The organism is Streptomyces sp. ID05-39B, from assembly GCF_033794725.1.
GTDB classification, from domain to species: Bacteria; Actinomycetota; Actinomycetes; order Streptomycetales; family Streptomycetaceae; genus Streptomyces; species Streptomyces bobili.
This window is the reverse complement of the sequence record NZ_JARGEF010000042.1, coordinates 1-42875: the sequence shown is the minus strand read 5'-3', so window position 1 is coordinate 42875 and position 42875 is coordinate 1. Positions and strand designations below refer to the sequence as shown.

Genomic DNA, 42875 nt, shown 5'->3' with positions numbered 1-42875 from the left:
CCGCCCGCAGCGTCACTGTCGCCGCCACCCCCGCGAGGGCGCCCCACAGCAGTGCCGCCGTCACCCCCTCGCCGAGGCCCGACGCCACGTACAGCAGTCCTGAACTCGTCCCCGTCCCGTCCTGGGCCATGCGCAGTGACTGCGCGGCCAGCAGGCCGAGGACGGTCGCGCAGACTCCGCCCGCCGCCATCGCCGGGACGGACACGCGGGTGAGGAGGCCGGGCAGCCAGCGCAGGGTGCACCAGACCACGGCGAGGAGGAGGACGTCTCCGAGGCGGTACAGGAGCCAGTCGCCGAGCGGGGCGCCGGCCGGGCCGGACCACGCGCCGAGCAGCAGCCACTGGCGCAGCAGGTCACCCGGTTCGCCGAACCGCCCGTTGCCCGTGAAGGCCGTCTGGAGGCTGGCGGCGTTCGAGTGGTACGACAGGACGATCAGGGAGATGGAGACCACCGCGGTTCCGGCGGTGGCGGCCAGCACGGCCGGCCGCGCCGGAACGTTCTCTCGCGGCTGCGGCTCGGTGTCCTTCAGTGCCAGCCGCGCCACGAACACCGTCCATGCCGCCGTGACCAGCGCCACCGGTACCGCGATCTGCCGTCCGGCCGAGGAGGCGGACGCCAGTTGCGGCAGGAACCGGTAACTACCGTGCCCTCCGGCCGCGATGAGCCAGGGCGCGGACACCGTCACCGCCACGGTCGCCGCCACCAGGCCCCAGGCCCACAGGGCGAGCAGCGCGGCCCACGTCCGGCGGCCGGGCTCGGCGGGAAGTCGCCGGACAAGGAGGAGGGCCCCGGCCGTATAGAGGACGAACACGGCGGCGAAGCGGATCTGGATCGCCGTGTGGTGCAGGTCGAGGTAGCGGGAGGCGCCGGTCCCGTCGACGTAGCCGCCCGCGGTCCCGGAGGGGTCGTACGCCCAGGGCAGCAGCCATCTGTGGAGGTCGGCGACGGCCGCGAAGCCGAGAACGTCGTTCGCGCCCTCCAGGCGCAGCGCCTCGGCGCTCGCCCCCGCCCACCACAGCAGCAGCGTCACCATCAACCCGCCCGCCACGGCCGGTATCGCCGCACGCCGGTATTCCATGTCCTGCCCCCGTGTTCGCTTGACTCGTCGCCACAAGTCGCCGTGTTCCAGGGGAGGTTACGCGGTCACGGACACATGCCGATCACGGCGGCGCCAGCCATGGTCAGATACGGGGGAAAGCGCTTGTCGGCCCGTCGCTCCTGTGTCAGGCTACGTGGCGCTGGATCTTGCACGGCCGTGACAACTCGCCGACAACTCGCTGAGATGTGGAGCCCATGGTCCGAAGAAGTGTGTGGTTCAGAAGTGCCGGTCTCGGGGTGCGGTGCGCGGTCGGGTGCCCTCGCCCGAGGTCAAAGGAAGACTCTCGCCCACCCGTCAAGGGATGACCCGACCAGAGCGTGGGCGACTGGATGCCGGAACTCCCCTGCGACGAGGCCCTCTTCAGTACGGCATAGCCCAGCAGGAGTGGCTCTACTACCGGAAGCACGGGCGGGCACGCCACCCACGCCAGTGCCTGTGGCTGGATCTTCCCGCCGGTCTGTCCTCGGAGGAGGTCGGTGGAGCCGTCTCCCTCATGGTGGAGCGACACGAGGTGCTGCGAACCACCTTCCCCGCCGACCACAAGGGCGATCCGGTGCAGACCGTCTGGCCTGCGGTTCCTGTTCCCTTGCAGCGGTTCGACCTCTCCGGTGCTCGCCCTCGGACCGCCGAACTGAACGCCTTCTGCGACGCCCCGTTCGACGTGTTCACCGTGACGCCGTTGCGCGCCGCTGTGATCCTGCGGGACGCGGGGCAGCGCCAACTCCTGTTGGTGCTGGCCCACATCGCGATCGACTACCGGGGCCAGGAGGTCCTTCGCGAAGAACTCACCGAGGCCCTGTCGGCGGCAGCGTCAGGTCGACCCGTGGTGCTTCCTCCCGTCGTGTGCCAGCCGCTCGATCACGCCCTCGCGGAAGCGGGCGCCGACGACGGTGGCTGTCTCGATCACTGGCGGAGCGTCATCTCCGCCGCGCCGGCCGGCATCTTCCCCACCGCCGTCATCCCGGAACGGGTCCGCTACACAAGGGTGGGCCTGGCGTCGCCGGCGCTCGGGGAGGCCCTCCCCCTCCTTCACCGGGGGCACCGTCCGCCGCTGGAACCGGTACTCCTCACGGCGCTGGCCATCTGCCTCGCCACGATCTGCCGGCAGCCCGTCATACCCCTCTCGTGCACCTGGCCCGCACGCGAGCCCGAGCGCACGAGGAGACTCGTAGCGTCGGTGATGCGGGACATCATCCTGAACATCGACCTGTCGGACGCCCCCTCCTTCGTCCAGGCCGTCCACAGGACCGATGAGGCGATGCGTTTATGCGCGCGGCACAGCCAATACGATGTCTACGGCCTCATCGAGGCCGACTCCTTGATCAACCGTCGGCGCGGCGCGTGGCGCCGATCCGCTGTCTTCGTGAACCTCGGACTCGGCCCGGACCCGGCGTGGCCCCGCACAGCGCCCGAGCCGGACGCCGCCGGTCTGCGCGGCCTGCTCCGCGACAGTTCGGTGACGGCCGAGACAGGAGCCGAGGAACACTACGACGACTTCAACCTGTACATGTCCCTCGCCCATGGCGAGGGTGGCCGTCCGGAGATCTTTCTCGCGGCGAACCAGGCGGTCCTCACCGAGTCCGAGGTCGTCTCCGTCGCCCGGGGCATCGAGGCGATGCTCGTCGAACTCGCCCTGGCCGACGACCTGTCCATGGCCGAGGCACAGCGAGTGAGCGGTCTGAGGCCACGGCTGGTCGGCGAGGACTGGATCTCGGTCGAGGGGTCGTGGTTCCACCGCGGGCTCACCGAGGAGATACTGCGCAGGCATGACGGGGTCGCCTCCGCGAGCACGCGGCTGGAACCGGACGGAACGACGGTCGCGTACGTCGTCACCCGTCCCGAGGGCCCGTCGCCCGCCGAACTCCGCGAGTTCCTCCTGGCGCACCTGGACTTCCGGCACGCCGTGGTGGTGCCCGAGCGCGTCGTCGTGTCGGAGGACGCCGAGTCCGAAGGGTGGATCGCCCCGGAGGCCGGGGAGAACACAGCGGAACGAGCCGTGCGGGAATCGGTGCGGGCGGCCAACCAACTCGGCGACGTGGACATGTCCCTGAGCTATGTGGAGGCAGGCGGCCTGCTGAGGCGTGTGCCCGTGGTTCTCGCCCGACTGCGGCAGCAGGGGGTGGAGGGCTTCGTCGCCGGTGACTTCCTGCGGCCGTGCAGCCTGCGCACGCTTCCGCTGCTGCGAACGTCGCGCCAAGCGCCGAGCCAAGCGCTCGCCCGGGAATGAGCGAAGAGCTCCGGTTCCCGCGACCCGTGACCACCACCCGATTCCGCCCGACGAGCCATGGGAGAACCCAGATGTGGATCCTTGGTGTGAACGCCCCGCCCGCCGGGTGGCACGACGCCGCCGCCTGCCTCGTGGACGGCGACGGAAACGTCATCGCCTACTCCGAGCAGGAGCGTCACAACAGAGTCCGCCATGCGATCGGTGATGGCTTCAACAAGCCCGTCGGCGCGGCGCGGTTCTGCCTCGACCAGGCGGGAATCACCATCGACGACATCGACGTGATCGCCATCGGCTGGAACATCGACCAGATGTTCCCCGGGTTCTTCGCGGACGAGCGCGAGCTGGCCACGCACGCCACCGGCTTCGACTTCCCGGGACGGCTGCCCGAGATCGTCCGCATCCCCCACCATGAGGCACATGCCGCGTCGGCCTTCTACGCCTCACCGTTCTCCGAGGCAGGCGTACTGGTCATCGACGGAAACGGTGAGAACGAGTCGACCAGCATCTGGTCCTTCTCCTACGGCCGTGCGCCCGAACTCAAGCGGGGCTGGCCGCGCACGGCCTCCCTGGGGTATGCGTACGACGGCGCCTCCGAGTGGCTCGGCTTCCACCATCTGAACGCCGGCAAGACCATGGGGCTGGCCGCCTACGGACGGGCCCAGGGGCTCTCGGTGGAGACACTGGTCGACACCGACGGCGGTGACCTCCGGCTGGCGGTCCCTCCGCTGCCGGAGAACCACGGACAGGCGACGATCGACGAGATCGGGCGCCACTACGGTGCCACGGTGGCCGCCTGGCGCGACCTCTACACCAAGCTCGCCGGGGCCGATGGACCCGCCGTCCCGGTGCACCGGCTGACCGAGGACCCGGCAGCCGTGCTCGTCGCCTACACCGCACAGCGCCTGATCGAGGACGCGGTGACGTCCCTCGCCGCCACGACCAGACAACTGGCAGGGGTGGAGGAACTCTGCCTGGCGGGAGGCGTGGCGCTCAACTGCAGCGCCAACGGCGTACTGCCGGGGACCGTGTTCGTCCCGCCCGTCCCGCACGACGCCGGTGTGGCACTGGGAGCCGCGTGGACGGTGTGCCCCCCGAAGCGGCCGGGCGAGGCCATGAGCCCCTATCTGGGTGAAGACGTCCGGGCACACGGCGTCACGCACCCGGAGACGGCCGGTCTGCTGCGCACCGACTTCGACGCGGACCAGGTCACGGAGCTCCTGCTCGACGGACAGGTCGGCGCGGTCGCCCAGGGAAGGGCCGAGATCGGCCCGCGCGCCCTGTGTCACCGCTCGATCCTCGCGGTGCCGGACACGGCGGAGGTACACGCCCGAGTCAACCGGATCAAGCACCGCGAACGGTGGCGCCCGTTCGCCGGCGTCACGTTCGCGGAGTACGGAGGCAGGCTGTGGGAGCGGCAGGAGCACCTCAGCCGTTACATGCTCGGCGCCGCCCGTGTGACCGACGAGGCCCGGCGGGCCGCTCCCGGTGTCGTGCACGTCGACGGCACCACCCGCCCGCAGGTCCTGGCTCCCGGTGCGGCTCCGGCGGTCGAGGCGGTACTGGAAGGGCTCGCCGGCCGTGGAGCGCCCCCCGTCCTCCTCAACACGTCCTTCAACGACAGGGGCGAGCCCATCGTCAACGGTGCCACGGACGCCCTCGCGGCGTTCCGTTCCATGGACCTGGACTTTCTCGTCCTGGACCAGGCGCTCTACCGGAAGGCTCCCCGGGCCCGATGAGCGCCGCCTGATCAGCGGCGCGGGCGTGCCCGCGATGCGGCGTCCTGCGAGCGCAGGCGCGCCGCCAGCGCGGAAAGGTCGCAGGGTAGTCGGAAGTCGTTGAACCGCAGCCCGGTGAGCCCCTGTCGCTCGAGCAGTTCCAGCACCTTGGGTACGCACGCCAGGCGTCCGCCCGCCTCCACGTACCCGTCGTGCATACTCACCGCTTCCAGGCCGCATGCCCGGATCACGGCATCGTGCAGGGCCTGTTCCCGGCCCGCGGCGGGGCGGGCGGGGCGGGCGGAGCAGGGCTCGGACCCGGAGCCGGTCCCGGCGAGCTTGCCGTTGATCAGGAAGCGGTCCGGGACGACCAGGGCGTGCCGCGGCCCCACCTTGTTGAGCAGGAACCGGCGCAGTGCGAGGGCATCGGTGTCCGAGCCCTCGACGGTGACCGCAGCGCGAAGCGAGCCGTCGTCGTCGGCGAAGGCCCGAGCACCGGTGACGCCCGGGTGTTCCCGCAGAGCCGTCTCGATCAGGCGCAGATCGGCCCACGACCCGTCGACCGTCACCCACCGCGCGTCCCGGACGCCGTCTCGGACCCCGTCCCGGACCCCGTCCCGCAAGCCGGGGTCCGGCAGGAACTCCGCGCAGGCCAGATGGGGATCGTCGGCGAATCGGACCAGGATGCGCTCGACCCGCAGCATCAGGTCGAGGGCGCCCTCCGCGTCCAGCACGGCGTCGTTGGCGGAGAGGAACAACTGCGGACGGCCCTCGGGGCCGGGAGCCGCCGACATGTACAGGAGGTGCGGGCCGTTGTCGAAAGGCACCGGGGGCAGATGCGTGTGCTCCGTGCGGCCGCGGGCGAGCAGCGGGGCGAGGTCGGCCGAGGAGTCGCCGTCGCCGTCCGCGCTCTCCGCCTGCGCCCTGTAGTGGAAGTTGACGAAGACGCCTGGATGCGTGCGCGCCCCTCTGTGACGTCCTGCCCTTGCCTCGGCTTCCAGCAGCTCCAGTACGTCGCAGTCGCTTCGTCTCGCGGCCCGCAGACTGGCGTGCATCGCTGCCCCGGCCAGGTCCTGGAACCGGCCGTCACGGGGAACGCCGATGGCCACAACGAGGTCCCTCATGACGGAACCCATCATCTGCCGAGTGGCCCGACTCGCCCGGGACGACCACGAGGTGGCGAGCGCGATGCGGTCCTGCCCGGACACCGCGGACACGGCCAGGCCCACTGCCGCGAGGAAGGCGGAGGAAGCCGAAAGCCGCCGACCGACGCGGGTGAGCGCGGGGCCCAGCGCCCAGGAGTCCAGGCGGACGTGGTGGTACCCGACCTCCGGTGGGATCACCGGGACGGCGAACGGGCCACTCGGAACGTGCCGGAACTCTTCTTCCCAGAAGCGCAGATTCCGCGCCCGGACGGCTCTCAGCCGCTCCGATCGTTCCAGTCGCGCCTGATCGACGGGGTGGTGGACCACGGCAGGCAGCTCCGGCGGCTCACCGCACGCGATCGCGTCCAGGATCGTCCGCAGATCCCGCAGCAGGATGTCCATCGACCAGGCGTCGACTGCGATATGGGCCATCACCAAGGTCAACTGCCGTTTGCCGTCGCCTCGTTGCGTGACGGCGGCCCTGACGGGCCACTCCTGCTCGATGCGGAACGGCGCCCGCAGTGAGTCGTCCGACGGGTGAAGGCGCACCAGCTCCGGGTGCCACACCTGCTGCACCGCATGACCGCTCTCGTCCCGGGCGAAGGTGGTGCGCAGAACCTCGTGGCGGGCGACAAGGAGGCTGACAGCCTCCTCGATCTGCCGCTCGCCGAGTGAGTCGGGAAGTTCCACGTCGACGATCGGACCTCCGAACGGCTCCGATCCCTCGCACACCGTGTGGATCCATTCCACCTGGCACAGCCCCGACTGCAGAGGGCCCGAACGCTCCAGCATCGGCATGAGGACGTCCTTCGTTCAGGAGCCGGGTCGGCTCAGCTCGGACAGGCGGCTCCACGGGCTCGACGGCGTCGCGAAGGTCTTCCTCGCCACTGCCGCGTGGGCGGACCGCAAGCGCAGTCCGTGTGCTCCGGACGACGCTCCGCCCCGCGGGCGCCAGGCTGGGGCTCTCGTCTGGATCACGCCGGGCTCGCGGGGTCGGGCACCGCACCGGCCGCGTTGTCGTCGCTCTTCCCCACTGCCCGAAAGGCGTGGGAGGTACCCCCGGCATCAGACCCCGCTCTCTGCTCCGACCTGATCCAGACGAAGCACCCTAGTGCGCCGAGCCCGCCTCGGGTTCTCGGAAAGATCAATCGGCCAGCAATCGGTTCAGCCGGCGCCGAGCGAGCATGAATCCGGCCACGGACATGGCCAGCAGATAGCAGACATGGCCCGCCGTCCCCGAGGTGAGGCGGCCGACGGACAGGTCCCGCAGCAGCTCCACGCCCTGGTAGAGAGGAGTGAGCCGTACGATCTCCTGCCCCCAGCCCGGGTAGGTCTCCAGGGGGAAAACGGTTCCCGAGCACATGGTCATCACGAGCATCCAGATGCTCACCTGCTCGAAATCCTCCCAACGGCGCATGAACGTGGTCGCGGCCATGCTGACGGCTGCGAAGGCCAGGCTGATCAGTGCGGCACCCGGCACCGCCAGGAGAATCCACCACGAGGGTGCCAAACCGAGGGCCGCCAGGGAGACCAGGAACGCGGACGAGTAGATCCCCCCGCACAGCAGTGCCCAGGCGGTCTCGCCCGCGGCCAGCTCGCCGATCGTGAGCGGAGTGGCCAGGTATCCCTCGTACAGGCGCTGGGTGAGCTTGGCGTAGAAGGAGTAGGTGGTCTCGTTGACCACACCGGAGACCGCGGCCGTGGCAAGCATCGCCGGGGCGACGAACTGCTCGTAGCTCATGATCTGCCCGTGGACGGTGACCTCGCCGATCAGTCTGCCCATACCCATGCCGAGGGCGAGGAGCAGAATCACCGGCTCCAGGAGCGTGGAGAGGAAGTTGGGCCAGGCACGGCGGTTCAGCAGCAGGCCCCGCACCACGAACGTGCCGGAGCGGTGGAGTTTCGCGCCCGCTGTCGCGAAGGTGGGCATGGGCGGCGACCTCTGATTCTGGACGGTGTGCGGTCAGTCGGACAGGTGGCGCCTGAACACCCACCGCGTCAGGGTGAAGCCGACCGCCACCCACAGCAGCAGGACCCCCAGATGGCCGGCGAGGGACAGCGGGGTCGTACCGGAGCCCGAGCCGGCCATGAACGCGCCGGAGAGGCCGCGGCAGAGCTCGACTCCGTGCCACAAGGGAGAGATCCGTATCAGTGGCTGCACGGCCGTCGGCAGGTCTCCGACGGGGAAGAACACCCCGGAGAACATCGACAGCGGCAGGACCACCAGACGGGACACGGTCATGAGGTTGGCCGAACTGGTCAGCCGCCCGGTGAAGGCGAAGAGGGGAGCCGCCGCCGACAGGGCCACCAGCATGGCGACCGGCACCAGCAGCAGGCACAGCACGCTGTCGAACACGCCCAGCAGAGCTGCAACGGCGCAGAAGACCACGGCCGACACGGCCGCGCGGACGGTGATGAAGAACAGGTGGCCGGCCAGTACCTGACCCAGGCTGAGGGGGGCCGTGAGCAGCCGCTGGTACCGGTGGGTCAGCCGGATCGCGGCGTAGAGCGGGAAACCCGCCTCCTCCGCGGCCGTTTGGAAGGCGACGACGGCCAGGAGCGCGGGCGCCAGGAACTGGACGTAGGAGAAGCCCTCGACGTCGTTCTCCACATAGCTGCCCGCTCCGATGCCGACGACGCCCAGGTACAGCAGCGGCATGAGGAAGCCGGTGAAGGTGGTGGTCCGCCAGGTCCTGCGATAGAGGGTGAGGTGGAAACGCGCGACGCGCAGGGTGCCGTTCAGCATCGTCGCTACTCCACCAGTGAGCGCCCGGTCAGGCGCAGGAAGACGTCCTCCAGGGTGCATCTGCGCTCGAGTGTCCCGCTCGGCCGGAGCCCGGCGCGGTGGACCGCGGCCACCGTCTCCTCGGCGCTCTTCACGTAGAGCAGCACCCGGCTTCCCAGGACCTCGACCCGCTCCGCCAGCGACTGGAGTGCGGGCAGTTGCGAGGGATCACAGCCGTCGTCGTAACGCAGTTCGACGACTTCGGGCGTGCCGTGGGTCCGCAGCAACTGGGCGGGCGTGCCCATGGCGACGATCCGCCCCTCGTCCACGATCGTGATCCGGTCGCTCAGTTGCTCGGCCTCGTCCATGTAGTGGGTGGTGAGAACCACGGTCGCGCCGTTCCGCCTCAACTCCCGCAGCCGGTCCCACAGCAGATGGCGGGCCTGGGGGTCCAGCCCGGTCGTGGGCTCGTCCAGCAGGATGATGTCCGGCTTGTTCACCAGCGCGCGGGCGATGGTGAGCCGGCGCAGCATGCCGCCCGACAGCGAGTCGAGGAGGTCTTTCGCCCGGTCGGTGAGCTGGACGAACTCCAGGAGTTCGATGGAGCGTTCCCGGGCGGCTTTTCGGCTCAGCCCGAAGAGGCGGGCGTACGTCGTCAGATTCTCCAGAACCGTCAGTTCGCGGTCGAGATTGTCCTTCTGCGGCACCACGCCCAACCGTGCCCGGATGGCGGGACCGTCCTTCACGGGATTCATACCGAGGATGCGCAGGCTTCCCCCGGACGGCGTGGAAGTGCCGCTCAGCATGCGCATAGTGGTACTTTTTCCGGCGCCGTTCGGCCCCAGCAGTGAGAAGACCTCGCCGGTCCGGACTTCAAAGTGGATGTTGTCGACCACTGTGGAATCGCCATAACACTTCATCAGGCCCTGGGCAGATATCAGTGCGTCCCCGGTTCCCATCACGCTCCGCCCTCTGATTCACGATGCCAATCGGAGATGCTAACAGCAGTCCCCGAGCGCCGTCCCTGTCGAACTTATTCGACGCAGTCGGCCGCTGCTCAACTGGCGTGCAGAGCAGGCCGATTGATGGAGAGGCGCTCTTGCCGCCGAGACGTACTGCTGATTAGCATGTCGGCATGCATTTCTCGCGGTGGGGAAGGCCTGCCCGTATTGCGATGGTCAATGCGTCGGCGCCTGGTCACATTTACACAAGCCTGGAAGTCATCAGAGAGCTCGCCGCTCGTGGGCACCGAGTCACTTATGCCATCCCCGAAAAATACGCGGACATCGCTTCCTCCGTGGGAGCGGAACCCAAGCCCTACCACTGCACATTGGGTATGGACACCGGGGACTGGCTGAAAAAGGGGCCCATCGGCTGCATGGAGGCCGGCCTGACGGACAGCATGCAGGCCCTCCCGCAGCTCGCCGCCGCCTACGCGGACGACGACCCGCCCGACCTCGTCCTGTACGACTGGCTCACCCCCTACGCGCGCATCCTGGCCCGCCGGTGGGGTGTGCCCGCAGTGATGCTGGCCCAGATGTCGGACTGGGAGCCCACGGAGGAACAGCGGGCCGAGGCCGCCCAGTACTCGCCCGACCCCCGCCACGAGGCGCATGAGCGGCGCTATCGCCACTGGCTCGACCAGCAGGGCTTCGCCGACATGGACGTCTACACCTTCGCCAACAGACCGGACCGCTCCCTCGGCCTCATCCCGAGATTCCTCCAGCCGTACGCCGACAGGATCGATCCCGCCGTCCACACGTTCGTGGGGGCGTGCCTGGGAGACCGGTCCCACCAGGGAGGGTGGCAGCGTCCACCGGCGACGGCCCCGACCGACCGGCTCCTGCTCATCACCCTCGGCACCTCGTACTCGGACGAGCCCGGCTTCTTCGACAACTGCGTCGAGGCGTTCGGGAACCTGCCCGGCTGGCACGTGGTGCTGCACGTCTGGCGGGACTCCGACCGGGCGGCTCTGGGCCCGGTGCCGGCCAACATCGAGGTGCACGGCCGGATTCCCCAACTGGCCATCCTGCGCCAGGCGGACGCTCTCATCAGCCGCGGAGGCATGGGAGCCGTCCTGGAGGCACTGGACTGCGAGGTGCCCATGGTCACCATTCCCAGGGGCGCCGATCAGTTCCTCAACTCGCAGACGCTGCGGGAACTCGGCGTGGCCCGCGAGATCCCGGCCGAGGAAGTGACCGCCAAGGCGCTGCGCACAGCGGTGACGGGGCTGGTCGACGACCCTGAGGTCGCCGATCGCCTGAGCCGGCTCAAGGAGCGAATGGTCCAGGAGGGCGGGGCGGGCCGGGCCGCCGATCTGATCGAGGCCGAACTGCGCTGAAGCGACACCGCCGACCGGGAGGCCATGAGTGAGTAAGTCATCCCCCGATGTCACCGTCATTCTCCCGTGCGCGGGCTTCGGTGTTCGCTTCGGCGCCCCGTACTCCAAAGAGTTGCATTGCCTGGCGCCCGGTGTCTCCGTGATCGACCGGAGCCTGGAGACGGTCGTCGAACTCGCCAGGTCGGGACTGAGCGTCCGGGTGGTGGTCGCCTTCAGGACGCACAAGCTGGACGTGGTCGGCCATCTCGCCGGCTACACACGGGACTTGGACATGGTCTTCGTGTACCAGGACGATTCCTTCGAGGACAGCCTCAGCGGGGCCATCCGCACCGCACTGCCGCTCGCCGAGGGACGGGTCGCCCTGGTGCTGCCGGACATCACTCTCCTGGGCCCCGGCAGCGAGCGGAGCCTCGTGGAGGCGGTGGGCAGGACGGAGCCGTCCGGCTGGTGCGTGGTGGCTGCACGAGGGTTCGCCCCGGAGGCGCTGCGTGAGCTGGGAGCGCTGGGGCTGTCTGAACACGAGGAAGGTGTCAGGGTGCTCGCGGCGGAGGAGAAACCCCGGCGTCCTGACCGTTTCAACGCCGCGTGGGCTATGGTCGTCGCGAGCCCCGAGCAAGCCCACCGGCTCCCGGAGATCGCCCTTCAGGGGGCGGACAGCCCGCTGGTCGGTGCGAGCGCCGTCGAGGTGGCCGGGTTCATCAACTTCAACACTGCGGAAACGCCCGGCCTGAGTCTCGCCCACCGAGATCGGTGACGGCCACCGAGATCGGTGACGGCCACCGAGATCGGTGACGCCCGGGTGGGCCGGTCGTGTCGGGCCGACAGTCGAGTCCCGGCGCGGTACTCGTGGAGCGTCCCGAGTACCGCGCTTCCCGCTCGGTGAGGTCGCACAGAGCGATCGGTGCGGTCGAATGTGTTGGATGACTCGCCGGGCGCCCGTTTCGACTACTCCTTCACCCCCGCCGTCGCCAGCCCCCGCAGCACCGTCCCGCACCTGCGTGCGTACGCCTGCTGCAGCCCCCGGGTCGCCGGGCCGCCCGCCCGTGCGTACCACTTGGCGGGGCGGCTGAAGGCGGAGACCGTCAGCCAGACCGTGCCGTCGCCCGTGCGGTCGACGACGAAGGACTCCTCGCCGGACTCCGGGTGGCCGGGAAGTGTGCCGTACGCCCAGCCGGCGCGGCGGTGTTCCTCCACCGTCCAGACCACGCGGCAGGGGGCCTTTATCAGGCCGGCCAGGGTGATCGTGACGTCGACGTCGGGGGCGGCGCGGTCGGCGCTCGCCTCGATGCCGACGCCGAGCGCGCGGTGCAGTTCCCAGGTGAGGACCGCCTCCGCGGCGCGTCGGAAGACCTCCTCGCCCTCGCCGAGGCGCGTACGCACGTGCAGGGCGTGGAAGCCGGGCGGGCAGAAGCCGGGCTTGCGCGTGGCGCCGACGTCCTCGTACGTGAAGTCCGCAACTGACATGGGACCCAAGAGTAGGGCGGCCCCCGGAATGCCTTCCTCCCGGGTGCCGCCCCCCATCCGTCAGATCACCGTCAGGCGACGTTGACCGCCGTCCAGGCCGCCGCGACCGCCTTGTACTCCGTGCTGGTGGAGCCGTAGAGCGCGGACGCGGCGCTCAGGGTCGCCGTGCGGGCGCCCGCGTAGTTCGTGGTCGAGGTCATGTACGAGGTCAGCGCCTTGTACCAGATCTGGACCGCCTTGGCGCGGCCGATGCCGGTGACCGTCGAGCCGTTGGACGTGGGGGAGTTGTACGAGACGCCGTTGATGGTCTTGGCGCCGCTGCCCTCGCTCAACAGGTAGAAGAAGTGGTTCGCCGGGCCGGACGAGTAGTGGACGTCCAGGTTCTTCAGCGAGGACGACCAGTAGTCGGCCGACGCGCCGTCCTTGCTCGGCTTGTCCTGGTAGCGCAGCGGGCTGCCGTCGCCGTTGATGTTGATCTTCTCGCCGATGAGGTAGTCGCCGACGTCGGAGGAGTTGGCGGCGTAGAACTCGACCGCCGTGCCGAAGATGTCGGAGGTCGCCTCGTTGAGGCCGCCGGACTCGCCGCTGTAGTTCAGCCCCGCCGTGTTGGAGGTGACGCCGTGGGTCATCTCGTGGCCGGCCACGTCGAGCGAGGTCAGCGGGTGCGTGTTGCTGGTGCCGTCGCCGTACGTCATGCAGAAGCAGCTGTCGTCCCAGAACGCGTTGACGTACGCGTTGCCGTAGTGGACGCGGGAGTAGGCGGCGACGCCGTTGTTCTTGATGCCGTTGCGGCCGAAGGTGTTCTTGTAGAAGTCCCAGGTGGTCTGGGCGCCGTAGGCCGCGTCGACCGCCGCCGTCTGGTCCGTGCTGGAGCTGGAGGCGGCGCCGGTGCCCCAGGTGTTGTCGGCGTCGGTGAACAGCGTGCCCGCCGAACTGGTCGTGCTGCGCGCCTTGTTGTACGTCTTGTGGCCGCCGCGGGTGGTGTCGTACAGCTGGTACGTGGAACCCGACAGGGTGCTGCCGATGGTGACCGTGCCGGAGTAGAGGCTCTTGCCGGTGCCGGTTTCGATGCCCTGGTACTCGTACAGCTTCGCGCCCGTGGCCGCGTCGGTGATGACGTGCAGCTCGTTGGGGGTGCCGTCCTCCTGGAGGCCGCCGACGACGGTCTCGTAGGCCAGGACCGGCTTGCTGCCGTTGCCCGCCCAGATCACCTTGCGGGGCGCCTGCGAGGCCTCGGTGTCCTCGGAGCCGGCCGCTTTCGCCAGCGAGAGCGCCTGGCTCTCGGCCTTGGTGGTGGGGACGGCCGGGGTGGTCGAGGCGACCTTGATGGTGGCCTTCGTCGCCTTGGTGACGCCCTGGTCCGCGCCGGTGCCCGACTCGTGGACGACGAGGTCGCCGCCGAGGACCGGCAGGCCCGCGTAGGTGCGCTCGTAGCGGGTGTGGACCGTGCCGTCGGCGTCCTTGACGACGTCGCGGACGACCAGCTTCTCCTGGGCGCCGAGGCCTATCTCCTGGGCCGTCGCGCCGGCGTCGGCCTGCTTGTCCTGGATGAGGGCGGTGCGGACGGCCGGGGCGAGCGTGGTCGGCACGGCGAGGGGCTTGGCGGCCGTCGCGTCGGCGGGGGTCTGGGCGACGGCTGAGCCGGAGGTGAGTCCGGTGGTGACGAGCGCTCCGGCGGCGACGGCGGTCGCGATGGCCAGGGTGGTGCGCTTGTGACGCGCGTAGAGGGAGGACACACAAGCTCCTTGGAAGTGGGGGGTGCCCGGCCGGCGTGGGGAGGCCGGCCGTGACGACGGTGCAGTTGTGCGGCGGGTGACAGGAAGAGTGGCATCCAGGTCGCGTACATGTCAGGACCCCTAAGTGATGTTGACCGAAAATCGACCAACCGGTGAACATTTCCGCTGTGTGAACGGGCCTGACCTCGGTCAAAGGCCAACAGAATCAAGGCAATCAACTGGCAAAAAGAGGACGCCGCCCCGGGAGCCGAAGCTCCGGAGCGGCGTCCTGTGGTGGGGGTGTGGGCCCGCTTGGGCCCCCTTCACGGCCTGGCGGCGACCTACGGGAAGGTCAGCGTCCAGCCGTTGATGTAGCCCGTGTCCCGGGCCGCGTTGTCCTGGACCCTCAGGTTCCAGACGCCGTTGGCGACTTCGGAGGACGCGTTCACCGTGTAGGTGGTGTTCAGGTTGTCCGAGCTGCCGCCGGTGCCGTACGCCTTCAGCGTGTACACCGTGCCGTCCGGGGCGACCAGCTGCACCCGGAGGTCACCGACGTAGGTGTGGACGATGTCGACCGCCACCGCGAGGTTCGACGGCGCGTTGCCCGTCCGGCCGGAGACGGTGAGCGGCGAGTTGACCGCCGCGCCGTTGTCCGGAACCGATACGTCGGTGGTGCTCTCGAAGGAGGTGCCGCCACCGCCGCCACCGGGCCGGGCGCCTACCGCGATGCCCGCCCACGCGTGCTGGACCGCCGTGTACTCGGCGCTCGTCGTGCCGTACAGCTCACCGGCCGCCGCGAGGGTGCCCGTGCGGGCGCCCGCGTAGTTGGTGGTCGAGGTGAACTTCGTGGTGAGCGCGCGGAACCAGATCTTCTCCGCCTTGTCCCGGCCGATGCCGGTGACGGGCAGCCCGTCCGAGGTGGCCGAGTTGTACGAGACGCCGTTGATGGTCTTGGCGCCGCTGCCCTCGCTCAGCAGGTAGAAGAAGTGGTTGGCCGGGCCCGATGAGTAGTGCACGTCGATCGAGCCGATGCCGGAGTACCAGCTGTCCTTGGACGCGCCGTCCTTGCTCGGCTTGTCCATGTACCGCAGCGGCGTGCCGTCGCCGTTGATGTCGATCTCCTCGCCGATGAGGTAGTCACCGACGTCGGAGGGGTTGTTGGCGTAGAACTCGACGGTCGAGCCGAAGATGTCCGAGGTCGCCTCGTTCAGGCCGCCCGACTCGCCGCTGTAGTTGAGGCCGGCCGTGTTGGAGGTGAGCCCGTGGGTCATCTCGTGGGCGGCCACGTCGATCGACGTCAGCGGGTTGGCGTTGCCGGAGCCGTCGCCGTACGTCATGCAGAAGCAGCTGTCCGACCAGAACGCGTTGACGTAGTTGTTGCCGTAGTGGACGCGGGAGTACGCGCCGACCCCGTCGCCGCGGATGCCGGAGCGCCCGTGCACGTTCTTGTAGTAGTCCCAGGTCAGCTGGGCGCCGTAGGCGGCGTCGGCGCCGGCCGACTCCAGGTTCGACGCGGTGCCGTTGCCCCAGACGTCGTCGGGGCCCGAGAAGAGGGTGCCGGTGCCGGAGGTGCCGCGGTTGAGGTTGTACGTCTTGTGGCTGCCGCGGGTGGCGTCGGTGAGGTTGTACGTCGACCCGGACTGCGTGCTGCCGATGGTGACCTGACCGCTGTACACCGTGTTGCCGGTGCCGGTCTCGATGGCCTCCCACTCGTACAGCTTGGCGCCGCTGGTGGCGTCCGTGACGACGTGCAGTTCCTGCGGGGTGCCGTCGTGCTGGAACCCGCCGACGACCGTCTCGTAGGCCACGGTCGGCGTGCCGTTCGCGGCCCAGATCACCTTGCGGGGCGCGCGGTTGACGTCGGGGTTCTTTGCGTCCTCGGCCTTCGCCGCCGACAGTGCCTGTGCCTCGGCCTTCGCCGCGGGCACCTTGGCCGTGGTGGTGGCCGGCTTGACGGCGGCGCGGGTGGCCTTGACGACGGACGTCGTCGCGCCGGCCGGGGTGGACTCGACGACGAGGTCGCCGCCGAGGACCGGCAGGCCCGCGTAGGTGCGCTCGTAGCGGGTGTGGACGGTGCCGTCGGCGTCCTTGAGGACGTCCCGGACGACGAGCGCCTCCTGGGCGCCGAGGCCCAGTTCCTTCGCCGTCTGCGCCTTGTCGGCGTTCGCGCCGCGGATCAGCTCGGCGCGCTGGGCGGGGGTGAGGCGGACCGATTCGGAGCCCGGTATCGCCTGGCCGGCCGCCTGCGGTGCCTTCACCGGGGCGGCCGTCGCGGCGCCGGACTGCACGGCGGCGGCGATGAGCGCGGACACGCCGACGAGGGCGAGGGCCGCGGCTCTGCGGGAGGGGGTGTGGGAGGTGCGTCTGCGAGGAGAGGAACTGCTGCTCAACACTGACTCCTTCTGCGCGGCCGCGGGTCACGCGGCCGGGGGGAGACCGCACGGCGGGTGGGCCGCGCGGGCACAACTGGGGCCGTACGCAGAAACGGGTGACGCTGTGGGGTTGCTGTGCAGTAGCAGTGGGAAGAGTGGCAGCCGACAGCGCTGTCTGTCAGGACCGCGTCAGAAAGTTGGCTGGAAACGGTTCGTTGTCCGGGAGTTCATGTTCGATATACGGATCGGATCACTGGAGGCCGCCCTGAGGGTCCGAACGCTCCCCGTGCCACGTCCCCCACAGCGACGCGTACGCCCCGCCCGCCCGCACCAGCTCCTCGTGCGTGCCGAGTTCCGTCAGCCGCCCGCCCTCCATCACCGCGACCCGGTCCGCGTCGTGCGCGGTGTGCAGCCGGTGCGCGATGGCGATGACCGTACGGCCGCGCAGTACGGCCGCCAGCGCCCGCTCGGTGTGCCGGGCGGTCGCCGGGTCCAGCAGGGCCGTCGCCTCGTCCAGGATCAGCGTGTGCGGGTCCGCCAGCACCACCCGCGCCAGCGCGAGCTGCTGCGCCTGCGAGCCGTCCGTACGGCGGCGGTCCGCGCCCACCTCCGCGTCGAGACCGCCGGGCAGCTCCCGCACCCAGCCCGCGGCCCCCACCGCGGCCAGCGCCGCCCACAACTCCTCGTCCGAGGCGGCCGGTTCGGCGATCAGCAGATTGTCGCGGACCGTGCCGAGGAAGACGTGATGCTCCTGGGTGACCAGGACGACCTGCCGGCGCAGCGTCTCCGGAGCCAGGTCCGCGACCGCCACCCCGCCCACCGTGACCGAACCCGCCGTCGGCGCGTCCACGCCCGCCAGCAGCCGGCTCAGCGTCGTCTTGCCCGCACCCGACGGGCCGACCACCGCGAGCCGCTCACCCGGCCGCACGGTCAGGTCCACCCCGCGCAGCACCTCGCCCCCGCGGTCGTACGCGTACCGCACGCCCCGCACATCGATCCGGTCGTCCACCGGGAGCGGCGCCCCGCCCTCCGGCTCGGACCGCGGGGCGCGGGCCAGCCCCTCCACCCGCGCGAACGAGGCACCGCTGCTCTGGAACTGCTCGACGCGCATCAGGATCTGGTCGAGCGGATCGGCGAACTGCCGCAGATACAGCGCCGCCGCCACCACCGTCCCCAGGCTCAGCGTGCCCCGCGCGTGCAGCATCCCGCCCAGCAGCAGCACCCCCGCCACGGGCAGCGTGTACGACACCTCCACCACCGGGAAGAACACGCTCCGCAGGAACAGCGTGTGGAACCGCGTACGCCGCGACACCGCCAGCGCGTCCCGGCTCGCCGCCGTCCGCCGCTCCCCGAGCCGGAACGCCTCCACCGTGCGGGCCCCGCCCGCGGTCTCCGCGAGGATGTCGGCGACCTCCGAGGTGGCCGCCCCCTCGGCGAGGTACCCGGCGCGAGCCCGGCGCAGATACCAGCGCAGCGCGAACCAGACGGGCGTCAGCCCGAGCACCCCCACCGCGCCGAGCAGGGGGTCGATCACGAAGACGGCGCCCAGCAGGAACAGCGCCTGCACCGCGCAGACCAGCAGCTCGGGCCCGGCGTCCCGCAGGGTCGTGCCCACCGCCGCCACGTCGGCCGTGCCGCGCGTGGCGAGGTCCCCGGTGCCGGCCCGCTCCACGACCGACGCGGGCAGCGCCAGCGTCCGCTCGACGAAGCCCTCCCGCACCCGCGCGAGCGTCCGCTCCCCGAACCGGTGCCCCGCGTACCGGGCCCAGCGGGCCAGCACCAACTGCGCCAGCGCGCACACCAGAATGGCCGGAGCCAGCCGGTCCACCGCCGCCGTCCCGCCGCCGGACCGCACCTCGTCGATGATCCGGCCGAGCAGCCAGGGCCCGGCCAGACCGGCCGCGGCGGCCAGTACGTTGAGCGCCACGACGCCGGCGAAGACCCGCGCGTCGGCCCGCACCAGCCGGCCGGTGGCCCGTCGCACATCGGCCCGCGTGGCCACCGGAAGCCGCCCCTCGCCGGCCTCCGCCTCCGCTCCGGCCGCCTTCGCATCCGACGTCATCGCACGGCCCCCTCGGCGCCCTCGGTCCCGGCGGTCTCTTCGGTGCCCTCGGCGCCTTCACCGTCTTCGGTGCCCTCCGCGTCGCGCGCCACCAGCGCCCGGTACCCCGGCTCCGTCTCCAGCAGCACCCGATGCCGGCCGCTGGCCGCGGCCTTCCCGTCGACCAGGTACACCACCCGGTCGGCGTGGTCGAGCAGCAGCGGGGAGGAACTCGTCACGACGGTCGTCCGGCCGGCGCGCGCCTGCCGCAGCCGCTGCGCGATCGCCGCCTCCGTATGCGCGTCGAGCGCCGAGGTGGGCTCCACGGCCAGCAGCACCTCGGGATCGGCGAGCAGCGCCCGCACCAGCCGTACGCGCTGGCGCTGGCCCCCGGAGAGACTGCGGCCCTGCGCGGCCACCGCGGAGTCGAGCCCCTCCGGGAGGCCCTGCACGATGTCCTCGGCGGCAGCCGCCCGCAGCGCCCGGCCGGCCTCCGCGGGGGACGGTGTGCCCCGGCCGCCCACCAGCTCGCGCAGGCTGCCGGCGAACAGGTCCGCCTCGTTGTCGGCGACCAGGATCCGCTTCCGAACCCGCGCCGACCCGACGGCGTCGAGGCGTACGCCGCCCCACGTGACGTCGGTCGGCCCGTACCGGCCCAGCCGGTCGATCACGGCGGCCGTGTCGGCGGGCCGCGCGCCTGCCAGCGCCGTCAGCAGACCGGGCACGACCCGCACACCGGAGTCGGGGTCGTACAGTTCCGCGGGCCCGGCGGGTGCGTCCGCCGTACCGGTGTCCGGATCGGGCTCCAGGCGCAGCAGCCGTACGACCCGGCGGGCGGCGACCACGCCCCGGCTGAGGTGGTAGCCCATGTCGACGAGGAAGGCCACCGGGCCGACCAGCACGGCCACATAGCCGTACACCGACACCAGCTCGCCGACCGTCAGTTCACCCTGGGCGGCGAGCCGGGCCGCCAGCCAGGTCACCACGGCGAGGAACACCGTGGGCAGGCCCACCCCGAGGGCCTGCATCCAGCTGGTGACCGAGCCGACCCGGTAGCCCTGGACGCGCAGCCGCTGGGAGTCGCGGCGGAACGCCTCAGCGAACAGGCTTTTGCCGCCGAGCCCGTTGAGCACCCGCAGCCCGCCCGCGAGGTCGCCGATGCGTGCGGTGAGCACGCCCTGCCGCTCCCGGTACTCGCCCTCGGCGCCCTGGAGCCGGCCCATCAGCGGGCCGACCAGCACCGCGATGACGGGCATGCCCAGCAGCACGACCGCCGCGAGCAGCGGCGAGATCGACAGCAGCACCCCGGCGACGACGACGTAGACGACGACCGAGCCGATGCCCGGCCCGATCATCGTCAGGGACATGGCGATGGTCTGGACGTCGCCGACGCCGATCGTGACGACCTCCCCGGCCCCGATCCGGCGCGGCAGCGCGGCACCCAGCCGGACCGCGTGCCCGACGACGACCTTGACCGTGCGGAAGTTGGCGTCCATGCGCAGCCGGGTCATCGTGCGGTGCCGCACGATGCTCACCCAGGCGTTGAACGCGCCCACCACGAACAGCGCGGCCGTCCAGAGCGCCAGCGCGGCCGTGTCACCGCGCTCCAGCCCGTCGTCGACCGCCCTCGACAGCAGATACGGGGCGACCGCCAGCAGCACCATCCAGACGCTGGACAGTGCCGCCCCCGCCAGCGCCCGCCCCGGCTGGCGGCAGGTCAGCCACCACAGGTACCACCAGCCACCCCGGCAGTCGGGCGTGCCGGGGTCGGCGTAGGCGTCGACCGGCTCCCTCCGCGTCCGCCCCGCCCTCACGCGAGGCTGTCCCGCCAGGCGCGGTGCAGGTCGGCGAACCGGCCGGTGCCCGCGACGAGTTCGGCCGGCGTGCCGTCCTCGACGATTCCTCCGTGTTCCATGACGAGCACCCGGTCGGCGATCTCCACGGTCGACAGCCGGTGCGCGATCACCACCGCCGTACGGCCCTTCAGGACCGTCGCCATCGCCGCCTGCACGGCCCGTTCGCCGGGCACGTCGAGCGAGCTGGTCGCCTCGTCGAGGATCAGCACCGCCGGATCGGCGAGCAACGCCCGTGCGAAAGCGACGAGTTGACGCTGACCGGCGGAGATGCGGCCGCCGCGCCTGCGGACGTCCGTGTCGTAGCCGTCGGGCAGGGCACTGATGAACTCGTGCGCGCCGAGCGCCTTCGCCGCCCGCTCGATGTCCTCCCGGCTCGCGTCCGGCCGCCCGATCGCGATGTTCTCGGCGACCGTCCCGGAGAACAGGAACGCCTCCTGCGTCACCATGACCACCCCGCGCCGCAGTTCGGCCGTCGTCAGGTCGCGCAGATCGACACCGTCGAGGAGGACCCGGCCCGCCGTCGGGTCGTAGAAGCGGGCGAGCAGCTTGGCCAGCGTGGACTTCCCGGCGCCGGTCGAGCCGACCACGGCGACGGTCTCTCCGGCGGGCAGGGTGAGGTCGAAGCGGGGCAGCACCTCACCGCCCGTGCGGTAGCCGAAGGCGACGCCGTCGAACACGACCTCGCGGCCCGGCATGTCCGGCCGGCGGGCCGGCAGCTCCCGCGGCACGGCCGGCTCGGGCACGGACGGCTCCTGGGCCAGCAGCCCGGCGATCTTCTCCAGGGAGGCGGCCGCCGACTGGTACGAGTTGAGGAACATGCCGAGCCGGTCGATGGGGTCGTACAGCCGCCGCAGATACAGCACCGCCGCCGCCAGTACACCCAGCGCGAGGGAGCCGTCCGCGACCCGCTGGGCGCCCCACAGCACGATCAGCGCGACGGCCGTGTTGGCGACCAGCCGTGAGCCGACGACATACCGGGCCATCTCCAGGAGCGCGTCCCCGTTGGTCCGCTCGTGCCGCTGGTTCAGGACCCTGAAGTCGGCCTCGTTGACGGCCTCGCGGCGGAACGCGCGCACCGGCCGGATGCCGTTGACCGTCTCCACGAACTTCACGATCACGGACGCGATCGCGGTGGACCGCGTCCGGTACACCCGCCCCGCGCGCCGCTGGTAGACCCGCACCAGGAGGTACAGCGGCCCGAACGAGGCCACCGCGACCGCGCCGAGACCCAGGTCCAGCCAGAGCAGCATCGCCGAGATGTAGAGGAACGACAGGACGACGGTGACCAGTTCCTGGAGTCCCTCGCTGAGCAGTTCGCGCAGCGACTCCACGTCGGTGGTGGAACGGGAGATGAGCCGGCCCGAGGTGTAGCGCTCGTGGAAGTCGACGCTCAGCGCCTGCGCGTGCCGGAAGATCCGCCCGCGCAGGTCCAGCAGCACGTCCTGGTTGACGCGGGCCGAGGCGATCAGGAACGCGTACTGGAGCCCGCCGCCGGCCAGCGCGCACCCCAGATAGCCGACGCCCACCGCGACCAGCGGCCCCGAATCGTCCTGGCGGAACGCCGGTACGGCACGGTCGATGGCGTACGCCACCAGCAGCGGGCCCGCCTGCACGGCTGCCTGCTGGAGCAGCAGCAGGAACGTGGTCAGGGCGACGCGCGCCTTCATCGGGGCGAGCAGCGAGCGCAGCAATGTGCCGGTGGCGCCCGGCGGGGGCGGCGGGAAGCCGTACCCCCCGCCGGGCGCCGGAGGCCGTCCCGACAACCGACACCTGTCCGCGGTACCGAACGCCGAGCCGGAGCTGTGCCCGCAGTGCCGCACGCCCCGTGAGGGCGGCGCGCCCTTCTGCGAGGAGTGCCGGTGGAACTTCCTGACCAACACGGCGACCTCGTACACCCCGGCCGCCCCGCGCACGCCGGGGCCCGGCGGGCCCGGCCCGGGTGGTCCCGGCGGTCCCGTCGGTCCCGGGGCGGGTCCCGACGCGCGGTTCCAGCCGCCGCCCCCGTCCTTCGGCGGTGGTGACTCCTTCGAGTACCAGGGCTCGCGTCCGTCCCAGGTGAATCGTCCCGCCGAGCCGATCCCGTCGTTCGGCGACCCGTCGCGGCCTCCGGGCCAGGGACACGGCCAGGGGCACGGCCAGGGTCCGGGGCACGGCCAGGGTCCGGGGCAGGGTCCGGGCCAAGGGCAGGGGGGCGGCAGGCCCTTCGGGCAGCAGCCGGGTGGCCAGGGTGGTCCCGGCGGCCGGCCGTTCGGTGGTCCCCCCGGCGGTCCCCAGGGTCCCGGCGGCACGGCCGGTGGCGGATCGCCCGCGGGCTCCTACGGGCGTGACCCGGGCGCTCCCGGCGACCCCTTCGGACAGCGCGGCCCCGGCCCCGTGAACCCGTCCGCCGACCCCTTCGCACGTGAACCCTCCGGCCCCGGCGGCCAGGGCGCCCCCGGCGGTCAGGGCGGCTACGGCCCCGACCCGTCCCGGCAGGACCCCCGCCCCGGCGGCGGTCATGGCCTGCCTGGCGGCCCCGGCGGTCCTGGTGGGCCGGGTGGCCATGGGGGGCCTGGCGGTCCCGGTGGGCCTGGCGGTCCCGGCGGCCACCGCGCCCCGCAGGCCTTCCAGCAGCCCGGACAGCCCGGCCCGCAGGCCCCGCCCGGCTACCCGCAGGAGACCGGCCGTCCGCAGCAGCCGTCCGGCCCGTCCTTCGGCGGCGGTGACGACGACTGGGTGCTCCCCCCGCCGTCCCACACCGGCGGCCCCGGCGGCAACCAGGGCGGCGGCTACGGCTACCCCCAGCCCGGCGGCAACCAGGCCCCGCCCCCGCCCGGCCCGGCGTTCCCGCAGCAGCCGGCGACCTGGACGGCGACGATAGGCCCCGACCGCGAGTACTTCATGTCGATGATGCACCGTTCGGGACCGGAGGCCGCGGGACTGAACCTGCCCGCGTACTCCCCGGAGCAGCAGCGCACGCTCGGCGGCAACCAGATCACCATCGGCCGCCGCCGGCACTCCACGGGTGAGACCCCCGACATCGATCTGTCGGTGCCGCCGGAGGATCCGGGCGTCTCGCACCAGCACGCGGTGCTGGTCCAGCAGCCCGACGGCAGCTGGGCCGTCGTCGACCAGAACTCGACGAACGGCACCACGGTCAACGGCTCCGACGAGCCGATCCAGCCCTTCGTGCCCGTACCGCTCCAGGACGGCGACCGGGTCCACGTCGGCGCGTGGACGACGATCACAGTGCGACGGGGCTAGGCACGGTCGGCTGGGACCGGTCGGCTGGGACCGGTCGGCGTGGGGGCCGCCCCCTAGGCGCCGATGAGGCTGGGCCCCGACGATCCCGGCAGGGGCCAGGCGTACGGTCCCTCCGGGTCGTCGAGCCAGGCCCAGGTCTGCTCACCGCCGACGGTGACGCCGTACCGGTCCCGTCCGGGCCTGCCCTCGCGTTCCCACAGCGCGTACGCCTCCTGCGGGTCGAGGGCGGCACGGGTGAGGGCCAGCAGGAAGCGGAACAGGTCGCTCTCCCTGGCTCGCGTCGGCACCCCGCCGAGGGCGACCGGCTCGGGCGCGCGCCGGTCGGTGCCGCGCAGCGGGACGAAGTAGGCGGGGGTGTGCAGGAAGTTCCCCTCGGCCTGCCCGCTCTCCCCCACCGTCAGCGCGAGCAGTCCGGTGGCGAGCGGGGTCAGGATGCGGGCGCCGGGACGGCACTGGGCGATCCAGGCCCGCGGGACCGACGCCAGCTCGCAGGTGGCGATGATCCGGTCGAAGGGGGCGCGTTCGGGGACTCCGCGGGCGCCGTCGCCGGTGACGACGGTGGGGTGGTACCCGGCCTCTGCGAGATGCCGCCGCGCGGACTCGGTGATCTCCGGGTCGAGGTCCACGGTGGTGACGCGCTCGTCCCCGAGCCGGTAGGACAGCAGCGCCGCGTTGTATCCCGTGCCCGCGCCGACCTCCAGCACCCGGTCCCCGTCGCACACCCGCAGTTCGGCGAGCATCTCCGCCATCAGCGAGGGCTGGCTGCTGGAGGAGAGCAGTTCCCCGTCCCGCAGCCGGGTCGCCAGCGGCACGTCCTCGTACGCGCCGCGCAACCAGCGCTCACGGGCCCGAGGATCGGGACTCTCGCCCCAGCGCCGCTCGTACCCGCGCGCGCCGCCGACGTAGTAGTAGGGCACGAAGAGATGACGCGGAACCGTGCCGAAGGCCTCCCGCCACTCAGGGTCGGCGGCGAAGGCCCCGCTCACCTCGATCTCCCGCACCAACGCCGCCCGCTCGGAGACGGCGAGCTGCTCCAACTCCTTGCCGAGAGCATGCGCTGTCATACGTCCACTGTGCGGCGGCCGGGCCCGGTAGGCGAGTGCCCGGGACCCTCGGACCCCGGGGCTCCCGGACCCCGGGGCTCGCCTACCCGTGGATCCCGAACGCCGGAGGTCCTAGGGCTGGAGTCCTCGGTCCCCGGGTCTGAGACCATGGGGAGCGTGAAAGAGATCCGGCGCGGCACGCTTCAGGAGCAGACCTTCTACGAGCAGGTCGGCGGGGAGGACACCTTCCGTCGGCTGGTCCACCGTTTCTACGAGGGAGTCGCCGAGGACCCGGTCCTGCGGCCCATGTACCCCGAGGAGGACCTGGGCCCGGCCGAGGAGCGGCTCAGGCTGTTCCTGATCCAGTACTGGGGCGGCCCCACGACGTACAGCGAGAACCGCGGCCACCCCCGCCTGCGGATGCGGCACGCGCCCTTCACCGTGGACCGGGCCGCGCACGACGCGTGGCTGAAGCACATGCGGGACGCGGTGGACGAGTTGGGGCTCTCCGCGGAGCACGAGGAGACGCTGTGGAACTACCTCACGTACGCCGCGGCGTCCATGCTCAACACCCCGGAATGACCCCGGAACGAGCCCGGTGACCTGGCGTACGGCGGCCCGAGGGGGCGTGCGGCCGCTCAGCGCACGCTGAGGCCCAGGCCGCCGAGTCCGGCCCGCCGTACGGCGATCGAGCCGTACGGGGTCCGCAGCCGCAGCCATGATCCCGAGGAGAACAGCCCGATGTCGCGGGGCGGGGTGGCCGGCCGCAGGAAGCCCAGCGACTGGGCCGCGTGCGCGGCCCGCACGGGCAGGCCGCTGTCCCCGACCGTCCGGGACCAGATGTCCCGCCCGATCCGGTCGAGTTCGGTCCGGGTACGGCCCTCGTCCGGCAGTTCCTCCATGCGGCGGCGGAACTCGGCGACCGCCGCGCCGACCATCGCGCGCAGCGCGTCCGGCGCCGGGAGTCCCGCCTGCGGCTGCCAGCCGCCGCGCGGCGGCAGTACGCCCGCCCAGGGCGGCCCGGTGACCGCGGCGGGTACGGCGGCCGTGGCCGCCGCCTCGTCCACGCTCTCCAGCAGCTCCCCGGCGGACACCGTCACGTCCAGCGTGACATCGAGGCCGTTCTCGTACGGCTTCGCCAGGCGGACCGCCCGGATCGCGAGGACCTCGAAGGACGGCGGCCGTCCGAAGACGGCCAGCGCGGTGCCGGCCGCCTGGAGCCGGACCGCTGCTCCACGGTCGTAGTGGAGCAGCCGGGAGAGGAAGGCCGCGAGATCCGCCGCCTCCCCCTCGTCGGCGAGGTGGAGCACCGTCATGCGGCGACGGCCTCCTTGTCGTCGTCCCGGTACTCCTCGAGGAACTCACGCTCCTCGTCGGTGAGCCGGCGCGGTCGCTGTGCGGCGAAGTCGAACGGCACGATCACCGTCGACGCGCTGACGTAGACCTGGTCGCCGTCCTTCACCTCGTAGGAGATGGTGAAGGACGCTGCGCGTATCTGCGTGATCCACAGTTCGATGTCGACCGGCGTGTGCCGGTGGACGAGCTGCCGCTTGTAGTCGATCTCGTGGCGCGCCACCACGGACCCCTGCTTGAAATCCTTCTCCGGGCGGAACAGGAAGTCGATACGGGCTTCCTCCAGGTACCGGAGGAACACCACATTGTTGACGTGGCCGTACGCGTCCATGTCCGCCCAGCGCAGTGGGCAGCGGTAGATGTGCCGCAAGAAAGATCAGCCCCGGGTCAGCTTCTTGTAGGTGGCGCGGTGCGGACGGGCCGCTTCCGCACCGAGACGCTCGATCTTGTTCTTCTCGTAGGACTCGTAGTTGCCCTCGAACCAGAACCACTTCGACTCGCCCTCGTAGGCGAGGATGTGCGTGGCCACCCGGTCCAGGAACCACCGGTCGTGGGAGACGACCACAGCCGCGCCCGGGAACTCGAGCAGCGCGTTCTCCAGGGAGGACAGGGTCTCCACGTCGAGGTCGTTGGTCGGTTCGTCGAGGAGCAGCAGGTTGCCGCCCTGCTTGAGGGTGAGCGCGAGGTTCAGGCGGTTGCGCTCGCCGCCGGACAGGACACCGGACGGCTTCTGCTGGTCCGGGCCCTTGAAGCCGAAGGCGGAGACGTACGCCCGCGACGGCATCTCGACCTGGCCGACGTTGATGTAGTCGAGGCCGTCGGAGACGACCTCCCACAGCGACTTCTTCGGGTCGATGTTCTCGCGGCTCTGGTCGACGTACGAGATCTTGACCGTGTCGCCGACCTTGATCGCGCCGGAGTCCGGCTCCTCCAGGCCCTGGATCATCTTGAAGAGGGTGGTCTTGCCGGCGCCGTTGGGACCGATGACACCGACGATGCCGTTACGCGGCAGCGTGAAGGAGAGGTCGTCGATGAGGACCTTCTCGCCGAACGCCTTGCTGAGGTTGTTGACCTCGACGACGACGCTGCCCAGACGCGGGCCCGGCGGGATCTGGATCTCCTCGAAGTCCAGCTTCCGCATCTTGTCGGCCTCGGCGGCCATCTCCTCGTAGCGCGCCAGACGCGCCTTGGACTTGGCCTGACGCCCCTTGGCGTTCGACCGCACCCACTCCAGCTCCTCCTTGAGGCGCTTGGCCCGCTTGGCGTCCTTCTGGCCCTCGACCTTGAGGCGGGAGGCCTTGGACTCCAGGTAGGTGGAGTAGTTGCCCTCGTAGCCGATGGCACGGCCGCGGTCCAGCTCGAGGATCCAGCCGGCCACGTTGTCCAGGAAGTACCTGTCGTGGGTCACGGCGACGACGGTGCCGGCGTACTTGGCGAGGTGCTGCTCCAGCCACTGCACGGACTCGGCGTCCAGGTGGTTGGTGGGCTCGTCGAGCAGCAGCAGGTCGGGGGCCTCGATCAGCAGCTTGCAGAGCGCGACGCGGCGCTTCTCGCCACCGGAGAGGTTGGTGACCGGCCAGTCGCCGGGCGGGCAGCCCAGGGCGTCCATGGCCTGCTCCAGCTGGGCGTCCAGGTCCCACGCGTTGGCGTGGTCGAGGTCGTCCTGGAGCTTGCCCATCTCCTCCATGAGCGCGTCCGAGTAGTCGGTCGCCATCAGCTCGGCGACCTCGTTGAACCGCTTGAGCTTGCCCATGATCTCGGAGGCGCCGTCCTGCACGTTCTCCAGGACCGTCTTCGACTCGTCGAGCGGCGGCTCCTGCAGCAGCATGCCGACGGAGTAGCCGGGCGACAGGAAGGCATCGCCGTTGGACGGCTGCTCCAGCCCGGCCATGATCTTGAGAACGGTGGACTTACCGGCACCGTTAGGCCCGACCACACCGATCTTCGCGCCGGGCAGGAAGCTCAGCGTCACGTCGTCAAGGATGACCTTGTCGCCGTGAGCCTTACGCGTCTTGCGCATGGTGTAGATGTACTCAGCCAAGAGAAACCGTCCGGCAGCTTGAATTCTGGCAGTGGGCAGATACACCCCATCTTGCCGGACTGCTACCCCTGGGGGGAAACCCGATTGCGGGAGACTCCCTGACCTGCGGTTTTGCCGTAGACACCTGCGGCGGACCTGTCACTGACGGCGGCCCATGGGAACGTGGAGCGCCGGATCCGGCCCGTCGGAGGATCCCGTCGCGTTCGCGGGCCCGTTGAACCCGGGTATCAGCGTCGATGTCAGTGCCTCTGGCTGTCGATGTCAGTGCCTGTGGCCATGGTCTCCCTCGCGCGGTCGGCTTCCGGAGGTTCCAGCTTGGAAGGAAATGGTTGCATCCCCGGCCTGTGCGGGGCGGCCCGGAATATGTCCGGGACCCAACCGACGCCGGGCTTCGTCGATGGCCGAGCGATGACCTGCCCGCGCCGGCCGCGCACCGCTCCTCCCCCTGCTGCTCCCTCTGTTGCTCCGTCCGGCTCTTCTCCGTCCGGCTCTTCTCCGTCCAACTGCTTCTCCGTCCGGCTGCTTCTCGGTCCGCCTGTTCCTCCCTCTAGCCGACGGGCTGGCCGATGCCCAGGAGGTTTCCCTCGCTGTCGTGGAACCAGGCTCCGCGTTCGCCCCGGGCGCCCTTGCTCGGATAGTTTCCGTCGATCTCGGCGACGTGGTCGACGGTGCGGAAGCCGGGCACGTCGACCTCCTCGAAGATGACGCCGCGGCGTTTCAGCTCCGTCACCACTGCCTCGATGTCGTCGACCTCGAAGGCCATCTGCGTGAACGTGCCGGGCGAGCTTCCCGTCGACCGGAACAGCACGAACTCGGCGCCGCCCTCACTTCGGTACAGCAGTCCGCCGGGGCGTTCGTCGACCGGGTGCAGGCCGAGCCGTTCGGCGTAGAAGCGGCGTGCCCGGTCCAGGTCCTGGGCCGGGAGCCTGGTCGCCACCCGTGCCCCGGCCAGGGTGTTCCTGTCGTCTGCGTTCATACGACCACTCTGCCCCCGGCGGTGGACCGGAGCGAGGAACGTCACCCGTTTCCGCCGTCGCGGGGGTGACGGCCGCGGGTGACGAGTCAGGCTTCGCCGGCTGTCCGAGCCCTCGCTCTCCCGCCCCGGTGCGATGCCGCGGTGGCTGCCTCAGCCCTGTGCCTTGTTCTCCTTGCGGCCGACGAGCAGCAGGACCGTGCCGCCGATGACGACCAGGCCGATCGCGGTGCCCGCGATCAGAGGGGTGGCGTCGGAACCGCCGGTCTCGGCGAGGTCGGTGCCCGAGGGGGCGGTGCCGCCCACCGTGGCCGGGCTGGGTTCGGCGAGTGTCTGGGTGGTCAGGCCGGTCTCGGCGGCTCTGGTCCGGCAGTCGAGGACGCCGGCGAAGCGGCTCTGGGTGCCCTGCGGGCCGGTGATGGTGAAGTCGTAGGCCTGATCCTCCTGGAGGGGGATCGTCACCGTGCGGGACGTGCCGGCCGGGATGCTGTGCCGCACGCCCATCAGCTCGAAGGTGAATGCCTGGTCGCCCTGGTTGGACGCGGTGATGTCGACGCCGTTCTTCGGGCAGTTCTTCGCGGCGGAGAGGGCCGGGACGGCGCCTGTCTCGGCCCAGGTCGCGGAGGCCGTCGCGGCGACGGTCGACTCGCTGGAGCCGGCCAGGATCTGTGTCTGGCTGCGGCTCCCGGAGGTGAAGGCGCGGCCGACGGGGACCGTGGTGGAGGCCTGGACCGTCAGCTCGGCGGCCCCGGCGGCGGTGCCGACGGGCACGTCGAAGAACAGTTCGCTGCCGTCCCGCGCGGAGGTGACGGGTTCACCGTCCTTGCCGACGATGCGTACGCCGGTGATCGCGGCGTCGAGCGGCGGTGTCACCGTCACTGCGCCGGCGCCGGTCCGTACGATGACCGGGCCGAGCAGTTCGCCGGGGTGGCCGGAGACCGCGGGCCCGTCCAGGGTCAGTGACGCCGGGGGTTCAGCCACGGCACGGGCGGTCTTGTGGAGGTAGTCCGCGAGCCGTTCGGCCTGCGGGTCGACGGCGTCGACGTCCGCGCCGTCGGAGTAGCGCCAGATCGCCACCTGGGTGCCGGCCGCCGCGTCCTGCTCGGTGAGGCCGCCTCCGGTGATGCCGGCCTTCTTGGCCAGCGCGGCCAGGTTGTTGACCTGGGGGTATGAGTTCTGCAGGATCCAGCGGATGCGGCCCGCGTCCTTGTTGACGCCCAGTGAGGTGCCGCTCCAGGGTGTCTCCTGGTACTTGGCTTCCTTCTGCGTGGGGTTGTGGAGGTCGACGCAGTAGGTGTGAAGGGTGCCGCCGCCGTCGACGGACATCTCGAACAGGCCGGCCGAGACCTCCTGGTCCCCGCTCTCGTCGTGGAACACGGCGGCGCCATAGGTCTTGAGACCGCCTATCGTCGCCGTCGCTCCACCCTGGGTCTGTGCGGCGGTGTCGGCGACGGCCGTGCCCGCGGTGACGAGGACACCGGCGGCGACGAGTCCGGACACCAGCGTCCCCGCTGCGAGGCGGACCGCGCCCCGTCCGCGCCCGAACGGCGCGCAGAACGAAGAAATCACGTAATTCCCCTTCGAGCGGGACCCGTTGATGTGGGGGGATGGGTCCCACCAGCAGAATCAGAAGCCCCGTGAGCCACGTTCGGCATCCTAGAGAGGCGGACGTACCGGCCTTCCCGGTCAGGTCACCCGATGGGTGATCCGACTCGGAATCGTTATCCCCAAGATCGCCTGCGAGCAGGGCTTATCGACAAATCCACCAGCAACTCCGGGAGGTATCCGCCGATAAGCCGTCGATCACTCAGATCGGCGCACTCCCTGACATCACGTCACGGCGGCCGGCTCCCGTCGCCGCGCTGATCCCGGCTCCGCGGAAGGCGTCGTCACAGGGGTCTCCCAGTCGGGCTCCGGCTGCGTGGGTACGCCGGCCGCAGCGGCCGTATCGGGCCTGGCCGCGCGGCGGAAGACAGAGGTGCCGCGGGCGAGATCATGGCCGATCGCCACCGCGTCGATGTCGGCCGACGTCCTGTTCTGCCCCTCGCGCGCTTCCGCCCGCACCTTCAGCCGGCCCTGGACGATCACGGCGTCGCCCACGTTCAGCGACGCCCCCACGTTCACCGCCAGCTGCCGGTTGGCCCACACCGTGAAGAAATTGGTGTGCCCGTCGGTCCAGGTGCTCTTCTCCCGGTCCCAGTAGCGCGCGGTCACCGCCAGCCGGAACCTCGCCGACGGCCCCGCCGACAACTCCCGGTACACCGGCTGCGTCGCCACGTTCCCCACCGCACAGACCATCGTCTCGTTCATCGAGAACCCCTCCCTCACCCCGATGTCCACACCGGGCGGATACGCGTACGGGCCCGTCCCGTACGGCTGCGTCTGCGTTTCCGGGACGCCGGCGGCCACGGGGCATCCGCCCCGAGCCGCTCACCGCCACCGTCGCCACGACCGCGTCCGCCGCGATCGCCGCACCACCAGACTGCCTCCGCCGGGCCGAGCCCGCCGCGCCCTGTGGACCACCACCGGCCTGTGGAAAAAGCCGTCACCCGAACGAGGGAGACCAGGCTCGCCCCGCCCGGATCACGCCCCGATCACCACCTCTGGCACGCCCCGCCCCCGAACATCCACCGGATCACCACCCGGCACGCGTCCACAGGTGCCGCCCTCACCTCACCAGCGCCTCCGCGCCCATCACCCGCCCGTACTGCTCCCGTACCTCCCGGTACCGCAGCAACTCGGCGGCCACGGGATCCAGGACCCTCGCTCTGCCGCACCCGGCGGCAGCCTCCCGCAGGCTCCGCTCCGCGTCCTGGCCGTATCTGCGCGCGGGACCGCGGGCCGCCAGCCGGCAGCTCCACTCCACCAGCGGGCCGCCGATGATGCCGGCCACCATCAGCAGCACCGGCACGCCCAGGTTCGGCGACATGACCCCGGCGATCTGGCCGACCAGCCACAGGCCGCCGAGGATCTGCAGGACCGTCATGGACGCCTGCGCCAACACGGCCACCGGCCACCAGCCCGGCCGTGGCGGACGCCCCTGCGGCACCCCGGCCCGCGCGGTCAGCTCGTCCAGCGCCTCCGGCAGCCCCTGCGCACCGCGTACGGCTGCCTCGCGCACCGCCTGCGCCCACGGCGCGGGCAGGCCCGCCGAGGCCCGCTCCGACACCGTGCGCACCGCCTGCTCCACGCGCTGGCGCGCCGTGGCCTCCTCGTCGGCCTGCGAGCGGACCGGCATCCGGCCGGTGGGGGGATCCCGGCGGTCCTCGTACCACCGCCACAGCCTCAGCCACGGCGTCCCGCACGCGCGGTTGGCATTGCGCAGCCAGGCGCGTTCGGCGGCGTCGCCCGCGGCGGTGGCACCGACCGCGTCCGCGAGCCGGGCGGCGAAATCGTCCCGCGCCTCCTCGCTCAGCCCGGTGCGCCGTTCCGTCGCGTAGACGGACCGCAGCCGCCATCCGGCGGCGTCCACATCGGCCGCGATCCGCCGCGCCGCGGCACCGCGCTCCGCGACGAACTGGCCGAGCGACTCCCGCAGTTCGCCGACGCCGTCGCCGGTGAGCGCGGACAGCGCGAGGACGGTCGCGCCCGGTTCGCCGTACTCGCCGAGGGCGACGCCGTCCTCGTCGAGCAGCCGCCGCAGGTCGTCGAGGACCATCTCGGCGGCCTCGCCCGGCAGCCGGTCGACCTGGTTGAGGACGACGAACATGACCTCCGCGTGGCCCGCCATGGGCCGCAGATAGCGCTCGTGGAGCATGGCGTCGGCGTACTTCTCGGGGTCGACGACCCAGATGACGGCGTCCACGAGGGCCAGCACGCGGTCGACCTGCTCACGGTGCTGTACGGCGGCCGAGTCGTGGTCGGGCAGGTCGACCAGGACGAGCCCGCGCAACTGCGCCTCGGCGTCCGCGCTCTGCACCGGGCGGCGGCGCAGCCGGCCCGGGATGCCGAGCCGGTCGATCAGGCCGGCGGCGCCGTCGCTCCAGCTGCACGCGATCGGCGCGGCGGTGGTCGGCCGCCGTACGCCCGTCTCCGAGATGGTCACCCCGGCGAGCGCGTTGAACAACTGGGACTTGCCGCTGCCGGTGGCCCCCGCGATCGCGACGACGGTGTGCTGCCCGGAGAGCCTGCGCCGGGCCGCCGCCTCGTCGAGAACGCGCCCCGCCTCGGAGAGCGTCCTGCTGTCGAGCCGCGTACGGGAGAGCCCCACCAGTTCGCGCAGCGCGTCGAGCCGGGAGCGCAGGGCGCCGTCGTAGGCGAGCGGGGCCGCGGTCTGGGGTCCTCCGGACCGGACCTCCAGCGCCGCGGCGGCCTGCTCGGCGGCGGTGGCCTCGTTCACGCGACGTGCGATGAGACCGTCCCCCCAGGGTTCACCGGAACCGGAGTCGTCCGACGCGGCCAGACTGTCACCGTCCCTCGCGCGACCGTCTTTCGCGCGACCGTCGCGCGTGTCGCGACCCTCGCGGCTGCCATGGCTGCCATAGCTGCCACGGCCTTCAAGGCTGTCGCGACCCTCATGGCTGTCGCGACCGCGCGCGGGAGCTTCGGTCTCCGGCGCACGGGCGGGACCGCCCTTTCCCCGCACCCGCGCGGGAGGGGCGCTCTCTCGCACGCGCGCGTGCTGCTCGTCCCCCGCCTTCGCCCGGCCGACCGAGGACTCGCTGCTCGCGCGCGCACGCGCAGGGCACTCCCCCCCGCCGACGGGCATGGAGGCGCCGCCCTCCACCGCCTTCACGAAACGGCCGCCTTCGGCTTCGTACGGGGACAGGGCGGCGTCGGCCGGGCGCACGGAGCCGCTGCCGTCCGTCACGCGCGCGCAACTGTCAACGTCCGTCACGCGCGCGGAACCCTTGACGTCCGTCACGCGCGCCGAACCCTTGACGTCCGTCACGCGCGCGGAACCCTTGACGTCCGTCACGCGCGCGACGCTGATGCGATCCGCCTCGGCCACAGGCGCGTCCCGGTCGTCCCCCTGGCTGTCCTCGTCACGACCGCCCGGGGAACTGTCTCCGCCCTCCTCGCCATCCCAGGCCCCTTCCGGGCTCCCACCGGCCTGCGGGGCGTCTTCCCCGGCGCCCTCCGCAACGCCGGCCGCCGCGCCCGGAGCCGACTCGCCGGACTGGTCCCCCTGGGGCCCCAGCTCCCGCTCCCTCACCGCCCTCCCGGGCGCCGCCTGTTCCAAGTGATCGGCGTGATCGGTGTGATCGGTGTGATGAGCGTGATCCGTGTGGCCGGTGTGGTCGGTGTGGTCGTGGTTCGTGACGGCGGTCACCGGTCACCTCTCCTTCTGCAGTACGGACAGCGCGGCGATGAGTTCGGCCTGGGGTTCGGCGTGGACGTCGAGTCCGTCGAGCGGGGCGAGCCGGCGCTCGCGTTCGTTGTGCATGACACGGTCGAGGTGCTCGGTGAGCAGCTTCCCGCCCCGGTCGCGCAGCCGCAGCGCGCCATGGGCGCCGATCCGTTCGGCGAGCCCCTCGCCCGCGGAACGGGCCCTGCGGCCGCCCAGCAGGACGGTGGCGACGAGGGCCGCGATGACTTCGGGGTCGGGTACGGCGCCGCGTTCAAGGTCGCGCACCTCGTCCTCGGCGTACTCCTCCAGCTCGCGCCGCCAGCGCCGTACCGCCATGCCGATGCGGTGTTCGGCCGTCTCCGGGGAGGGGTCGCGGTCGAGCAGTTCCGGGGCGCCCGCGGCAGGTTCGCGGCGCCAGGCCTCGTCGACGCGCTCATCGGCCGCGGTGACGGCGCACAGCAGCAGGGCGGCCAGGCTCTCCACGAGGGCGTCGAGCAGTTCCCCGGCGGTGCAGTCCAGCGGGAAGGCCCGCCAGCGCTTGAGGGCGTCACCGGCGAGCACGGCGCCGCTCTGCAACCGGCCCCGCACGCGCGCGTACTCGCTGTCGTAGGCCCCGTCGACGGCCGAGGTGAGCCGCAGTGCGGCCGCGTACTGGGCCGCGGCGGCGCCGGCCAGTTCGGGCATCCGGGACTTGAGCGAGTCGAGGACGCCGTAGGCCGTGCGGGCCATCGCGTCGTGGCGGGCGGCGAGGTCCTGCGTGTGCTGGACGAGCCAGGCGCGCAGCGGTGCCACGGCGGTGGCCGGAAGCAGCCCCCCACCCCAGGCGGACTCGGGCAGTTCGGGCACGGTGAAACGCGGTACGTGCCCCAGCCCGGCCTTGGTGAGCAGGGCGCCGTACTGCCGGGAGACCTCGGAGACGACCTGGTGGGGTACGCGGTCGAGGACGCTCACGAGCGTCACGTCGTACTCCTTCGCGGTGCGCAGGAGGTGCCAGGGCACAGCGTCGGCGTACCGTGCCGCCGTGGTGACCATGACCCAGATGTCGGCGGCGCAGATGAGTTCGGCGGCCAGGACACGGTTGTCGGCGACCAGGGAGTCGACGTCGGGCGCGTCGAGGAGGGCGAGGCCGGGCGGAAGGGTCTCCGCGGTCTCGATGCGCAGGAGGCGTCTGCCGTCCTCGCCGGGCAGCAACAGGTCGTCCGCGGGCTCCTGGTGGGGCACCCACACGCGCGTGAGATCGGGCAGTACACGCATGCCGCTGAACCAGTGATGGTCCTCCGGGTGACACACCAGCACCGGCGTCCGGGTCGTCGGCCGCAACACGCCCGCCTCGCTGACCCGCCGACCCACCAGCGAGTTGACGAGGGTCGACTTGCCGGCGCCGGTGGAACCGCCCACCACCGCCAGCAGGGGCGCTTCGGGCTGTCTGAGCCGGGGCACCAGATAGTCGTCGAGCTGGGCGAGGAGCTCGTCGCGGTTGGCACGCGCGCGTGGGGCCCCCGCCAGGGGCAGCGGAAAGCGTGCGGCGGCGACACGGTCGCGCAGGGCGGAGAGTGCGTCGAGCAGCTGAGGCCGTACGTCCAAGGTCACCACATGCGAAGAATGCCCAATTTCGGGGGATTTATGAAGCATATAGACATGCCTGCGCGCCGATAGGACAGAAGGGATGGAAGCCGCGACTGGGACAGAGGTGCGGCGCAGGCATAACGAGTGCACAACACCCGACGCTCCAGGCACCAAAAGCGGTGCACAATTCGTACCTGCCTGCGATTATCAGGACCGCTTCACCGAACCTCCACATTGAGCCACGGAGGCGAAGCGCTCAGGACAAGGAACCGGGAGCCCTATCCTTGTCCCCGGCAACGTCACGGATCAGCCCACACCCGGGCACCAGGCACGAGGCCACCACACCCGGCCCCCGTAGCTCAGTGGATAGAGCAGGCGCCTTCTAAGCGCTTGGCCGCAGGTTCGAGTCCTGCCGGGGGCGCGCGTTTATGCAGGCCAGAGCCATTTTCTAACCCTTCGCGAGATCACTTGCGGAGGGTTTTTGTTGCCCTGGAGGGCTTTTTATCCCGATTCACATCCTCGAACCGGGCTCCCCGTGCTCCGCGCCACTCCTCGTTGGACCCGCCAGCTACGCCGCAACCTCACCGCCCGCGCGATCGCCGGATCGAACACCATCGAGGGATACGCCGCGACAGTCGACGACGTGGAAGCCCTCATTTCCGGCGGGGAACCTCTGGACACCGGGGAGAAGACACGTGCCGAGTTGGAGGGATATCAGCGCGGCATGACCTACATCCAGGCCCTCGCCGACGCAGGAGACGATTTCCACTACGACGCCGGCCTGCTCAACGGTCTGCACTTCATGCTCCGGGGCCACCACCTCGACAAGCGCCCCGGCCGCTGGCGCGATGGGCCCGTCTACGTCACCAGCCCCGACGATCCCCTGGTCCCCGCCTACACCGCACCGGACCAGGCGGACGTTCCCGCTCTGATGTCGGAGTTCATCGACTGGCTCAACGAAGGCGACCTCGACGCGCCCGTCCACGTCCGGGCCTCCATGGCCCACCTCAACCTCGTCAAGATCCACCCATGGAAGGACGGGAACGGGCGCATGTCCCGAGCGCTCTCCACCCTCGTCTTCTCCCGCGAGGCCCTGATGCCGCCCGAGTTCTCGTCCATCGAGGAATGGCTCGGCCGGGGACAGAACACATACGCCTACTACCAGGTCCTGGAGGACGTAGGCGGTCCGCACTGGAGTCCGGAGCGGGACACACGCCCCTGGATGCGGTTCTGCCTCACCGCCCACCACCGCCAGGCGCAGCAGGCCCAGCGGCGCTTCGACGTGATGTCCCGCGCCTGGACCGCCTGGTCGAGGCCGTCGAAGCAACTGGCCTGGACGAACGCGTCGTCTACGCCCTGCTGCCTGCCTTCTCGGACGCGAAGGTCCGCCGCACCGTCTACCAGCAGGACGCCGACCTCAGCGACCAGCAAGCCATCCGCGACATCCGAGAGCTCGTCGCCCGCGGCTGGCTCGTTCCTCACGGCAAGGGCCGCGCCCGCCACTACGCGCCCGGTCCACTCATGGATCCAGTTCGCGAAGAAGTCCGCCAGTCCATGGAGCCGTATGCCGATCCGTACCGACGGAAGCGGTGACCTACCCCCCTCGAACACCTGCACAAGATGACGAACCTGCTGGTCAACAGCGGTTTCGCCCTCGTTGTCAGTGGCCCCTTCCACCGTGCGTTCGTGGGTACCGTACCGAACCACTTGAGCACGTGACGGGGATCTGGGGGCGGGTGCATGGAGTACGACGATGTGGTGCGGCTACCCAAGCACCACCCGGCGTGGCAGCTGCTGCGGGCGGAGAACGCGGCGCTCATCCTGAGCTTCCTCCACAAGGTCTTCGTGGAGCAGGGGGTCCGTTCGATCTCCGGTGCGGAGTTGGCCGACCGGCTGGATGACGAGTTGTACGCGCTGAACGAACGGCTCGGAGAGCAGGCGTTCCCCAAGCCCGCGAAGGCGTACCTGGACGACCTGGTCAGCCACGCAGGCGGGCTGGCTGCGCAAGTACTGTCCGCCTGATTCCGACGAGCCGCACTACGACGCGACGCCCGCCGTGGAAAGGGCCGTCGCCTGGGTCCGCTCGCTGAAGGCCCGTTCCTTCATCGGCACGGAATCGCGGCTCAATACCGTCTTTGAGCTCCTGCGGCAGATGTGGTTCGGGGCCGAGAGTGATGTGGAAGCGCGGCTTGAGGAGCTGAAAGGACGGCGTCTGGAGCTGGACGAGGAGATCGCGCGTTTCGGGCACGGCGAGGTGTCGGTCCTCGACCGGGCCGGGCTGAGGGAGGGGACGCCCTTACGGGCGGCGCCCTTCGGCTCGCCACGGCTGGAACGGGCGCCGCTTGTGCGGCGGCGCGCGGGCCGGCCGAGGTGACGGGGTCGGGTCCACCGGGTGTCCGGCCGCCGGCCTCAGGCGTTTCCCATCCCAGACAGGCATCCCAGGCTTCCTTGTTTCTGCAGGTTGTCGGGGTGGGATCGTCCCAACGTTGCAGATGGAGCGGGGCTGTTGTCCCAGGCCCGCGAGGCATCCGATGCTACGGCTGTCGCACCGGCTGAAGCGGCCGACCGCCGGGCAGCGCCATGACACCCCGGCTCACCAGTCCACTGGGACGCCCGTCTCCTTGGGCGTCCGGCACGCACCTTGATCCGCAGTGCCAGGCCGCGGACGCGTGCGACCTCATACCGATCAGAAAAGGAACACGCATATGAACGTGAAGTCCCTTACGGGCCGTGCGGCCGTGGCCGCGGGTCTCGTCCTGGCTCTCGGGTGTGGTGTGTCGGCACAGGCCTCCACCACCGGGCCGCTGACGATCGGCGGGAAGGCCGATGCCGCGGTGACGCACCGCTCGGGCGGCAGTAGCGACAAGGGCACCGTCGACACCTGCTCCCAGGAGGTCCTCGGCGTGTCCGCCACGAAGGAGCCTGCGGACAGCGAGGACGCCCGGCACCTCCTCCTCACCGTCCAGAACGCCGGCGACGAGAAGTGCAACCTCTACCGCTACCCTCTCGTGCGGCTTGGCGACGGCCGGAACACGGCCCGCGTGATCGAGGAGAGCGACCCGCACCCGGGGGTGCCCGTCACCCTCGCCCCGGGTGAGGAGGCGTATGCCGGTCTGCTCGTCAACGGCCCCATGGACGAGTACGAGGCGAAGAGCATCACCCTCAGCCTCCAGGGTCGTAAGCCCGGCAGCAGCGCGGGCAAGCCGATCGGTGTCCCCATGCCTGTCGAGACGTTGTACGCCAACGACTACCAGCGTGTCACCTACTGGACGACCGCTCCCGGTTTCGCCCTGGATTTCATCATGTCGAAGTGACGGACCTCGATCGGGACCGCTTCCCGGTGGCCGGCCAGAACGCCCACTTGGCCTGCTGAAGTCGGCCGAAGGCCCGGCAGCACCACGACACCCGCACCCGCCGTGCACCCGCTCCTGGGACACCCATGTCCTCGGGCACCCAGGACGCGCGGCGGGGTTGGTGGGGTGCAGCGAGGCACACGCGTGCGTGGTCGGTCGACGCGCCCGCCGTCGTAGCCGGCTGTCGTCGGCCGAGGTCCATGCGGGCCCCAAATCCTGCCGGGGCGTGGGGAGTTCGTGGCAGCATCACATGTTCGCCCCGGCCATGCTCCGCCTTGCCATGTCCGTCACCACTCGCGGGCGGACTCGAACAATTGCCGAATTCTTGGAGGTTTGATGAAGCCCGTCATCCGGAAGATCGCAAGCTTCGCGGGGGTGGCCATGGCCGTCGCGACCATGTCCATGACTGACGCATCCGCAGCCCCCGCGGAGTCCCCCACCCAGGGCTGCCCGTATCCCTATGTCTGCTTCTACGTGGACAACAACGCCTTGCTCGCAGGCACTCCGATCTCGAAGTACCGGGACGTCACCAGTAGCTATCAGGCGGTCACTCCCCGGCCGCACTACGGGGTCCTGAACACCCGGAACGACGACGTCGTGTACCTGCGGCTCCAGAGCGGGGGATCGATCTGCCTCGGGCCGAACACTCAAACCGTGTTCACCAATTCCTACAGGGTCAACGGAATAAAGATCTCCAGCAGCTCCACGTGCTGAATCCGCCGGAGCGGCTGGCAGGCGCGCGTGATCACGCCCTCCGGGCGACGGGCAGGGCCGCGTGAGGCCCCCCAGCGGCCCGGCCACACGGCCACGGTCTCGTCCGCTCCGGCCCGCAACGGACTTCTGCTGCCTGGTGGGTGTCGGCGGGGTGCGGTAGGAAGAGGGTGATCAACAGGCAGGGCGGAGTCGGGGGTGGAGGAGCGGCCGGACACGGTGGCTTCCGCGCTGCGGGACCTGAAGCCGAACAGGCTCACCAGGTGCGCGGCACCACCTCCCTGCCCCGGCCCCGCCCGGATCCCGATGAAGGCGGAATCGGGCGGGCCCCCGCCGTCACCGGTCCTGCTGTCGGAGGAACGGGCTGTGCGGCCTGTTGCTTCGTCAGTCGCCGGTTTCCGCCTCGTCGTAGGCGGTGGTCATGGGGACCCAGCCAGTGGGGTTGCGGTACCAGTAGTGCGGTAGCCCCTTGATGCCCGTGGTGCGGAAAGGGCGGCCGTGGTCGTCGATGCGCATCGTGCCGGTCCGGCCCTGTGAGGACCAGTCGAGGTCGAGGTACCAGTCGCAGGTGCAGGAGTCGGTGCGCGCGGAGAGCAGCAGGACCTCCGGCTCCTGCAGGGACACCCGGTAGGGGAAGTCGACCGCGGGGTCCGGTCTGTCCGGGTCGTTGCCGGAAATCGAACGGGCCAGAGGTCGGTGCGCGTCAAGGTTCACGGAGAAGTGGCGGGGGATGAGGATGGCGCCGCAGCCTTCGTACATGGAGTAGGCGATGCCCCGGCGGGTGGCGGGGGTGGTGCGGTTGACCACGCGCACATGCAGTGCTTCCAGGACGACGGCGGCGGAGCCGCGTCCCTGCACCGAGATCCGCAGATGGGTGGTGCGCCCGTGCACCGCCCCTAGGGATGCGGCCCACGCCGCGGCGTCCTGCGGGGCCGGCGGCGGCGGGACCTGCTGCGGTGGCTTGGTGATGACGTAGTCGTGGTCGCATTCGGGTCGCCAGAGGTGGGAGTTGGCCGTCCAGGTGAGCGGGGCCGTCGAGGGGGCCGTGTCGGCGCTCGCCCGGTCCTCCTGCGGGCTGTCGCCGTCGTGCGCGGCCGGCGCCGAGGGTGTCGGTGTGGTGCGGACGGAAGCCGACGGCTCACCGCCACCGGAGGAGGGTCCGCCAGCGGGTTGCGGGCTGCCGCCGCCGTGCGCGGCCGGCGCCGAGGGTGTCGGTGTGGTGCGGGCGAAGGCCGACGGCTCACCGCCACCGGAGGAGGGTCCGCCAGCGGATGTGGTGAGGCCGGCGAGCGCGACGGCGAGCGAAGCCGCCAGTGCTATCGATCGCACGGGCCGACGTCGGGGGCGCCCGGCGCCGGGCCGCGGATCAGCCGACGAGGTCGGCCCCGGGCGCGGGTCCGCCGGGCCCGCGTGGCTCGTGGATGCGGCCGATGCCGCGGTGCTCGTGATGTCGCGGGGTATCGGTGACCGCCGGGCAGCGGATGGGCGTGTTCGTTGCCGTGCCGCGACTGCCAGGATCCACCGGCGGTGCACCTCCACGCGTTCCTCGGGGGAGGCTCCGCAGAGTGCGGCGAACCGCTCGATCCCGGTGAAGTCCAGGGGAACCGCCTCTCCGGCGCAGTAGCGGTGCAGCGTGGAGGCATTCATGCCCAGACGGCGGGCCAGCGCCGCGTAGCTGCGGTCTGTGCGCTCCTTCAGACGCGTCAGCAGCAACGCGAACTCCGCTACATCATCGTGGATTGCATCCATGTGGCCCGTACTCTCATCCATCCGTCGGCCTGTGCAGTCATGTCCCGATCCGGGACGGCATCCCAGGCACTCCCCGTACTTCTACGTCAATACGGCTGGGATGGTTTCAGGGCTGCGTCATCCCTCTCTCGAGACCACCCTCCACCGCACCCACCCCGACACGCCGACCAGCCCCCAAGACCTCTGAACTCCGGGTTCACAGGGAGTTGGCTTCGAACCGCCAGATCGCCTGCAGAGCACGAGTGCAAGTAGTCCGCATGGCTGAGGGAGTCAAACTGCTCGGTGAGCTCCGGACGATCTGTGGCCTGAAGCTGCCCAGTCCACGACAGATGCGGCAGGGAGAGACCCGGTGGCTTGTCCAAGTCCCTCTCCCGGCGCGGGTTGGACGGTAGGAGGTTGGACGGGAGGTCGGACGGGAGGTTGTCCCGCCGCCAGCCTTGTCGCGCACCCCTCAGAGGTCGTGAGCTTCGCTCCTCGCCAGGAGGTGACCTCGGCTGGTGGCTACGCGCAGTACGTCGTGCAGGGCTGCGGTCAGTTCCTTCGCGAGGAGTTGGATCTCCCCCAGGCTGGTGGGCTCGTCGCCGAAGGTTTCCGCCGCCCGCTTCAACAGTTCGACCGCCGTGTCGAGTTGCTCCGATTCGATGTTGTCGGCCAGGCGGGACATGTAGCCGCCCCTGTCGTCGGTGCTCAGGTAGCCGGGCTTGCACTCCGGCCCCGACCACGGGAGGGCCGCTGCGAAGCCGAACGCCTTCTGAAAGAGCGTTTTGTCCCGACGGGGGTGCTTCATTGCAGTTCAGGTGGCGGACCGCTTCGGGCCGGCTGAGGCGGTAGACGCTTGTTGTGGCAGATGGGA

31 protein-coding genes, 1 tRNA gene and 2 pseudogenes are annotated in these 42875 nt (G+C 71.1%); 11 read left to right on the top strand and 23 right to left on the bottom strand.

Features of this window, described 5'->3' with window-relative positions; genetic code table 11:
* On the bottom strand, positions 1–1078 hold a 1078-nt coding region (locus tag P1P75_RS12565; RefSeq protein ID WP_319254624.1), incomplete at its 3' end, for a hypothetical protein.
* Between the two features lie 322 nt (positions 1079–1400).
* Here P1P75_RS12565 and P1P75_RS12560 point away from each other — a divergent pair.
* On the top strand, positions 1401–3326 hold the full coding sequence (locus tag P1P75_RS12560; RefSeq protein ID WP_319254622.1) for a condensation domain-containing protein: 1926 nt from the start codon (positions 1401–1403) through the stop codon (positions 3324–3326).
* 86 nt (positions 3327–3412) lie between these two features.
* Positions 3413–5062 (top strand): carbamoyltransferase C-terminal domain-containing protein, encoded by a 1650-nt coding sequence (locus P1P75_RS12555; protein WP_319254620.1) that lies wholly within the window; start codon positions 3413–3415, stop codon positions 5060–5062.
* Positions 5063–5073: 11 nt separating this feature from the next.
* Here P1P75_RS12555 and P1P75_RS12550 read toward each other — a convergent pair whose 3' ends face one another.
* From P1P75_RS12550 to P1P75_RS12535, 4 genes are all read right to left on the bottom strand, one after another.
* Positions 5074–6984 (bottom strand): condensation domain-containing protein, encoded by a 1911-nt coding sequence (locus tag P1P75_RS12550; RefSeq protein WP_319254618.1) that lies wholly within the window; start codon positions 6982–6984, stop codon positions 5074–5076.
* Between the two features lie 346 nt (positions 6985–7330).
* Positions 7331–8116, bottom strand: coding sequence for an ABC transporter permease (locus P1P75_RS12545; protein WP_319254617.1), 786 nt, complete (start codon positions 8114–8116; stop codon positions 7331–7333).
* A gap of 33 nt (positions 8117–8149) precedes the next feature.
* Positions 8150–8932: an ABC transporter permease gene (locus P1P75_RS12540; RefSeq protein ID WP_319254615.1), complete on the bottom strand. Its 783-nt coding sequence runs from the start codon at positions 8930–8932 to the stop codon at positions 8150–8152.
* 5 nt (positions 8933–8937) lie between these two features.
* Positions 8938–9831, bottom strand: a complete 894-nt coding sequence (locus P1P75_RS12535) for an ABC transporter ATP-binding protein (protein ID WP_319254613.1) — start codon at positions 9829–9831, stop codon at positions 8938–8940.
* Positions 9832–10046: 215 nt separating this feature from the next.
* On the opposite strand from P1P75_RS12535, the gene P1P75_RS12530 reads away from it, so the two are divergent.
* Positions 10047–11252 (top strand): macrolide family glycosyltransferase, encoded by a 1206-nt coding sequence (locus P1P75_RS12530; protein WP_319254611.1) that lies wholly within the window; start codon positions 10047–10049, stop codon positions 11250–11252.
* A 139-nt stretch (positions 11253–11391) separates the two neighbouring features.
* A complete protein-coding gene (locus P1P75_RS12525; protein ID WP_319254609.1) occupies positions 11392–12006 on the top strand; it encodes a hypothetical protein in 615 nt (204 codons plus the stop codon).
* Positions 12007–12197: 191 nt separating this feature from the next.
* On the opposite strand, the gene P1P75_RS12520 is transcribed toward P1P75_RS12525, so the two are convergent.
* The 6 genes from P1P75_RS12520 to P1P75_RS12495 all read right to left on the bottom strand — a co-directional run bounded on the left by P1P75_RS12520 (position 12198) and on the right by P1P75_RS12495 (position 22463).
* Positions 12198–12716 carry a DUF1990 domain-containing protein gene (locus P1P75_RS12520; RefSeq protein WP_319254607.1) on the bottom strand — a complete coding sequence of 173 codons (519 nt, stop codon included), beginning with the start codon at positions 12714–12716 and terminating at the stop codon, positions 12198–12200.
* A gap of 71 nt (positions 12717–12787) precedes the next feature.
* Positions 12788–14452 carry a M4 family metallopeptidase gene (locus tag P1P75_RS12515; RefSeq protein WP_319254605.1) on the bottom strand — a complete coding sequence of 555 codons (1665 nt, stop codon included), beginning with the start codon at positions 14450–14452 and terminating at the stop codon, positions 12788–12790.
* Positions 14453–14772: 320 nt separating this feature from the next.
* On the bottom strand, positions 14773–16821 hold the full coding sequence (locus P1P75_RS12510; protein ID WP_319254603.1) for a M4 family metallopeptidase: 2049 nt from the start codon (positions 16819–16821) through the stop codon (positions 14773–14775).
* 232 nt (positions 16822–17053) lie between these two features.
* A complete protein-coding gene (locus P1P75_RS12505; protein WP_319254601.1) occupies positions 17054–18865 on the bottom strand; it encodes an ABC transporter ATP-binding protein in 1812 nt (603 codons plus the stop codon).
* Positions 18862–20658 carry an ABC transporter ATP-binding protein gene (locus tag P1P75_RS12500; RefSeq protein ID WP_319254599.1) on the bottom strand — a complete coding sequence of 599 codons (1797 nt, stop codon included), beginning with the start codon at positions 20656–20658 and terminating at the stop codon, positions 18862–18864. Before P1P75_RS12500 ends, P1P75_RS12505 begins: the two co-directional genes overlap by 4 nt.
* Positions 20655–22463: an ABC transporter ATP-binding protein gene (locus P1P75_RS12495; RefSeq protein WP_319254597.1), complete on the bottom strand. Its 1809-nt coding sequence runs from the start codon at positions 22461–22463 to the stop codon at positions 20655–20657. Before P1P75_RS12495 ends, P1P75_RS12500 begins: the two co-directional genes overlap by 4 nt.
* Here P1P75_RS12495 and P1P75_RS12490 point away from each other — a divergent pair.
* Complete coding sequence (locus P1P75_RS12490; protein WP_319254595.1) at positions 22393–23943, top strand: FHA domain-containing protein; 1551 nt, start codon at positions 22393–22395, stop codon at positions 23941–23943. The genes P1P75_RS12495 and P1P75_RS12490 overlap by 71 nt on opposite strands.
* A gap of 53 nt (positions 23944–23996) precedes the next feature.
* Here the strand turns inward: P1P75_RS12490 and P1P75_RS12485 are convergent, their stop codons facing one another.
* Positions 23997–25007 carry a methyltransferase domain-containing protein gene (locus P1P75_RS12485; protein ID WP_319254592.1) on the bottom strand — a complete coding sequence of 337 codons (1011 nt, stop codon included), beginning with the start codon at positions 25005–25007 and terminating at the stop codon, positions 23997–23999.
* 147 nt (positions 25008–25154) lie between these two features.
* Between P1P75_RS12485 and P1P75_RS12480 the strand changes: the two genes are divergently transcribed.
* Positions 25155–25568, top strand: coding sequence for a globin (locus P1P75_RS12480; protein ID WP_319254590.1), 414 nt, complete (start codon positions 25155–25157; stop codon positions 25566–25568).
* Positions 25569–25624: 56 nt separating this feature from the next.
* Here P1P75_RS12480 and P1P75_RS12475 read toward each other — a convergent pair whose 3' ends face one another.
* From P1P75_RS12475 to P1P75_RS12440, 8 genes are all read right to left on the bottom strand, one after another.
* Positions 25625–26302, bottom strand: a complete 678-nt coding sequence (locus P1P75_RS12475) for a hypothetical protein (protein ID WP_319254588.1) — start codon at positions 26300–26302, stop codon at positions 25625–25627.
* A complete protein-coding gene (locus P1P75_RS12470; protein ID WP_073498682.1) occupies positions 26299–26709 on the bottom strand; it encodes a thioesterase family protein in 411 nt (136 codons plus the stop codon). Before P1P75_RS12470 ends, P1P75_RS12475 begins: the two co-directional genes overlap by 4 nt.
* 6 nt (positions 26710–26715) lie before the next feature.
* Positions 26716–28380 (bottom strand): energy-dependent translational throttle protein EttA, encoded by a 1665-nt coding sequence (ettA, locus tag P1P75_RS12465; RefSeq protein WP_319254585.1) that lies wholly within the window; start codon positions 28378–28380, stop codon positions 26716–26718.
* A 547-nt stretch (positions 28381–28927) separates the two neighbouring features.
* Complete coding sequence (locus P1P75_RS12460) at positions 28928–29356, bottom strand: VOC family protein (RefSeq protein WP_319254583.1); 429 nt, start codon at positions 29354–29356, stop codon at positions 28928–28930.
* A gap of 150 nt (positions 29357–29506) precedes the next feature.
* Positions 29507–30922: a TQXA domain-containing protein gene (locus P1P75_RS12455; RefSeq protein ID WP_319254581.1), complete on the bottom strand. Its 1416-nt coding sequence runs from the start codon at positions 30920–30922 to the stop codon at positions 29507–29509.
* Between the two features lie 261 nt (positions 30923–31183).
* Positions 31184–31663: a single-stranded DNA-binding protein gene (locus tag P1P75_RS12450; RefSeq protein ID WP_319254579.1), complete on the bottom strand. Its 480-nt coding sequence runs from the start codon at positions 31661–31663 to the stop codon at positions 31184–31186.
* A gap of 358 nt (positions 31664–32021) precedes the next feature.
* The gene (locus tag P1P75_RS12445; RefSeq protein ID WP_319254577.1) at positions 32022–34625 is read right to left on the bottom strand and encodes a GTPase; all 2604 of its coding nucleotides are present in this window, start codon (positions 34623–34625) and stop codon (positions 32022–32024) included.
* A 3-nt stretch (positions 34626–34628) separates the two neighbouring features.
* A complete protein-coding gene (locus tag P1P75_RS12440; RefSeq protein ID WP_319254575.1) occupies positions 34629–36236 on the bottom strand; it encodes a dynamin family protein in 1608 nt (535 codons plus the stop codon).
* Positions 36237–36557: 321 nt separating this feature from the next.
* Between P1P75_RS12440 and P1P75_RS12435 the strand changes: the two genes are divergently transcribed.
* From P1P75_RS12435 to P1P75_RS12410, 5 genes and pseudogenes are all read left to right on the top strand, one after another.
* Positions 36558–36630: transfer RNA gene (locus P1P75_RS12435), tRNA-Arg, on the top strand.
* A 114-nt stretch (positions 36631–36744) separates the two neighbouring features.
* Positions 36745–37833: a Fic family protein gene (locus P1P75_RS12430; RefSeq protein ID WP_319254572.1), complete on the top strand. Its 1089-nt coding sequence runs from the start codon at positions 36745–36747 to the stop codon at positions 37831–37833.
* 116 nt (positions 37834–37949) lie between these two features.
* A pseudogene (locus P1P75_RS42010) lies at positions 37950–38583 on the top strand (DUF3375 family protein).
* Positions 38584–38914: 331 nt separating this feature from the next.
* The gene (locus tag P1P75_RS12415; RefSeq protein ID WP_319254568.1) at positions 38915–39523 is read left to right on the top strand and encodes a DUF4232 domain-containing protein; all 609 of its coding nucleotides are present in this window, start codon (positions 38915–38917) and stop codon (positions 39521–39523) included.
* Between the two features lie 441 nt (positions 39524–39964).
* Positions 39965–40276, top strand: coding sequence for a hypothetical protein (locus tag P1P75_RS12410; RefSeq protein WP_319254566.1), 312 nt, complete (start codon positions 39965–39967; stop codon positions 40274–40276).
* A 381-nt stretch (positions 40277–40657) separates the two neighbouring features.
* On the opposite strand, the gene P1P75_RS12405 is transcribed toward P1P75_RS12410, so the two are convergent.
* From P1P75_RS12405 to P1P75_RS12395, 3 genes and pseudogenes are all read right to left on the bottom strand, one after another.
* Positions 40658–41602 (bottom strand): hypothetical protein, encoded by a 945-nt coding sequence (locus tag P1P75_RS12405; protein WP_319254626.1) that lies wholly within the window; start codon positions 41600–41602, stop codon positions 40658–40660.
* Positions 41603–41866: 264 nt separating this feature from the next.
* Positions 41867–42022: pseudogene (locus tag P1P75_RS12400) on the bottom strand (helix-turn-helix domain-containing protein); the annotation flags it as partial.
* A gap of 451 nt (positions 42023–42473) precedes the next feature.
* On the bottom strand, positions 42474–42809 hold the full coding sequence (locus tag P1P75_RS12395; RefSeq protein ID WP_319254564.1) for a hypothetical protein: 336 nt from the start codon (positions 42807–42809) through the stop codon (positions 42474–42476).
* Between the last annotated feature and the right edge of the window lie 66 nt (positions 42810–42875).

Coding starts and splice junctions, on each gene's coding strand:
- P1P75_RS12560 (WP_319254622.1), top strand. CDS start 1,401: ATGACCCGACCAGAGCGTGGGCGACTGGATGCCGGAACTCCCCTGCGA.
- P1P75_RS12550 (WP_319254618.1), bottom strand. CDS start 6,984: ATGCCGATGCTGGAGCGTTCGGGCCCTCTGCAGTCGGGGCTGTGCCAG.
- P1P75_RS12545 (WP_319254617.1), bottom strand. CDS start 8,116: ATGCCCACCTTCGCGACAGCGGGCGCGAAACTCCACCGCTCCGGCACG.
- P1P75_RS12540 (WP_319254615.1), bottom strand. CDS start 8,932: ATGCTGAACGGCACCCTGCGCGTCGCGCGTTTCCACCTCACCCTCTAT.
- P1P75_RS12535 (WP_319254613.1), bottom strand. CDS start 9,831: ATGAAGTGTTATGGCGATTCCACAGTGGTCGACAACATCCACTTTGAA.
- P1P75_RS12530 (WP_319254611.1), top strand. CDS start 10,047: ATGCATTTCTCGCGGTGGGGAAGGCCTGCCCGTATTGCGATGGTCAAT.
- P1P75_RS12520 (WP_319254607.1), bottom strand. CDS start 12,716: ATGTCAGTTGCGGACTTCACGTACGAGGACGTCGGCGCCACGCGCAAG.
- P1P75_RS12505 (WP_319254601.1), bottom strand. CDS start 18,865: ATGACGTCGGATGCGAAGGCGGCCGGAGCGGAGGCGGAGGCCGGCGAG.
- P1P75_RS12485 (WP_319254592.1), bottom strand. CDS start 25,007: ATGACAGCGCATGCTCTCGGCAAGGAGTTGGAGCAGCTCGCCGTCTCC.
- P1P75_RS12480 (WP_319254590.1), top strand. CDS start 25,155: ATGGGGAGCGTGAAAGAGATCCGGCGCGGCACGCTTCAGGAGCAGACC.
- P1P75_RS12475 (WP_319254588.1), bottom strand. CDS start 26,302: ATGACGGTGCTCCACCTCGCCGACGAGGGGGAGGCGGCGGATCTCGCG.
- P1P75_RS12460 (WP_319254583.1), bottom strand. CDS start 29,356: ATGAACGCAGACGACAGGAACACCCTGGCCGGGGCACGGGTGGCGACC.
- P1P75_RS12450 (WP_319254579.1), bottom strand. CDS start 31,663: ATGAACGAGACGATGGTCTGTGCGGTGGGGAACGTGGCGACGCAGCCG.
- P1P75_RS12415 (WP_319254568.1), top strand. CDS start 38,915: ATGAACGTGAAGTCCCTTACGGGCCGTGCGGCCGTGGCCGCGGGTCTC.
- P1P75_RS12410 (WP_319254566.1), top strand. CDS start 39,965: ATGACTGACGCATCCGCAGCCCCCGCGGAGTCCCCCACCCAGGGCTGC.
- P1P75_RS12395 (WP_319254564.1), bottom strand. CDS start 42,809: ATGAAGCACCCCCGTCGGGACAAAACGCTCTTTCAGAAGGCGTTCGGC.